At 69.0% G+C, this 42,892-nt stretch carries 33 protein-coding genes, 3 tRNA genes and 3 pseudogenes; 32 read left to right on the top strand and 7 right to left on the bottom strand.

The features are described from left to right. The first annotated feature begins 109 nt into the window (after nucleotides 1–109). Together BJF85_RS17095 and fdhA are read left to right on the top strand one after the other, a co-directional pair. Complete coding sequence (locus BJF85_RS17095; RefSeq protein ID WP_075848957.1) at nucleotides 110–1,303, top strand: HNH endonuclease signature motif containing protein; 1,194 nt, start codon at nucleotides 110–112, stop codon at nucleotides 1,301–1,303. 118 nt (nucleotides 1,304–1,421) lie between these two features. Next, nucleotides 1,422–2,632: pseudogene (gene fdhA, locus BJF85_RS17090) on the top strand (formaldehyde dehydrogenase, glutathione-independent). Nucleotides 2,633–2,645: 13 nt separating this feature from the next. On the opposite strand, the gene BJF85_RS17085 reads toward fdhA, so the two are convergent. Both BJF85_RS17085 and ctaD read right to left on the bottom strand, forming a co-directional pair. Beyond that, nucleotides 2,646–3,137 (bottom strand): DUF309 domain-containing protein, encoded by a 492-nt coding sequence (locus BJF85_RS17085; RefSeq protein ID WP_075848955.1) that lies wholly within the window; start codon nucleotides 3,135–3,137, stop codon nucleotides 2,646–2,648. Then, entirely contained in the window at nucleotides 3,130–4,839 is a 1,710-nt protein-coding gene (gene ctaD, locus BJF85_RS17080) for a cytochrome c oxidase subunit I (protein ID WP_075848969.1), read from the bottom strand. Before ctaD ends, BJF85_RS17085 begins: the two co-directional genes overlap by 8 nt. Before the next feature lie 277 nt (nucleotides 4,840–5,116). Between ctaD and BJF85_RS17075 the strand changes: the two genes are divergently transcribed. Further along, complete coding sequence (locus BJF85_RS17075) at nucleotides 5,117–5,749, top strand: DedA family protein (protein ID WP_075848967.1); 633 nt, start codon at nucleotides 5,117–5,119, stop codon at nucleotides 5,747–5,749. On the opposite strand, the gene BJF85_RS17070 is transcribed toward BJF85_RS17075, so the two are convergent. Beyond that, nucleotides 5,742–6,683 (bottom strand): GNAT family N-acetyltransferase, encoded by a 942-nt coding sequence (locus BJF85_RS17070; protein ID WP_075848965.1) that lies wholly within the window; start codon nucleotides 6,681–6,683, stop codon nucleotides 5,742–5,744. The genes BJF85_RS17075 and BJF85_RS17070 overlap by 8 nt on opposite strands. A 339-nt stretch (nucleotides 6,684–7,022) precedes the next feature. Between BJF85_RS17070 and BJF85_RS17065 the strand changes: the two genes are divergently transcribed. The 7 genes from BJF85_RS17065 (at nucleotide 7,023) to BJF85_RS17035 (ending at nucleotide 12,671) form a co-directional block, all read left to right on the top strand. Continuing rightward, on the top strand, nucleotides 7,023–9,770 hold the full coding sequence (locus BJF85_RS17065) for a bifunctional diguanylate cyclase/phosphodiesterase (protein WP_083666498.1): 2,748 nt from the start codon (nucleotides 7,023–7,025) through the stop codon (nucleotides 9,768–9,770). A 75-nt stretch (nucleotides 9,771–9,845) separates the two neighbouring features. Next, nucleotides 9,846–9,918, top strand: a tRNA-Thr gene (locus BJF85_RS17060). 174 nt (nucleotides 9,919–10,092) lie between these two features. Continuing rightward, nucleotides 10,093–10,166: transfer RNA gene (locus BJF85_RS17055), tRNA-Met, on the top strand. Between the two features lie 54 nt (nucleotides 10,167–10,220). Continuing rightward, the gene (gene rpmG, locus BJF85_RS17050; protein ID WP_075848953.1) at nucleotides 10,221–10,388 is read left to right on the top strand and encodes a 50S ribosomal protein L33; all 168 of its coding nucleotides are present in this window, start codon (nucleotides 10,221–10,223) and stop codon (nucleotides 10,386–10,388) included. 213 nt (nucleotides 10,389–10,601) lie between these two features. Then, the gene (locus BJF85_RS17045; protein ID WP_075848951.1) at nucleotides 10,602–11,693 is read left to right on the top strand and encodes a S1 family peptidase; all 1,092 of its coding nucleotides are present in this window, start codon (nucleotides 10,602–10,604) and stop codon (nucleotides 11,691–11,693) included. Between the two features lie 133 nt (nucleotides 11,694–11,826). After that, the gene (locus BJF85_RS17040; RefSeq protein ID WP_075848949.1) at nucleotides 11,827–12,276 is read left to right on the top strand and encodes a MaoC family dehydratase N-terminal domain-containing protein; all 450 of its coding nucleotides are present in this window, start codon (nucleotides 11,827–11,829) and stop codon (nucleotides 12,274–12,276) included. Further along, complete coding sequence (locus BJF85_RS17035) at nucleotides 12,273–12,671, top strand: MaoC family dehydratase (RefSeq protein ID WP_075848947.1); 399 nt, start codon at nucleotides 12,273–12,275, stop codon at nucleotides 12,669–12,671. Before BJF85_RS17040 ends, BJF85_RS17035 begins: the two co-directional genes overlap by 4 nt. Before the next feature lie 5 nt (nucleotides 12,672–12,676). Here the strand turns inward: BJF85_RS17035 and BJF85_RS17030 are convergent, their stop codons facing one another. Beyond that, a complete protein-coding gene (locus BJF85_RS17030) occupies nucleotides 12,677–13,648 on the bottom strand; it encodes a hypothetical protein (RefSeq protein WP_075848945.1) in 972 nt (323 codons plus the stop codon). 133 nt (nucleotides 13,649–13,781) lie between these two features. Beyond that, nucleotides 13,782–15,014 carry a pyridoxal phosphate-dependent aminotransferase gene (locus BJF85_RS17025; protein WP_083666497.1) on the bottom strand — a complete coding sequence of 411 codons (1,233 nt, stop codon included), beginning with the start codon at nucleotides 15,012–15,014 and terminating at the stop codon, nucleotides 13,782–13,784. Between the two features lie 255 nt (nucleotides 15,015–15,269). Here BJF85_RS17025 and BJF85_RS17020 point away from each other — a divergent pair. From BJF85_RS17020 to rplA, 5 genes are all read left to right on the top strand, one after another. Next, a tRNA-Trp gene (locus BJF85_RS17020) sits at nucleotides 15,270–15,342 on the top strand. Between the two features lie 34 nt (nucleotides 15,343–15,376). Beyond that, nucleotides 15,377–15,805 carry a preprotein translocase subunit SecE gene (gene secE, locus BJF85_RS17015; protein ID WP_075848941.1) on the top strand — a complete coding sequence of 143 codons (429 nt, stop codon included), beginning with the start codon at nucleotides 15,377–15,379 and terminating at the stop codon, nucleotides 15,803–15,805. Nucleotides 15,806–15,886: 81 nt separating this feature from the next. Beyond that, nucleotides 15,887–16,798: a transcription termination/antitermination protein NusG gene (gene nusG, locus BJF85_RS17010; RefSeq protein WP_075848939.1), complete on the top strand. Its 912-nt coding sequence runs from the start codon at nucleotides 15,887–15,889 to the stop codon at nucleotides 16,796–16,798. Between the two features lie 80 nt (nucleotides 16,799–16,878). Further along, nucleotides 16,879–17,310 (top strand): 50S ribosomal protein L11, encoded by a 432-nt coding sequence (gene rplK / locus BJF85_RS17005; RefSeq protein ID WP_075848937.1) that lies wholly within the window; start codon nucleotides 16,879–16,881, stop codon nucleotides 17,308–17,310. A 94-nt stretch (nucleotides 17,311–17,404) separates the two neighbouring features. Then, on the top strand, nucleotides 17,405–18,124 hold the full coding sequence (gene rplA / locus BJF85_RS17000; RefSeq protein ID WP_075848935.1) for a 50S ribosomal protein L1: 720 nt from the start codon (nucleotides 17,405–17,407) through the stop codon (nucleotides 18,122–18,124). Nucleotides 18,125–18,241: 117 nt separating this feature from the next. Here rplA and BJF85_RS16995 read toward each other — a convergent pair whose 3' ends face one another. Continuing rightward, entirely contained in the window at nucleotides 18,242–18,997 is a 756-nt protein-coding gene (locus BJF85_RS16995) for a hypothetical protein (protein WP_369822203.1), read from the bottom strand. On the opposite strand from BJF85_RS16995, the gene BJF85_RS30320 reads away from it, so the two are divergent. From BJF85_RS30320 to BJF85_RS16915, 16 genes and pseudogenes are all read left to right on the top strand, one after another. Beyond that, the gene (locus BJF85_RS30320; RefSeq protein ID WP_255375700.1) at nucleotides 18,977–19,333 is read left to right on the top strand and encodes a hypothetical protein; all 357 of its coding nucleotides are present in this window, start codon (nucleotides 18,977–18,979) and stop codon (nucleotides 19,331–19,333) included. The two genes, BJF85_RS16995 and BJF85_RS30320, sit on opposite strands and share 21 nt — an antisense overlap. Before the next feature lie 330 nt (nucleotides 19,334–19,663). Beyond that, nucleotides 19,664–20,203 (top strand): 50S ribosomal protein L10, encoded by a 540-nt coding sequence (gene rplJ, locus BJF85_RS16985; RefSeq protein WP_075848929.1) that lies wholly within the window; start codon nucleotides 19,664–19,666, stop codon nucleotides 20,201–20,203. A gap of 51 nt (nucleotides 20,204–20,254) precedes the next feature. Further along, nucleotides 20,255–20,650: a 50S ribosomal protein L7/L12 gene (rplL, locus tag BJF85_RS16980; RefSeq protein WP_075848927.1), complete on the top strand. Its 396-nt coding sequence runs from the start codon at nucleotides 20,255–20,257 to the stop codon at nucleotides 20,648–20,650. Nucleotides 20,651–21,024: 374 nt separating this feature from the next. Continuing rightward, on the top strand, nucleotides 21,025–22,176 hold the full coding sequence (locus BJF85_RS16975; RefSeq protein ID WP_075848961.1) for an ABC transporter ATP-binding protein: 1,152 nt from the start codon (nucleotides 21,025–21,027) through the stop codon (nucleotides 22,174–22,176). A 32-nt stretch (nucleotides 22,177–22,208) separates the two neighbouring features. Then, nucleotides 22,209–22,960 (top strand): annotated as a pseudogene (locus tag BJF85_RS16970) (MlaE family ABC transporter permease). 4 nt (nucleotides 22,961–22,964) lie between these two features. Further along, entirely contained in the window at nucleotides 22,965–23,813 is an 849-nt protein-coding gene (locus BJF85_RS16965) for an ABC transporter permease (protein ID WP_139320683.1), read from the top strand. Next, a complete protein-coding gene (locus BJF85_RS16960) occupies nucleotides 23,813–25,165 on the top strand; it encodes an MCE family protein (RefSeq protein ID WP_075848925.1) in 1,353 nt (450 codons plus the stop codon). The genes BJF85_RS16965 and BJF85_RS16960 overlap by 1 nt, the downstream gene beginning before the upstream one ends. Then, nucleotides 25,165–26,259, top strand: a complete 1,095-nt coding sequence (locus BJF85_RS16955; RefSeq protein WP_075848923.1) for an MCE family protein — start codon at nucleotides 25,165–25,167, stop codon at nucleotides 26,257–26,259. The genes BJF85_RS16960 and BJF85_RS16955 overlap by 1 nt, the downstream gene beginning before the upstream one ends. After that, nucleotides 26,256–27,242: an MCE family protein gene (locus BJF85_RS16950; RefSeq protein ID WP_075848921.1), complete on the top strand. Its 987-nt coding sequence runs from the start codon at nucleotides 26,256–26,258 to the stop codon at nucleotides 27,240–27,242. The genes BJF85_RS16955 and BJF85_RS16950 overlap by 4 nt, the downstream gene beginning before the upstream one ends. Next, nucleotides 27,239–28,423, top strand: a complete 1,185-nt coding sequence (locus BJF85_RS16945) for an MCE family protein (protein ID WP_075848919.1) — start codon at nucleotides 27,239–27,241, stop codon at nucleotides 28,421–28,423. The genes BJF85_RS16950 and BJF85_RS16945 overlap by 4 nt, the downstream gene beginning before the upstream one ends. Nucleotides 28,424–28,461: 38 nt before the next feature. Next, a pseudogene (locus tag BJF85_RS16940) lies at nucleotides 28,462–29,618 on the top strand (MCE family protein). Between the two features lie 6 nt (nucleotides 29,619–29,624). Further along, nucleotides 29,625–30,887, top strand: a complete 1,263-nt coding sequence (locus BJF85_RS16935) for an MlaD family protein (RefSeq protein ID WP_075848917.1) — start codon at nucleotides 29,625–29,627, stop codon at nucleotides 30,885–30,887. A 337-nt stretch (nucleotides 30,888–31,224) separates the two neighbouring features. Beyond that, entirely contained in the window at nucleotides 31,225–31,776 is a 552-nt protein-coding gene (locus tag BJF85_RS16930) for a hypothetical protein (protein WP_083666496.1), read from the top strand. A 38-nt stretch (nucleotides 31,777–31,814) separates the two neighbouring features. Continuing rightward, on the top strand, nucleotides 31,815–33,104 hold the full coding sequence (locus tag BJF85_RS27415; protein ID WP_075848913.1) for a hypothetical protein: 1,290 nt from the start codon (nucleotides 31,815–31,817) through the stop codon (nucleotides 33,102–33,104). Nucleotides 33,105–33,621: 517 nt separating this feature from the next. Continuing rightward, the gene (gene rpoB / locus BJF85_RS16920) at nucleotides 33,622–37,056 is read left to right on the top strand and encodes a DNA-directed RNA polymerase subunit beta (RefSeq protein WP_369822204.1); all 3,435 of its coding nucleotides are present in this window, start codon (nucleotides 33,622–33,624) and stop codon (nucleotides 37,054–37,056) included. A gap of 51 nt (nucleotides 37,057–37,107) precedes the next feature. Beyond that, on the top strand, nucleotides 37,108–41,019 hold the full coding sequence (locus tag BJF85_RS16915; protein ID WP_075848912.1) for a DNA-directed RNA polymerase subunit beta': 3,912 nt from the start codon (nucleotides 37,108–37,110) through the stop codon (nucleotides 41,017–41,019). Between the two features lie 174 nt (nucleotides 41,020–41,193). Here BJF85_RS16915 and BJF85_RS16910 read toward each other — a convergent pair whose 3' ends face one another. After that, nucleotides 41,194–41,823 carry an ABATE domain-containing protein gene (locus BJF85_RS16910; protein ID WP_075848910.1) on the bottom strand — a complete coding sequence of 210 codons (630 nt, stop codon included), beginning with the start codon at nucleotides 41,821–41,823 and terminating at the stop codon, nucleotides 41,194–41,196. A gap of 74 nt (nucleotides 41,824–41,897) precedes the next feature. Between BJF85_RS16910 and BJF85_RS16905 the strand changes: the two genes are divergently transcribed. After that, nucleotides 41,898–42,587: a haloacid dehalogenase type II gene (locus BJF85_RS16905; RefSeq protein WP_075848908.1), complete on the top strand. Its 690-nt coding sequence runs from the start codon at nucleotides 41,898–41,900 to the stop codon at nucleotides 42,585–42,587. The last annotated feature ends 305 nt before the right edge of the window (nucleotides 42,588–42,892 follow it).

The following is a 42,892-nucleotide window of genomic DNA, read 5'->3' as shown; positions in this document are numbered from 1 at the left end:
GGTGGTTGCGTTGTGGGCTTTGGTGGGAGCCTTTGCTTCGCTCGGCCTCAGGCGTGGTTCGGGTTGGCGGTTGGTTGTTCGTCGAACTGGTGTTTGGTAGTATGGGGTTGTGGTCAACGGTGATTCTCTTGCTCGGTCTGTGCAGTCGCTTCATTCGCGGCGGGCACGGATGGATGCTGAGGAGATGAGACTGTTGGCCTCGGCTGCGCCGTCGGACGAGGGCGAGTTGGCGTGGTTTGCCGAGTCGCTGGTGCCGGAGTATCGGGCTTCGCGGGAGTTCGTGCTTGGACGGGTGCATACGGCGGTGTCGTTGGTGTCGCGGATGCCTCGGCTGTTATCGCTGATGGAGGGCGGGAAGATCGAGTATTACGCCGCCTCCCGGGTTGTTGATGTGACCGGTGTGTTGTCCGACTCGCACGCTCGCGAGGTGGATGCGCTGTTGGCCGACAAGCTGTCCTCGGCGGCGGAGACCATGTGGTTGCCGCACAACTTGGTGCGGGCGGTTCGACGGCTCGTTGACAAGGTGGACCCGGCCGGCCGGCTCGAGCGGGCTCGCAAGGCTGACCAGGGGCGCAAGGTCACGCTCGAGCACGGCGAAAACTGCCAGTCCCGGCTCGTTTCCACGATGCGCTCCGAGGTCGCCGCGGCTTGCTACGCCCGGGTGGACTCGCTGGCCCGGCAACGTAAACGCGACGGGCACAAGCGCACCTATGACCAGCTACGTGCCGATGTGGTTGCCGACTTGCTCCTCGGCAACGACCCCGGCGCGAAGGCTCCCGAGGTGTCTGCGGTGGTCTACGTGCATATGCCCGTGGATACGGCGCTGTCGATCTCCGAGTCCGGTGCCGAGCTCGACGGCTACGGGCCGATCCCCGGTGCCATCGGCCGCGAGATCGCGACCAACTCCAAGAGCGTCTGGCGGAAGGTCCTCTGTGATCCGGCGACGGGCGATCCGGTCGACCTGGGCCGGTCCCGCTATCGACCCACGGCCACGATCCGCGAGGCGATGCGGGTGCGGGATCGGGAATGCGTCATCCCCTGGTGTCACCGGCCGGCGCGGCACTGCGATGCCGACCACGAACAGGAATGGGCCCGCGACAACGGACCCACCTCGCTCACCAACCTCACGGCCCGCTGCCGCAGACACCACCGCATGAAACACGCACCCGGCTGGCTCAGCCGCTACGACGTGGCGCGCGCACGGATGTCGATCACCACACCCCTCGGACGCACCTACACGGCCACCCGTCAACCCGTCCTCACCCCGAGTCCACCACCCGACCCTGAAACTCCGCCGTTCTAGTGGATTCGGCGGGCGCATCACTCGGCGGTGCCCGCCGGCTGGTGATCATCCGGTATGGCGACTACGTTGACTTATGCGCACGTACGAACCTGTCCGCGAGCAGACAAAGGGGTTCGCAATGTCGGATAATCGCGTTGTTGTGTACAAGGGTCCCGGTGAGGTCGCGGTCGAATCCGTCGACTACCCGAAGCTGGAACTTCCGGGTGACGTCGTTAACGGACTGGGAATCAAGAAGAAGGCGCCGCATGCGGCGATTCTGAAAATTGTCACCACCAACATTTGCGGCAGCGACCAGCACATGGTACGCGGCCGCACCACCGCTCCGGTCGGTCAGACACTCGGTCACGAGATCACCGGCGAGGTCGTCGAACTCGGCGAGGACGTCCTCTTCGTCAAGGAAGGCGACATCTGCTCCGTCCCGTTCAACATTGCCTGCGGGCGTTGTCGCATGTGCAACGAGGGCAAGACCGGAATCTGTCTCAACGTCAACCCCGCCCGGCCCGGCGCAGCGTACGGATACGTCGACATGGGCGGCTGGATCGGCGGTCAGGCCGAATACGTCATGGTTCCGTTCGCCGACTTCAACCTGTTGAAATTCCCCGACCGTGATCAGGCGCTCGAGAAAATCCTCGACCTGACCATGTTGTCGGACATTTTCCCGACCGGATACCACGGCGCGTACACCGCGGGGGCCACCACCGGATCAACCGTGTACGTCGCCGGAGCCGGACCCGTCGGCCTCGCCGCCGCGCACGCGGCACAGCTGCTCGGCGCCTCGGCCGTCATCGTCGGCGACATGATCCCCGACCGCCTCGCCCAGGCACGCAGCTTCGGCTGCGAAACCGTCGACCTGAGCTCGGGCACACCATTGCCCGACGCCATCGAACAGATCGTCGGCGAACCGGAGGTGGACGCGGCCGTCGACGCCGTCGGCTTCGAAGCACGCGGCCACGGCAAGGACGCCGCCGAACAACCCGCCACCGTCCTCAACGACGTCATGAACATCGCCCGCGCCGGCGCATCACTCGGCATCCCCGGCTGTACGTCACCGGTGACCCCCGCGCCGCCGACGACCACGCCAAGGAAGGCCAACTCGGTGTGCGCATCGGCCTCGGCTGGGCCAAATCGCACTCCATCGCCACCGGCCAATGCCCGGTGAAGCAATACAACCGCCAGCTGATGAACCTCATCCTCAGCGGCAAGGCCGACATCGCCAAGGCCGTCAACGCGACCACCATCTCCCTCGACGACGCACCCCAGGGCTACCGCCAATTCGACGGCGGCGCCGCCCAGAAGTTCGTCATCGACCCCCACGGAATGGCCGCGTAGCCGGACGAAAGCCCTACGGGCGGAGGCGGGGCGACAGGTCCGCCGCGTCCGGCGGGTTCGTGCGCGTGGGCATGTTCTGGGCGACCGTGCGTGCCCACGCGCACACCCCGGCGACGTCCAGCCCGTACGGGGCGTCGGCGGCGAACGGCTCGATGTTGTCGGCCCCGCGGCGCAACAACGACGCCGCACCGGTGAGGTTGCCGCGCGCCGCATGCGTCACGCCCACCGCCACCTGCGCCAACCCGCGCCACAGGCCCTCCTCGGCATCCGGGCCCGACTTCCACGCGTCCTCGAACACCTCGTGCGCGTGGAACGGCTTGCCCTCGTCCAACAGCGTCTGCGCCTCACGGATCGTGTCCTCCGGCGCGCGTTCGATGCCCTCGGGCGCGCGTTCGACCCCCGGCGAGCCGTACGGCAACGGCCGGCCCAGCCCGTCGCGCGGCCGCGCGTTCCGCGCCTTGCCCTCGGCGTCCCTGTCGCGTGCCCTGCTCGGTCGCTCAGTCACGACCCGAGTCTGACACGTCCGACTCCTTCACCCTGCCCGACAACGTGACGTGGCCCTCGCTGTGCAGCCGCTCCACCATGTGCGGATAGTGCAGCTCGAACGCCGGCCGCTCCGACCGGATCCGCGGCAGCTCGACAAAGTTGTGCCGCGGCGGCGGGGACGTCGTCGCCCACTCGAGCGAGTTGCCGTAACCCCACGGATCGTCCCGGTGATTCGCCTCGCCGAACCGCCAACTGCGCATCACGTTCCACAGGAACGGCAACATCGACGCGCCCAGCACGAACGCCCCGATCGTCGACACCGTGTTCAGCATCGTGAACCCGTCGGACGGCAGATAGTCCGCGTACCGCCGCGGCATGCCCTCCGCACCCAGCCAGTGCTGCACCAGGAACGTCGTGTGGAACCCGACGAACGTCAACCAGAAGTGCAGCTTGCCGAGCCGCTCGTTCATCATCCGGCCGGTGAACTTCGGGAACCAGAAGTAGATACCCGCGAACGTGGCGAACACGATCGTGCCGAACAGCACGTAGTGGAAGTGCGCCACCACGAAGTAGGTGTCGTGCACGTGGAAGTTGACGGGCGGCGCCGCCAGCAGCACGCCCGTCAACCCGCCGAGCAGGAACGTCACGATGAACCCGACCGACCACAGCATCGGCGTCTCGAACGTCAGATGCCCCTTCCACATCGTGCCGATCCAGTTGAAGAACTTGATGCCCGTCGGCACGGCGATCGCGAACGTCAGGAACGCGAAGAACGGCAACAACACCGCGCCCGTCGCGAACATGTGGTGCGCCCACACCGCGAACGACAACGCCGTGATGCCGATCGTCGCGTACACCATCAGGCGGTAGCCGAACAGCGGTTTCCGGCTGAACACAGGGATGATCTCGGTGACGATGCCGAAGAACGGCAACGCCACGATGTAGACCTCCGGGTGTCCGAAGAACCAGAACAGGTGCTGCCAGAGGATCACCCCGCCGTTGGCCGGGTCGAAGACGTGCGCGCCCAGGTGCCGGTCGGCGAACAACCCGAGCAGCGCGGCCGTGAGGATCGGGAACGCGGCGAGCACCAGCGCGCTCGTGAACAGGATGTTCCAGGTGAACACCGGCATCCGCCACATCGTCATGCCCGGCGCGCGCAGGCACACGATCGTCGTGATCATGTTGACCGCGCCCAGGATCGTGCCGAGCCCGGACACCACCAGCCCGACGATCCACAGGTCGCCGCCGACACCCACCGAGAACTCGGCCCGCGAGAGCGGCGCGTAGGCGGTCCACCCGAAGTCCGCGCCGCCCGCGGGCGTCAGCAGCGAGGCCAACACCGTCAGCCCGCCGAACAGGAACAGCCAGTACGACAACGCGTTCAGCCGCGGGAACGCCACGTCCGGCGACCCGATCTGCAACGGGATCAACAGGTTGGCGAACGCGAACACCACGGGCGTCGCGTACAGCAGCAGCATCACCGTGCCGTGCATCGTGAACAGCTGGTTGTACTGCTCCGGCGACAGGAACTGCAGTCCCGGCCTGGCCAGCTCCCCACGGATCAGCAGCGCCATCAGCCCGCCCGCCATGAAGAATCCCAGCGACGTGGCCATGTACAGCATGCCGATGACCTTGTGGTCCGTCGTCCGGAGCAGCACCAGGAACTGCAGCCCCGCCTTGCCCGGACGGCGCCCACCGCCGCCGGTACGCGTCGGCTCGATGCCGGCCGGCGGGCCGGTGTCGCGGTGCTGTGGATGCGGCTGTGTGTCGTGTGTGGTCACTGCCACCTCCGCGCGGGACGGCCTCGGACAGAACGCTACGAGCCTGCGCCGGTGATCGCATCCCCGAATTCGGACGTGAGGTCCCCGTGAGTCGGATTAGGCCCATGACCTGCGATGTCGCTACGTTCGACGTTGTCGGCCGGCGTGCCCCTGGCGGAAATCGGACATGCGGGCCCACGTCGGCGCAAAGCGGGACGTGCGGCGGAAGGCGGGACGGATGAGCACGGGCGAACTCGGTGGGCTCGCGGGGTGGGCGGTCGACGTCATGGAGACGCTCGGCGGCCCCGGCGCGGCCCTCACGGTCGGCCTCGACAACCTCTTCCCGCCGATCCCCAGCGAGCTCGTGCTGCCCCTGGCCGGGTTCACCGCCGCGCAGGGCACGTTCACACTGCCCGGCGCACTGCTGTGGACGACGGCCGGTTCGGTCGTCGGCGCGCTGATCGTCTACCTCGTCGGACGGCTGCTCGGCCGCGAACGCACCCGGCGGCTGATTGCCAGGGTGCCGCTGATGAAGGCCGAGGACTTCGACGTCGCGGAGGCGTGGTTCGCCGAGCACGGCACCAAGGCCGTGTTCTTCGGCCGCATGGTCCCGCTCGTGCGCAGCTTCATCTCCCTGCCCGCCGGGATCGCGCGGATGCCGCTGCCGGTGTTCCTGCTGCTGACCACCCTCGGCAGCCTCGTCTGGAACACGATCTTCGTCGTCGCCGGCTACCTGCTCGGCGCCAACTGGCACGTCGTCGAACGCTACTCCGGCGTCTTCCAGGTCGTCGTGGTCGTCGCCGGCGCCGCCGCGGTCGGTCTGTTCGTCTACAAGCGGCTCGCCGCGCGGCGGAAGTCAGGGGTCAGCTGACGGCCGGGCGGCGATACCAGGACGTCCACAGCGGGCGGTAGCCGTTGGCGTACCAGAACGGCGTCGACCGCGGGCTGTCCAACGCGTGATGCAACAGCACGGCGTCGACGTCCTCGGAATCGAACAGCTGGTGGGCGTGCGCGGCCAACGCCGACCCGACACCGCTGCTGCGCGCCTCCTCGGACACGTGCAGCGACGACAGGTAGCCCACCCGCTCCGCGTCGACGTACCCCGAGATCCAGTCCGACTGCGGCGGCAACTCGACCTCCAGGAACCCGAGCGGACGCCCGTACAGCTCGGCGATCCACAACGGCGGCACGGTGCGCCCCTCGGCCAGCTGGGTGCGGGCGTCCTCGGTGAGCCGTTCCACCGCGTCCGCGCGCGGCGTGACGACACCGAACTGCGCGTCGTAGGCGTGCAGCTCGCCGCGCATCGCCGCGAGCGTGGCCAGATCGGCCTCCTCGGCGGCCCGGATCCGCACCCCGGGCACCGCGGGCGGCCCCGCGCCGAGGCGGTTCGCCAACCGCACCGCCAACACCCGCGTCGGCGCGAAACCCCTGCGCAGCAGGGTTGTCGTGCCCGCGGTGTCCCGGCTGGGGCGGATCACCACGGCGGCGGTGTCCCAGTCGTAGCCCTCGTCGTAGGTGACGGCCTCGGCCAGCTGCTCCTCCCACAGCGACAGCAGCCCGTCGAGCGCGACCGCCGGATCGGCACCGGCCAGCCGGACGTCGAGGCGGTACTCCACGAGCGGCCGCCACAGCGACCCCATCGACCCGGGCGGCACCGTCGAACGGCTCGCGAACGCGAGTCCGTCGCGCACCCGCAACGGCGGTTCGGCGCCCGGCGCGGGGCGCGTCGACGGCGGCAGGACCGAGTCCGCGCTCGCGACCCGCTTGGCGTGTTCGTCCAACACGACGGTGTCAGCTGCCTGCATGTTCTCCGGTTCCAACCCTCGACGGCGACCGTGTCCGGCGAGCCCTGCGGCGCGGGGGAGGCGACCTCCCCGGCTATGACGGATCTCACCTGGTCGACATAATGCCAGCCAACGGGTTACCGCCGCCTGCTACTGGCAGCGATCGACCGGAATGAGGTATCACTCCCAGGCGGTTAACGACCTCTCACGTTCACCGACCGATCACCACGAGTTGACCTGACGGTGTTCAAATCAGATGCTTTATCCGCCGTGCGGGGTACGGTTTATGCCTCGTTCGCGGACAGTTGTGAACGCGCAACCCGTGGGTGACCCGGCAGACGGGACGGAAGGGAAGACGGCATGGGCCAGACACGCCGAGCGTCGTCGGGACCCGACTCGTCCGTGCCCGCCGACCGAACCGCCGCGCCCGAGCCCGAACCGGGGCAGGCCAACCCGTCCGGAAACCGGCCCAGCACCGCCGTGACCCGCGGCGACGAGTTCCGTTTCCGCATCTACACCGCCCTCGTCCTCACGGTCGGCGTGCTCGGCGCGATCGCCGTGTCGCGGATGTATCCGTTCGAGGGCTCGGTGCACCTGTGGTGGATCGGACCCGCGCTGGTCATCGCGTTCCTCGGCGCCGAACAGCTCGGCGTCAACGTCGACGTGCGCAGCGGCATCTCGTGGACCATCTCCTTCACCGAGATACCCCTGGTCATCGGCTTCTTCGTCGCACCGTTCGAGGTCGTGCTCGCCGCCCACGTCGTCGCCGGCATCACGACCCTGCTCGCACGCAAGGTCACCGGCCGCGTGCTGTACAACGCCGGCGCGTTCCTCATCGAGGTGACCGCGGCCTTCGCCGTCGCGTTCGCCGTCGCGGGCGCCCTCGGCGACCCCGGCGGCATGCCGTGGCCCGCCGCCCTCGCCGGCACCCTCGCCGCGCCGCTGGCCAGCACCGTCCTCGCGATGGCCGCCGTCCGCGTGCTGCGCCGCCGCATGCAGATCGGCACCGTCGTCCGCCTCGCCGCGCGGATCCTCGTCGTCGGCTTCGTCAACGCCTCCGCCGGCCTCACCGGCTACCTCGTCATCGCCAACACACCCGGCGCGTGGCCGATCGTCGTCGCCGTGAGCATCGGCCTCGTCGCCCTCTACTGGGCCTACTCCGACCTGCTGCGCGAACAGCGCGACATGGAGGCCCTGTTCGACGTCAGCCTCATGGTCGCCCGCTCCGACCACCAGGTCGCCGCCCAACCCGCGGGCGCGGGCGGCGAACTCGACACCGGCATCGACCTCGAAGAGTGGAACAGCATCGCCGAGCGGATCAAGGACCAGCTCGCCGCAGGCCGGGTCGTGCTGCGGCTGCGTCTCGAGGCCGACGAACCGATGCACGTCATCACCGTCGGCGCCGACGGGCCCGACCAGCCGCTGACCCCGGACGACGCCCTGCTGCGCCTGCCGGGGGCGAACGTGCGGCACTTCCGCATCACCGACGGCAACGCCTCCGTACGCGGCGCCCTCACCGCACGCGGCGCCCAGGAGGCCCTCGTCGTCCCGCTACGCAGCGGCAACCAGCTGCTCGGTCTCGTCGAGGCCCACGACCGGCTGTCCCGCTGGCGCGGCTTCGGCCGCTACGACGTCCAACTGCTCGGCACCATGGCCAGCCACCTCGCCACCGCGCTCGACAACCGGCGACTGCTGGCCACCCTGCGCCACGACGCCTACCACGACCCGCTGACCGGCCTGCTCAACCGACCCGGCTTCCGCCAGATCGCCGCCGAACCGCTCGCCGAACGCACCGCCCAACCCGTCGTGGCGCTCTCGTCGCCGGGCGCCGCGGCGGCCGCCGGCCGCACCGGAGGCGCCGAGGCCAGGGCCGTCGTCCTGCGCGTCGACCTCGACATCTACTCCACCGTCAGCGACGCACTCGGCTACGCGTGGGCCGACCGGATGGTCGTCGCCGCCGGCAGGCGCATCCGCGACGTGCTCGGCCCCGGCGTCCCGCTCGCCCGGCTCGAAGGCGCGTCGTTCGCCGCGCTGCTGCTCGACCGCAGCCCCGACGTCGCCCGCGCCGTCGCCGAACGACTCCGCGACGAGGCGTCCAAGCCCTACCCCGTCGACCGGCTCAACGTCGAGGCCAACGCCATGGTCGGCTACGCCTGCTCCGCCATGCCCGGCGACGACGGCGACCCGCCCGACGTCGACGCCCTCCTCCAACGCGCCGACGTCGCCGTGCGCGCCACCCGCGGCGGCGAGGAGGTCCGCGCCTACGCGCCCAGCATGGGCCAGATCTTCCTGCGCCGATTCCAGATGGTCACCCAGTTCCGGCAGGCCCTCGAGGAGGGCCAGGTCAGCGTCCACTACCAGCCCAAGGTGTCGCTGCCCGGCAAACAGGTCGTCGGCGTCGAGGCGCTCGTGCGGTGGGTCCACCCCGAGTTCGGGCGCATCAACCCCGACGAGTTCGTGCCCGCCGTCGAAGCCGCCGGCCTCGTCGGCGCGCTCACCTCGTTCGTCCTCGACGAGGCGCTCGCCCGCGTGCGGCGCTGGCTCGACGAGGGCCTCGAGATCTCCGTCGCCGTCAACCTGTCCGTGCGCAGCCTCGCCGACGACGGGTTCGCCGCGCAGGTCTCCGACGCCCTCGCCCGCTACGACGTGCCCGCCCGGCTGCTGACGTTCGAACTCACCGAGTCCGCCGTCATGGCCGATCCGCAACGCGCCCTGCCGATCCTCGGCACCCTGCACGAACTCGGCATCGAACTCGCCGTCGACGACTTCGGCACCGGCTACTCGTCCCTGGCCTACCTGCGGCGCCTGCCCGTCGACCAGGTCAAGATCGACAAGAGCTTCGTGTTCGGCATGGGCACCGACCTCGGCGACCTCGCCGTCGTCCGCTCCATCGTCGAACTCGGCCACTCGCTCGGACTGTCCGTCGTCGCCGAGGGGGTCGAGGACGACGCCTCCCGCGACCAACTCGAGGCCATGGGCTGCGACGTCGCCCAGGGCTACCTCATCTCGCGCCCCCTCGCCGAGGACCGCCTCGAAGCCTGGCTGCAGGCCCGCACCGCACGCTCCATCGGACACCGCGACGAAACCGTGCTCACCCTGCTGACCTGAGGATTCGGCGCATCCCGACCCCGGTGCTCGCCGCGGCGCCACGCTCGGGTACTCTATTCGAGGCTCGTTGAGCACGCCCCTTTAGCTCAGTCGGCAGAGCGTCTCCATGGTAAGGAGAAGGTCGACGGTTCGATTCCGTCAAGGGGCTCGCGATTGGGAGTAGTGTGCTGATGGAAAGCATCAGCCTTCATCGCTCGCTGATCATTGTGGGGGCCTAGCCCCCACACCCCCGCCCGGAGGGCTTCGCCCCCCGGGACCCCCCGCTGGGGCTGGGCTTGGTGCCTTGGTTGCAGCTGGGGTCTTGGGGGAAGCTGTTGGACAGGGCGGGGTAGCTCAGGTGGTTAGAGCACACGGCTCATAATCGTGGTGTCGCGGGTTCAAGTCCCGCCCCCGCTACTCGGACTACACGGCCACGGCGGTGGCCCACTCATCGTTGAAAGAGGAAAGACCGTGGCTTCTTCCACCGACGTTCGCCCGAAGATCACCCTCGCGTGCGAGGAGTGCAAGGACCGCAACTACATCACCAAGAAGAACCGGCGCAACAACCCGGACCGTCTTGAGATGAAGAAGTTCTGCCCCAAGTGCGGCACCCACCGTGCCCACAAGGAGACCCGCTGACGCCGGTCCCGCAGCTTCGAGACCGCCCCCGCCGCACGGTGGGGGCGGTTTTTTGTCACCCACCGCACGCCGCGCCATGCCCGCTTTGTCACCCACTGAGTACAAACGACCGCGGTGAGAAAGATCCACCCTAAGTAGCTACCGCGGCAACTCACGCCGACCTCACACTATCGGGCGACACATCCCAACCCTGCGGGAAAGTGAGTTGTCACGATGAAAACGTCGCGTAAGACCGCCGTCACCGCCGCGGCAGGAGCCGTGGCCCTGGGCCTGTTCGCCCCGGCCACAGCACAAGCCGTCCCGAGTATCGAGGGCTACTCGGACGCCGTCGCGAGCGAGGCCGTATCCACTCTGTCGAGTGAACGGGGCCTCAGTGAGGTAGCCGCTGCGAACCTGCTCGAAACCCAACAGGCGAGCGTCGACACCCTGTCCGACATCCGCTCCGCGGTCGCCGGCGACATCGTCGGCGAATACCTCGACGCCAACGGCGAGGCCGTCGTCAACGTCGCCACCGAGGCCGCCGCGGCCACGGTGGAGGCAGCCGGCGCCACCGCCAACGTCGTCGACCACACCGCCGCACAGCTCGACGCCGCCCGCGCCGAGCTCGAGGCGACCAGCGTTCCGCACACCGCGGTCGGCCTGGACCCCCAGTCCAACCAGATCGTGCTCACCATCGCCGACGAGGCCGCCGACGCCCAGGCCGCCAAGCTCGAGGCCAAGGCCGACAAGCTCGGCGACGCCGTGCGCGTCGAAGAGGTCGCAGGCGGCATGGAAAGCATGATCTACAACGGTGAGGCCATCACCGGCGGCGGCAGCCGCTGCTCGGCCGGCTTCAACGTCAACTCCGGTGGCCAGGACTACATCCTCACCGCAGGCCACTGCACCGAGGGTGTCGCCGAGTGGAACGTCGGCCCGTCGCTCGACGCCAGCTTCCCCGGCAACGACTACGGCCTCATCCGCAACGACACCGGCAGCGCCCCCGGCGCCGTGACCCTGTGGGACGGCACCACGCAGACGATCAGCTCGACGGCCAACGCCACCGTCGGCCAGGACATCTGCAAGAGCGGGTCGACGACCTACCTGACCTGCGGCACCGTGCAGGCCACCAACGTCACGGTGAACTACCCCGAAGGTGCCGTCACCGGCCTCGTGCAGACCAGCGCGACGGTGAACTCCGGTGACTCCGGCGGCTGCCTGTTCTCCGGCAGCACCGGCCTCGGCATCACCTCGGGCATGGGCGGCGGAAGCTCCTACTTCCAGCCGGTCAACGCCGCGATCTCCGCCTACGGCGTCTCGCTCAACTGACGCCTCGTCACCCCTTAACGCTCCCGAGGCCATAGTCGCGTTCAACGCGACTATGGGGCCCTCGGGAGCTCCTTTGTGCAGGGGCGGGAAAGCGCAGTTCGTGGGGAATTCACGTGAGGGTAGGCTCCGCGCCGTGCCACTGGATCCGTCATTCGCCGGGCGCGTGTACCCGCCCGAGGCGACCTACGAGGTCAGCCGCGCCAAGATCGCCGAGTTCGCCGACGCCCTCGGGGACGAGAACCCGCTGTACCGCGACGTCGACGCGGCCGGCGCGGCCGGCTACCCGGACGTGATCGCACCGCCCACGTTCCTCACGATCATCAACCTGCGCGCCATCAACGCCGTCGTCGCCGACCCCGAACTCGGCCTCGACTACGACCGCATGGTCCACGGCGACCAGCGCTTCGTGCACCACCGGCCCGCCCACGCCGGCGACCGGCTGCAGGTCACGGTGCACATCGACGAGATCTTCGCGCGTGCGGGCAACGACTTCCTCACCGTGCACGCCGACGTCACCGCCGAGAGCGGCGAACCCGTGTGCACCACCTACGCCCAGCTCGTCGTCCGGGGGGAACAGTCGTGAACGTCGGAGACGAACTGCCCGGCCTGTCCGTCCGCGTCACCCGCGAGCAGCTGGTGCGCTACGCAGGCGCGTCGCTGGACTTCAACCCGATCCACTGGAACGAACGGTTCGCCGCCGAGGTGGGTCTGCCGAACGTCATCGCCCACGGCATGCTCACCATGGCCCTGGCCGGCCGCGTCGTGAGCGACTGGCTGGGCGACCCCGGCCGGATCGTCGAGTACGGCGCGCGGTTCACCCGCCCGGTCGTCGTCCCCGACGACGGCGAGGGTGCGCTCGTCGAGTTCACCGCCAAGGTCGCCGAGGTCCACGACGACGACACCGCCCGCATCGACATCACCGCCACGTTCGACGGCAGGACCGTCCTCGGCAAGGCCCAGGTCGTCGTCCGGACGTAGCGGGCTCAGCCGCGGGCGCCGACGAGGTCGTTGATCAACCCCGCGGCCCGTTCCGGGTGGTCGACGGTGGCCTTGAGCGTGTGGCCGGACGTGAGCGTGATCGCCAGCGTGTCGCCCGCGCGCACCTTGAACGCCGTGTACGACGGCCCGCGGCGCAGGCCGTAGCCGCCGCCCGCCCACATCGACATCTGCTCGACGTCGGCGGAGGCGATCTCGTCGAGGTCCAGGCGCCGCGTCGGGAACTTCAGCAGGCCCAGCGTCAACGTCACGCCGGTCGAGTCGATCCGCACCTGCGTGCGGCACACCGCCGACATCGCCAGCAACGCCACGACGAGGATCAGCCCGTACGGCATGATGTCGAGGTCGGTCATGCCGACCTGCAGGATCACGGCCGCGACGAGCACGGCCGCCCCGACGAACGCCATCGGGTAGTTCGTGCCGGCGCCGCTCCACGTCGGGTCCTGCCCCGGCTCGAGCCCCGCGGACGGCAGCTCCCGGTCGGCCTCCGCGGGCGCGGGCCGCGGCATGGTGCCGGCGAGCCAGGCGGCGAGGGCGCCGGCGGCGATGCTGATGCCGAACGCGAGCAGGATCGCCCCGCCTGCGCCGCGTGCCTGCTCCCACGCCGGCAGGTCGAGCGTCGCCCACATCGACCCGGCGAGGATGCCGGCGGGCAGGGTCGCCGCCCACGCCGCGAAGCCCACCGCACTGCGCGGCGTCGCGGCCAGGTCGCGGGCGATCGCGCGCCGGTCCGACACCAGCATCGTGATCGCCGCGAGCACGGCGATCGCCGCGCCGATGCCCAGCGTCCAGCCGGTCATCGCCGCCAGATCCGTCCCGCGGTCCGGCCCGTCGAGGCCCCAGTGCGAGACGACCGCGCTCGGCAGCCGGTCCGCCCACGACATCCGCAGCACGTACACCGCGGCCAGCGTGACGAGCGGAATGCCGGCAGCCGCCAGCAGCAGTCGGGTCGTCCTCATGGGTGGTTCTCCTTCACGAACCCGGCGTCGGGGCGCGCCACGCGTACACGGAACGCCAACACGGCCGCGTGGATTGCTGACACGGCGACGTGGGGTGCTGACACGGCGCGTCGGCACCCCACGTGCGTGTCGGTTACCGGGCCTCGGCCAGGAGGGCGGCGACGCGGTTGACGCCTTCGACCAGGTCGGCCTCGGCGAGGGCGTAGGAGAAGCGGAAGTAGCCGGGCGTGCCGAAGGCCTCGCCGGGCACGACCGCGACCTCGGCCTCGCGCAGGATCAGGTCGGCCAGCGCGACCGTGTCCTCGGGCCGCTCGCCGCGGATCTCCTTGCCCAGCACCGCCTTCACCGACGGGTAGGCGTAGAACGCGCCCTCCGGCGTCGGGCACTCGACACCGGGGATCGCCGACAGCAGCGAGACGATCTTCTTGCGCCGCGCGTCGAACGCCTCGCGCATCGCATACACCTCGTCGAGCGGACCCGCCACGGCCGCGAGCGCGGCGCGCTGCGCGACGTTGGAGACGTTGCCGCACAGGTGCGACTGGTAGCTCGAGGCGGCCTTGATGACGTCGTCCGGGCCGACGATCCAGCCGACGCGCCAGCCGGTCATCGAATACGTCTTGGCCACGCCGTTGAGGATCAACGTCTGGTCGGCCAGCTCCGGCACGACGGCGGGCATCGACGCGGCGGTGACGCCGTCGTAGACCAGGTGCTCGTAGATCTCGTCGGTGATCACCCAGATGCCGTGCTCGAGCGCCCACTTGCCGATCGCCTCGACCTGCTCACGCGGGTACACCGCGCCGGTCGGGTTGGACGGCGAGTTGAACAGCAGCACCTTCGTCTTCCCGGTGCGCGCGGCCTCGAGCTGCTCGACCGTCACGAGGTAGCCGGTCGTCTCGTCGGCCGTCACCTGCACGGGCACCCCGCCGGCGAGCGTGATCGACTCGGGGTAGGTCGTCCAGTACGGCGCGGGCAGCAGCACCTCGTCGCCCGGGTCGAGCAGCGTCGCGAACGCCGAGTAGACGGCCTGCTTGCCGCCGTTGGTGACCAGGACCTGCGAGGCCGTGCAGCGGAAGTCGGAGTCGCGCAGCGTCTTCGCGGCGATCGCCTCGCGCAGCTCGGGCAGACCGCCTGCCGCGGTGTAGCCGTGGTTGACGCGCTCGCGGGTGGCCTCGGCCGCGGCCTCGACGACGTAGTCGGGCGTGGGGAAGTCCGGCTGCCCCGCGCCGAATCCGATCACCGGGCGGCCCTCGGCCTTGAGCGCCTTCGCCTTCGCGTCCACCGCGAGCGTCGCGGACGGCGTGATCCCGGCGATCCGGGCGGACACGCGCGAGCGGGTGCGGGCGGATGTGGTTCCTGCAGTGGCCATGGCTACAGTTTTCCACGCGTACGGCGCCGGGGATGCTCTGGGCCGACGCGGATCAGTGCGGTGGTCCTCGGCCGGTCGTCGGCTGGTCGTCGGCCGGTTCGCGGCCGGTTGCCGCCGGCGCCGACGGCCAGAAGGGGCTCGGTTGCAGAGCGCGATCACCCTTGCCGTAGACTTCTGCACTTGGAACGTTCGACGGTTGCTCCTGCCCTCGTCCACGCGATCGGATGGGCGGCGACGAGCAAGCAGAACGTTCGAAGGGGTGTAGCTCAGTTGGTAGAGCAGCGGTCTCCAAAACCGCAGGTCGCAGGTTCGAGTCCTGTCGCCCCTGCGTTGACGTGTCAGGTGAGGCAGAGGAGTGACTCGTGAGCGAGGACGGCGAGAAGGACAAGGAGAAGGAGCAGAAGAGCTCCAGCTCCCGTCCGAGTGGCGCCGCGGCTCGCCGCGAGCGACGCGACGCTGCCCGCGCCGGCACGGGCAGTGACGCCAAAGCGGGTAAGTCTGCTCCCAAGGGCAAGGCCGGTTCCGGCCCCGACGGCAAGACGTCGGGCAAGGACCGGTCGACGACCAAGCGGGGCGGAACGGCCACGGTCGACAAGCGTTCGCTCTTCGGCCGCATGGTGCTGTTCCTCCGCGAGGTCTGGGGCGAGCTCGGGAAGGTCATCTGGCCGACCCGTAAGCAGATGGTCACCTACACGGCCGTGGTGCTGGTGTTCGTGGCCTTCATGATCGCCCTGGTCTACCTGCTCGATTTCGTCTTCCTGCAGGGAGTCGACTTCGTATTCGGCGACTGACGCCCTGGCCAGGCCGCGCAGGTGGCGGGGGCGATCGGTCGCGCCCGTCACCGCACACGCGATCAACTGAGAGGACGGAAAGTGACCTCCGAGAACGGCTCAGACGAGCAGGTGCTCGCGGCCACCGAGGCTGCTGAGACTGTCGAGACGGTCGACGGTGCCGACGCCGCTGAGACGACGTCGGCGGTCGAGTCGTCGGCTGCCGACCCCGCCGAAGCTGCTGAGCCGGCCGAGGACGCTGCCGCCGCCGAGGACACTGCGGCCGCCACGGACACTCCCGACGCTGCGGACACCGCCGACACCGCGGAAGCCACGGACACCACGGACACCACGGACGACGCCGCCGAGCCCGAGGAGGAGCTCGACCCGGTCGCCAAGCTCCGCGCCGAGCTCTCGTCGCTGCCCGGCGAGTGGTACGTCGTGCACTCGTACGCCGGCTACGAGAACCGCGTGAAGAACAACCTCGAGACGCGTACGCAGACGCTCGACGTCGAGGACTACATCTTCCAGATCGAGGTTCCGACCGAAGAGGTCACCGAGATCAAGAACGGCCAGCGCAAGCAGGTGAACCGTAAGGTTCTGCCCGGCTACATCCTGGTCCGCATGGAGCTCAACGACCAGTCGTGGAGCGCCGTGCGCAACACGCCCGGGGTGACCGGTTTCGTGGGCGCGACATCGAGCCCCTCACCGATCACGCTGAACGAGGTGCTGAAGTTCCTCGCGCCGCAGGTCGAGAAGGAGGCGCCGGCGAAGGCGGCCAAGAGCGAACCCGCCGCGGCGGGCTCGCAGGCCGAGGCCACGTCGTCGACGTCCGCGGTCGAGGTGGACTTCGAGGTCGGCGAATCGGTCACCGTCATGGACGGTCCGTTCGCGACGCTGCCCGCGACGATCAGCGAGGTCGACGCCGGTGGCCAGAAGCTGAAGGTCCTGGTGTCGATCTTCGGCCGCGAGACGCCGGTCGAGCTGTCGTTCAACCAGGTCTCCAAGATCTGACGGTCGCTCCAGCGGCGACCGGAAGGCCCCCGCGCCACGGCAGGTGCGTGGGGAGAGCAACGCTGAACTAGGAAACGGAAATGCCACCCAAGAAGAAGAAGCTTGCAGCGATCATCAAGCTGCAGATCCAGGCGGGCGCCGCGAACCCGGCGCCCCCGGTTGGCCCCGCGCTCGGTCAGCACGGCGTCAACATCATGGAGTTCTGCAAGGCGTACAACGCGGCCACGGAGAACCAGCGTGGCAACGTCGTGCCGGTCGAGATCTCCGTGTACGAGGACCGCTCGTTCGACTTCAAGCTCAAGACGCCGCCGGCCGCGAAGCTGCTGCTGAAGGCCGCGGGCATCGACAAGGGCAGCGGCGAGCCGCACAAGACCAAGGTCGGCAAGGTCACGATGGACCAGGTGCGCGAGATCGCCGAGACCAAGAAGTCCGACCTCAACGCCTACGACACCGACCAGGCCGCCAAGATCATCGCCGGGACCGCCCGGTCGATGGGTCTGACCGTCGAGTAAGTCGCGCCGGCCTCAGCAGCGAGGCCCCGCCGTGGAAGGGCCAGGCGCTGGCCCGCACCACAACTGATCCACCTCAGCATTCGAAGGACAGAGCATGACCAAGCGCAGCAAGGCCTATCGCAAGGCCGCCGAGCTCATTGACCAGACCAGGCTGTACGCGCCGCTCGACGCGGTGAAGTTGGCCAAGGAGACGTCCAACGTCAAGATGGACGCCACGGTCGAGGTCGCGATGCGGCTCGGCGTCGACCCCCGCAAGGCGGACCAGATGGTCCGCGGCACCGTGAACCTGCCGCACGGCACGGGTAAAACCGTCCGCGTCGCTGTTTTCGCCACCGGTGACAAGGCCGCCGAGGCCGAAGCCGCCGGTGCCGACGTGGTCGGTTCCGACGACCTCATCGAGCGCATCCAGGGTGGCTGGCTCGAGTTCGACGCCGCGATCGCGACTCCCGACCAGATGGCGAAGGTGGGCCGCGTGGCCCGCGTTCTGGGCCCGCGTGGCCTGATGCCGAACCCGAAGACCGGCACCGTCACCCCGGACGTCACCAAGGCCGTCTCGGAGATCAAGGGCGGTAAGGTCAGCTTCCGCGTCGACAAGCAGTCGAACCTGCACATGGCGATCGGCAAGGCCTCGTTCGACACCGAGAAGCTCGTGGAGAACTACGCCGCGGCGCTCGACGAGATCCTGCGTGCGAAGCCGTCGGCCGCCAAGGGCCGTTACGTCAAGAAGGTCACCTTCGCGACGACGATGGGCCCGGGCATCCCGGTCGACCCGACGCGTACCCGCGACCTCCTCTCCGAGGACGCCGCGGTCTGACGCTCGGCCACCGAGCGCACTGACACACCGAAAGGGGCGGTCCACCCGACAGGGTGGGCCGCCCCTTTCGCCGTGTCAGCACCCCACGTCGCCGTGTTGGTGTTCTGCGGCGCCCGGTCAGTTGCTCGGCTGCGGTGCCGGCGGGGCGGGGCAGTTCTCCGGGCCCGGTTCGTGGCCGGTGATCAGCCACTGGCCCGCGTGGTCCTGCTTCTCCACGACGAACACGCCGAGCGCGGGGCCGCCGGAGATCGTGAACGAGCACGAGTCGATGCGCTCCTGCTCCGACGTCGGCAGGTAGCCGCGCGTGAAGATCGACTCGGCGTAGTCGTTGACGTGCGTGACCTCCTCGTGCAGCGCCCGCACCGCCTCGCGGCAGTCGGCGTGGCCGAGGTTCTCGGCGAAGGTCTGCTGCGTCCGTTCGGCGAACCGGCCGCACGCCTGCGGCACCAGCGGGCCGCCGGTCTCCGGGTCGGTCTGGGCGATCGCGTCGTAGACCTGCCGGACCGCCTCGTAGGGCTCGTCCGAGAGCAGCTCGTTCGTGCGGTAGGTGCCGCCGCCGTGCTCGGCGTACTCCTCGGTGGTCTGCCCGGCGCCCGAGTCGCCGAAGAAGTGGTTGTAGGCCCACGTCGCCGCGATCGCCAGGAGCAGGAACGCGATCAGCCACGCCAGGACCTTCTTACCCAGCCACACCAGCCACCGCGGGGGTTTGCGTCGCCGCCGGGGCGGACGCGGTTCGAGCTCCTGCGGGTTCGTCGTCGCGACGCTGCCGTGCGCCCCCGGCTGCTGCGGCGGGTACTGCTGTTCGGGGTAGTGCGGCGCGGGGTACTGCGGGCCGGGGTGCGGTGCGGGCGGGTGCTGCGGGGACGGGACCACCGAGCCGCCCTGTTCCTGCTGGGCCTGCTGGAACTTGAGGAACTCCTGGAACTGTTGGAACTGCTGGAACTGGCGCAGCTGTTCCGGGTCGACCGGCTGCTCGGCCGACTGCGCGGTCGGCTCGCCGCCGGCGGCGCGGGCAGGCTGGATCTCGGTCCCCGGCGTCTCGGCACCGGACGCTCGGTGCTCGGCGGTTCGGTACCGGGCGTCTCGGTGCCCGGCGGCTCGATGCCCGACGGTGGGGTCGGGGTGTCTGCCGGGCCGGGCTCGGCGCCGTGTGCGTCCTGCCCCTGCGGTCCGTGGTCCTCGGGCCTGTGCTCCGTCACGCGCCCATGATGCCTGCTCACGGTCCGCGACCGGGAACGGCTCGCGAACCGGTCGCGGATTCGGCCGGGGGCACCCTCCTGCGGCGGGACCGTGACCGGCGCGTATAGTTGTTCGCGGTTCTACCGAAGACCGCTGGTCTTCCCGGGTTTCCTCGGGAACGAAGGCCCGCCCACGCAGGCGGCGGCCCGCGCAGGAGGAACGAGGATCCTACGCGCCACCCGCGTGTATCGACGCCCCGTGCTTGCTGCGCCGGCCCCTGTGCCCGCCGCGCCGGGGCGTTTCGTCGTTTCCGGGTGAGTCCGGGGCGCCAGTGGTCACCAGCCAAGAGAGGAGGCGACCATGGCGAAGCCCGAGAAGGTTGAGGCGGTCGCCGAGATTGCGGACTCCTTCCGCAACAGCTCGGCCACGGTCATCACCGAGTACTCCGGCCTCTCCGTGTCCAAGCTCGGTGAGCTGCGCCGCGCTCTCGGCCCCACCGTGAAGTACCGGGTCGCGAAGAACACCCTCGCCAAGCGTGCCGCCGAAGAGGTGGGCGTCAACGAGGTCACCGAGCTCTTCGTCGGGCCGACCGCGATCGCCTTCGTCGAAGGTGAGCCGGTCGACGCCGCGAAGGCGCTGAAGAACTTCGCGAAGGACAACGAAGCCCTCGTCATCAAGGGCGGCTACATGGATGGCCGTCCGATGAGCGTGAGCGAGATCGAGAAGCTTGCCGAACTCGAGAGCCGCGACGTGCTGCTGTCGAAGGCGGCGGGCGCGTTCAAGGCCAAGCTGTCCGAGGCCGCGTCGCTGTTCCAGGCGCCGCTGTCGAAGATGGCCCGCGCCGCCGCCGCGCTCGAGGACAAGCAGAAGTCCGAATCCGGCTCCGACGCCGAGAGCTGATCACACCACCCACCCCGACTCCAGAGTCGATCGCAAGGAAGGAACGCCACCATGGCGAAGATGAGCACCGACGAACTGCTCGACGCCTTCAAGGAGCTGACGCTGCTTGAGCTGTCCGAGTTCGTGACGAAGTTCGAGGAGACCTTCGACGTCACCGCCGCCGCCCCGGCCGCCCAGGTCGTGGCCGCCGCCCCGGGTGCGGGCGACGCCGGCGCCGCCGCCGCCGAGGAGCAGGACGAGTTCGACGTCGTCCTCGAGGACGCCGGCGACAAGAAGATCCAGGTCATCAAGGTCGTGCGCGAGGTCATCTCGGGCCTCGGCCTGAAGGAGGCCAAGGAGCTCGTCGAGGGCGCCCCGAAGGCCCTGCTCGAGAAGGTCGACAAGGAGGCCGCCGAGGCCGCCAAGACCAAGCTCGAAGAGGCCGGCGGCAAGGTCTCGCTGAAGTGATCCCCGCGCCTGGTGCAGGGGCGCAGATCGCATCGCGAAAGCGGGCGGACATCCACGCGATGTCCGCCCGCTTTTTCGTTGTTGTGCCATGTGCGCCCGATCACACGCCGTGTCGGCTTCTCACATTCGTCGACCGGCACCTCGTCGCCGCGTCACGCCGTGGGTTACCTTGCAGTCCCACATCACACCCGGATCGACACACACTGCGTGAGGTCGACTCACCCAGGTGCTGCATTCGGGTGTGAACCAGTGAGTAACTTATACGGGCTTCGTTCGTTGCTCGTAGAAGGAAGACGCTGTGGACATGGCGGTGCTGCCTGGTGAACACGCAGCACCCGCTATCCGCGGCCGCGGAACCGCTCCAGGAGGGTGCGATGGGTGCCGAGGTGGTCATCGAGGGCTTGACGAAGTCCTTCGGCAAGCAGGCCATCTGGCGGGACGTGACGCTGAACCTGCCGCCTGGAGAGGTGTCGGTGATGCTCGGGCCGTCGGGTACGGGCAAGTCGGTGTTCCTGAAGTCGATGATCGGCCTGCTCAAACCCGACAAGGGTTCGTGCGTCATCAACGGCACGGACATCGTCACCTGCTCGGAGCGTCAGCTCTACGAGACCCGCAAGCTTTTCGGCGTGCTGTTCCAGGACGGCGCGCTGTTCGGCTCGATGAATCTCTACGACAACGTCGCGTTCCCGCTGCGGGAACACACGAAGAAGTCGGAAACCGAGATTCGCAACATCGTGCTCGACAAACTGGACATGACCGGTCTGGCGGGCGCCGACGACAAGCTTCCCGGTGAGATCTCCGGTGGTATGCGCAAGCGCGCCGGTCTGGCCCGCGCGCTCGTGCTGGACCCGGAGATCATCCTGTGCGACGAGCCGGACTCGGGTCTGGACCCGGTGCGCACGGCCTACCTGTCGCAGCTGCTGATCGACCTGAACGCACAGATCGACGCGACGATCCTGATCGTCACCCACAACATCAACCTCGCCCGGACCGTGCCGGACAACCTGGGCATGCTGTTCCGCAAGGAGCTGGTGATGTTCGGGCCGCGCGAGGTGCTGCTGACCTCCGACGAGCCGGTCGTGGAGCAGTTCCTCAACGGCCGCAGGCTCGGCCCGATCGGCATGAGCGAGGAGAAGGACTCGGCGCAGATGGCGCTCGAGCAGGCCATGGCCGACGGCGGGCACCACGACGGGTCCACCGAGGACGTGCGCGGCATCGTGCCGCAGCTGCAGCCCACCCCCGGGCTGCCGGTGCGGCAGGGTGCTGTGCGCCGCAAGGACCGGGTCGTGCAGATCCTGCACACGCTGCCGGCCGCCGCGCAGGAGGGCATCATCGCCTCGCTGTCGCCGGAGGAGCGTCGGCACTACGGCATCCCCGAGCCGTCGGTGACGGCCGGTTCGACGTTGCCGCCGCACCGCGGCAACCTGCCCACCGACGACGTGGCGAACCTGCCCACCGATCAGCAGTGGCCCGCGGACCAGGGCGGACAGACGCGCCGGATGCCGCCACAGCGGGGCGGGCGATGAGCGCTCGGGCCGGCACCGTCCCCGGCGTCGGGATGCTTCGGGAGACCGGCAAGCTCTTCGCTCTCGGCCTCGACATCTTCCGCGGCATCTTCCAGCGTCCGTTCCAGGTGCGGGAGTTCATCCAGCAGGCGTGGTTCATCGCGAGCGTGACGATCCTGCCGACGGCGCTCGTCGCGATCCCGTTCGGCGCGATCATCTCGCTGCAGTTCGGGTCGATCGCCACCCAGCTGGGCGCGCAGTCGTACACGGGTGCCGGCAGTGTGCTCGCGACCGTGCAGCAGGCCGCGCCGCTGGTGACGGCGTTGCTCGTGGCAGGTGCCGGTGGTTCGGCGATCTGTGCCGACATCGGCGCGCGGACGATCCGCGAGGAGATCGATGCCATGGAGGTGCTCGGCGTCTCGGCCGTGCAGCGCCTCGTGGTGCCCCGGGTGCTGGCGTGCATGCTCGTCGCGGTCCTGCTCAACGGCATGGTCAGCGTCATCGGTGTGCTCGGTGGCTACTTCTTCAACGTCATTCTGCAGGACGGCACGCCGGGTGCATATCTGGCGAGCTTCTCTGCCTTGGCCCAGTTGCCGGACCTGTGGGTCGGCGAGCTCAAGGCCTCATCTTCGGGTTCCTCGCCGCGGTCGTCGCCGCGTACCGCGGGCTGAACCCGCCGCCCGGTCCGAAGGGAGTCGGGGACGCGGTCAACCAGTCCGTCGTCATCACGTTCCTGCTGCTGTTCGTGGTCAACACCGTCATCACGTTGATCTACCTGCAGCTCGTCCCGCCGAAGTTGGGCTGAGCCGATGTCCACCGTGAGCCGCGCGACCAAGCGTGCGAAGAATGTCGCGAATCGTCCACTGGAGACACTGGACGATCTCGGCGACCAGATGTCCTTCTACATGCGCGCCCTGGCGTGGGCGCCGCGGACGATCCGGCGCTACTCCAAGGAAGTGCTGCGCCTGCTGGCCGAGGTGAGCTTCGGCTCGGGGTCGCTGGCCCTGATCGGCGGCACGGTCGGCGTGATGGTCGGCCTGACGTTGTTCACCGGTGTGCTCGTGGGTCTGCAGGGCTTCTCGGCCCTGGACTCGATCGGTACGTCGGCGTTCACCGGCTTCCTGACGTCGTTCTTCAACACGCGCGAGATCGCGCCGTTGATCGCGGGTCTGGCGCTGTCGGCGACGGTCGGTTCCGGCTTCACCGCCCAGCTCGGCGCGATGCGGATCTCCGAGGAGATCGACGCGCTCGAGGTCATGGCGGTGCCGAGCCTGCCGTACCTGGTCACGACGCGGATCATCGCCGGGTTCATCGCGGTGATCCCGCTGTACATCATCGGCCTGATGGCCTCGTACATCGCGTCGAGAGCGGTGGTCATCCACATCTACGGCCAGTCCGCGGGCACGTATGACCACTACTTCGACATGTTCCTGCCACCGCAAGACGTGCTGTATTCGTTCATCAAGGTGCTGATCTTCGCCGTCTTGATCATCCTCACGCACTGCTACTACGGCTACAAGGCCAGCGGCGGGCCCGCGGGCGTCGGCGTGGCCGTCGGCCGTGCTGTGCGGCTGTCGATCGTGACGGTCGCGGTGGTCAACTTCTTCGTCGGGTTCGCCCTCTGGGGGACCGACACGACGGTGAGGATCGCGGGATAATGGCAACACTGCGCAGGAGACTTCTCGGACTGCTGCTGGTCGGTCTCATGGTCGGCGGCGTGGCGCTCAGCGTCGCCATCTACAACAAGGCGTTCACGGATTCGGTCGAGGTCCGGTTGGAGGCCAATCAGATCGGCAACCAGCTGGGCCAGAACGCCGACGTGAAGGTGCGCGGGCTCATCGTCGGCCGGGTCGGCGACATCCAGCCCGGCGTGGAGGGTTCGACGCTCACGCTCAACCTCGATCCGGAACACGCGGACCTGGTGCCCAACGACGTGTCGGCGCGATTCCTGCCGAAGACTCTGTTCGGTGAGCGTTTCGTCGACCTCGAGGTCCCGCAGCGGTCCTCGGGCGAACCGCTGCGCACCGGCGACGTCATCCCGCAGGACCGCACCGAGAGTGCGATCGAGCTGGAGCAGGCGTTCTCCGATCTGATGCCGGTGCTGCAGGCCGTCCAGCCGCAGAAGCTGTCGAGCACGTTGAGTGCGATCTCGACGGCACTGCAGGGGCGCGGTGAGGATCTGGGCGACACGATCACCGAGCTGGGCCAGTACGTCGAGGAGCTCAACCCGCACGTGCCGAAGCTGCAGGAGAACCTGCGTGAACTGGCGAAGTTCTCGCACAACATCTCCGACGTCACGCCGGACCTGGTCGACACGCTCGACAACCTGACGACGACGGCGGACACGTTCGTCGAACGGCAGCACGGCCTCGAGAACGTCTACACCAGCCTCACGGGGGCGTCGACGGATCTGCAGTCGTGGCTCGAGGCGAACTCGCAGAACCTGATCAACCTCGGGTCGACGGCCCGGCCGACGGCCGAGCTGCTCGCCAAGTACGCACCCGGCTACCCGTGCTTCCTCGGGCAGATGGCCGACCTGGTGCCGCGGATCGACGAGGCGTTCGGCAAGGGCACCAACGAGCCCGGCCTGCACGCGAAGATCGAGATCACGAACAACCGCGGTCCGTACAAGCCCGGCGTGGACGACCCGGAGTTCAACGACCACCGCGGTCCGCGGTGCTACGACTACCAGACGATGCCGAACCCGTTCCCGCAGTACCCGCCGGACGGTCCGGTGCAGGACGGTGCGAGCACCCCGGAGCCCGCGCGGTCGGTCAACGACGGGCTCAGCCCGGCCGACGGCAACGCCCGTGCCGGTGGCTACTACGGCTCCGGCGGTGGCGGCGCGGCCGCGCCCGGTCTGGGTGACCCGGCCGGCTCGCCCGGCGAGCTGCGGTTGATCTCGCAGCTGACCGGGCCGCAGCTGGGCATGGACGCCGACGAGGTGCCCGACTGGGGTGCGCTGTTGATGGCCCCGATGTATCGCGGAGCGGAGGTGACGGTCGAATAATGCGCGGACTCGCTGGACCACTGACCAAGCTGATCGTGTTCATCGTCGTCACGGTGCTGTTCACCGGTGTGCTCGCGATCAGCATCGCGAACGTCAACCTCGGCAGCACCTCGACGTACAAGGCCCGCTTCACCGACGCGACGATGGTCCTGCCCAACGACGACATCCGCATCGCGGGTGTGCGCGTGGGCCAGGTCGACTCGGTCGAGATCGTCGACCGCCGCCTCGCCGAGGTCGAGTTCTCGGTCGACGACAACCGGGAGCTGCCCACGAACGTCGAGGCGACGATCAAGTTCCGCAACCTCGTCGGTCAGCGCTACATCTCGCTCGAACGCGGCGACCAGCCCCGCGGCGAGGTGCAGCCCGCCGCCGCGGAGACGGGCGCGGGGCAGCAGGGCGGTTCCGGCGGCGAGGGCACGTTGCAGCCGGGCGAGACGATCCCGCTCGAACGCACCACGCCCGCGCTGGACCTCAACGAGCTGTTCAACGGCTTCAAGCCGTTGTTCCAGGCGCTGTCGCCGGACGACGTGAACACCCTGTCGCACCAGATCATCCAGGTGCTGCAGGGCGAGGGCGGCACCGTCGAGAGCCTGCTGCAGCACACCGCATCGCTGACCACGACGATCGCCGAGAAGGACCAGGTGATCGGCCAGGTCATCGACAACCTCAACTCGGTGCTCTCGACCCTCAACGAACGCACGCCGCAGATCGACCAGCTGATCGTGCGGTTGCAGCAGTTGGTGTCGGGGCTGGCGTCCGACCGGGAGCCGATCGGCGAGTCGATCGAGGCGCTCGGCGGTCTGGCCCAGACGACGTCGGGGCTGCTCGAGGAGGGCCGCGAGCCGCTGCGCAAGGACATCGCCGCGCTGGGTGAGCTCACCGGCAACCTCAACGACAGCGAGGAGGTCGTGGAGCACTTCATCCAGTTCCTGCCGGAGAAGGCCAGGAAGATGCACGCCACCGCCGACTACGGCTCGTGGTTCAACTTCTTCCTCTGCAGTGCGGGCGGCAGTGTCCGCATTCCCGGCCTGATGGAGCAGCCCGTCGAGATGGACGTGGCGCCGGTCAACAGGGAGCGGTGCATCGAGGAATGAAGAGCTTCCAGAAACGCAACCCGATCCCCATCGCGATCGCCGGCATCATCGTGATCGCGCTGGGCATCGTGGCCGCGCTCAACACCGAACGGCTGCCCATCATCGGCGGCGGCACCGTGTACCAGGCCGAGTTCAGCGAGGCCGCGGGTCTGCAGACCGGCAACGAGGTGCGCGTGGCCGGCGTCAAGGTCGGCAACGTCAGCGATATCGAACTCGACGGCGACCGGGTGCTCGTGTCGTTCCGCGTCCAGGACGCCTGGCTCGGCGACCGCACGACCGCCACCATCAAGATCAAGACGGTGCTGGGGCAGAAGATGCTCACCCTGGACCCGCTGGGGGAGGGCACGCTCGACCCGAGCGGCCCCATCCCGGTCGAGCGCACGACGGCGCCGTACGACGTCATGGACGCCTTCCGCGACCTGTCCGGCACGGTCGACGAGATCGACACCGACCAGCTCGCCGAGAGCTTCGACACGCTGTCCGAGACGTTCGCCGACACCCCGCAGGACGTGCGCGGCGCGCTCGACGGACTCTCGCGCCTGTCCGAGACGATCTCCAGCCGCGACCAGCAGCTGGCGGACCTGCTCGAGAACACCAAGGAGATCAGCGGCACCCTCGCCGACCGCGACGAGGAGCTGATCAAGCTGATGGAGGACGGCAGCTCGCTGCTCGGTGAGTTGCAGCAGCGCAAGCAGGCCATCACGACGCTGCTCGAGGGCAGCCAGGAGCTGTCGAAGCAGCTGCGCGGCCTCGTCGACGACAACGACGAGCAGATGGGTCCCGTGCTCGAGAAGCTCGACCGGCTCACCGGGATGCTGCAGCGCAACCAGGACTCGTTGTCCGAGGGCATCGAGCGGTTCGGCCCGTTCGTGCGCGTGTTCAACAACATGATCGGCTCCGGCCGCTGGTTCGACAACTACATCTGCGGCTTCCTGCTGCCGTCCGTCGGCCCGGTGAACGAAGAGGGGTGCAACGTCAAATGATCACCACTCGCTTCGGACAGCGGCTCGCCCAGGGCGTCACCTTCGCCATCGTGCTCGGACTCGTCGTCGCCGGCGGTCTGTGGTGGACGCTCAAGGACGCGGGCAGCAAGCAGGTCACCGCCTACTTCCCGAGCGCCATCGGCCTGTACGAGGGCAACAGCGTCCGCGTGCTGGGTGTCGACATGGGCACGATCACCGACATCGAACCGCAGGGCGAACGCGTCGCGGTGACGATGAGCTACGACCGTGAGGTGCAGGTGCCGGCCGACGCGCAGGCGGTCCTCGTCGCCCCGTCGCTCGTGTCGGACCGCTACGTGCAGCTGGCCCCCGCCTACACGGGCGGGCCGCTGATGGAGGACGGCGCGACCATCGAGCAGGAGCGCACCGAGGTGCCGCTCGAGATCGACCAGCTCGCCGCCAGCCTCAGCCGGGTGTCGGAGTCGCTCGGCCCGAACGGCGCCAACGCCGACGGTTCGCTGTCGGACCTGCTCGACACCACCGCCGCGAACCTCGACGGCAACGGCAAGAAGATCCACGACACGGTCTCCCAGCTCGGCCAGGCCGCCGGCACCCTGTCGGGCAACTCGGGCGACCTGTTCGAGACCGTCGAGAACCTGGCCAACCTGTCGGAGACCTTCGCAGGCTCCGACCAGACGGTGCGCCGGTTCGAACGGCAGCTGGCCGACGTCAGCGGCTACCTCGCCGGGGAGCGGGAGAACCTGTCGAAGACGGTCACCGAGCTCGGCACGGCGCTGCAGGCGGTGCACGGCTTCGTCGACGAGAACCGCGGCCGGCTCAAGTCGAACGTCGACAAGCTGGCCAGCGTCACCCAGGTGCTCGTGGACCAGCGCGGCGCGCTCGCCGAGACGCTCGACATCGCCCCGTTGGCGCTGTCGAACCTGGCCCACACCTACAACGCCTCGTCGGGCACGCTCGACGCGCGCCCGAACCTGAACGAGCTCACGCAGCCGCCGATCACCATGGTGTGCAACCTGCTCAAGCAGACGCCGAGCGCGCTCGACGCCGTCGGCAACCTGTGCCAGGGCGTGGCCGACACCGTCGAGGGCGCGGCGCCGCTGCCGTCGCTGGCCGAGTCGGTGAAGGCGCTCAACAAGGGCGAGCTGCCGCCGCTGCCGCTGCCGGTCACCCAGCAGGCGCTGAACTCCGGAGGTGGCCAGTGAGGTTCCGCAAACTGATCGCCGTCGGCGCCGCGGCCACGATGCTGTCGGGCTGCGGGTTCTCGGGCATCTACGACGTGCCGCTGCCCGGCGGCGCCGACCTGGGCGAGAACCCGTACCGCGTGAAGGTGCAGCTGCGCGACGCCCTCGACCTCGTGCCGCAGTCCGGCGTCAAGGTCAACGAGGTCTCCGTGGGCAGGGTCGAGCAGATCGGCCTCGCCGACGACGGATGGACCGCCGAGGTGACGGTCCTGGTCAACGGCGACATCGAACTGCCCGAGAACGCGATCGCCAACCTGCGCCAGACGAGCCTGCTCGGCGAGAAGTACATCCAGCTCGGCGCGCCCGGCGAGAACGCCTCGTCGGAGCAGCTGTCGGACGGCGACACCATCCCGGTGGAGCGCACCGACCGCAGCGTCGAGGTGGAGGAGGTGCTCGGTGCGCTGTCGATGCTGCTCAACGGCGGCGGTGTGGAGCAGCTCAACACCATCACCAAGGAGCTCAACACGGCCCTGTCCGGCAACGAGCAGGACACCAAGCGGCTGCTGCGCGGCGCCAACGAGCTGGTGTCGGCGCTCGACGCGCAGTCGGGCGACATCACCCAGGCGCTCGACGGCCTCAACCGGCTGTCGATGAGCCTGGACGGGCAGAAGGACCGCATCGCGGGCGCGATCGAGGACCTCAGCCCGGGTCTCGAGGTGATCGAGAAGCAGCGCGGCCAGCTCGTGACGATGCTGCAGGCGCTCGACCGGCTCTCCGGCGTCGCCACCGACACGATCAACCGCAGCCAGGAGGACCTGGTCGCGAACCTGAAGGCCCTGCTGCCGACGCTCCAGAAGCTCGGCGAGGCCGGTTCCGACCTGCCGAACGCGCTCGAGCTGATGCTCAGCTACCCGTTCACCGACCAGGCCGTGAAGGGCGCCAAGGGCGACTTCTTCAACCTGCACCTCACCCTCGACCTGGATCTGCAGGAGATCATGCAGAACCTCGGGCGCAGCAGGCAGAACCCGCTGCAGGACCTGCCGATCCTGGGCGAGCTCACCTCGCAGCACGAGGCACGGGCGGCAATCCGCCGCCGTTGCCGATTCCCGGCGACGCGCAGCCGCAGTCGCAACCGCAGGGCGGTCAGGACGGCGGGCCGCAGCAGCCGTCCCGTACTGGCGTCGAAGGCATCTTCGACGTGTTGGCAGGGGGTTGATGGCCGATGTTGGTGCGTAAGACCAAGATCCAGCTGGTCCTGTTCGCGATCATCTCCGTGGTCGCGATCGTGTACGCCCTCGTGCGCTTCACGACGATCGAGGAGGCGTTCGGCCAGGGCGGTTACAACGTCGACGTGCAGCTCGCCGAGTCGGGCGGCATCTTCGAGGGCGCCGAGGTGACCTACCGCGGGTTCAACGTCGGCAGGGTCGGCCCGCTCAGCCTCACCGAGACCGGCACGCAGGCCCAGCTCCGCATCGAGCCCGGCACGCCGCAGATCCCGGCCGACCTCAAGGCCGTCGTCGCCAACCGTTCCGCGGTCGGCGAGCAGTACATCGATCTGCAGCCGCAGAGCTCGGACGGGCCGTACCTGGAGGCCGGTTCGGTCATCGAGGAGGAACGCACCGAGACCCCGGTGCCCACCGAGAAGATGATCGGCGACCTGTCGTCGCTGGCGAGTTCGGTGCCCACCGACTCGCTGCGCACCGTCGTCGACGAGTCGTACGACGCGTTCAACGGCACCGGTCACGACCTGCAGCGGCTGATGGACACGACGCGGGAGTTCACGAGCGTCGCGTCCGACAACCTGCCGCAGACGGTCGACCTGCTCGAGCACGGCACCACCGTGATGCGCACGCAGAACGAGATGACCGGAGCGATGCGCTCGTTCAGCCGCGACCTCAACAAGCTGTCGCAGACGCTGAAGGAGTCCGACGGCGATCTGCGCACGCTCATCGACGTCGCCCCGCAGGTCGGCACCCAGGTGCAGGAGGTGCTCGCCGAGACCGGGCCGGGCCTGTCGACGCTGACGGCGAACCTGCTGACCACCGCGAACATCATGTCCACGCGCCAGGACGGGCTGGAGATGATGTTCATTACCTACCCGATGGTCACCGGTGGCGCCTACTCCGTGGCCCCCGGCGACGGATACGCCCATCTGGGTCTCGCACTGAACATGTTCAACCCGCCTTCATGTACGAAGGGTTATCGTTCGCCCGACGAGTACCGCGAGGGATCCGACACCTCCGAGCGGGAGCCGAAGGCCGACGCCTACTGCGCCGAGCCGACCGGCAGCCCGATCGCCGTGCGTGGTTCGCAGAACGCGCCGTTCAACGGTGTGCCGGTGCAGCCGACGCCGGAGCAGGTGGAGGCGAACTCGGACCGGGACACCGAGGAGCTCGCGTCGCGACGCGGCACCCCCGGCGTCGCCGGCTCGCGCGGCCTCGACCTGACGAGCCTCGGCCAGCTCGCGGGCCTGGCCGGGCGGTGATTCACCCGATCAGCAGGCACACAGCAAGCTGACACGATCGCAATACCCTGGAGCGTTATGAGTTCGGACGAGCCGGAGAAGGCCCGCGCAGGCAGCGACGCCGACGAGGCTGCGGGTCGTCGGACCCGACCGGCGAGGCTGACACCGGCCCCGAGGAGAAGGCTGCCGATGACACGGCCGCCGACGACACGGCGCCGACGAGGCCGCGGAGTCGACCGACACGACCGACGAGGCCGGGTCGGACGACGCCGAGTCCGGGAGCGACTCGTCGGAATCGGCGGACTCGTCGGAATCGGCGGACGACAGCGAGGACGCGAAGGGTCTGCCGCGGTGGACGTTGATCGGTGCCGGGGCGTTCGCGACGGCCGCGTTCCTGGTGGCCGCGACGTTCGGCGTGCTGTGGCTGACCAGCGCGACCGGCGACGACGCCGACGTGGCGGCCGAACGGCAGGAGGTCGTGCGGGTCGCGGGACAGGCGGTGACGGCGTTCACCGAGCTCGACCACCAGAACCTCGACGAGTACTTCCAGCGGCAGAAGGACATCGCCACCGGCGAGCTGGCGCAGCAGATCACGCAGGCCGAGGAGAACTTCCGCCAGGCGATCACCGAGGCGGAGTCGCAGGTCACCACCACGGTGCACGACGTCGCCGTCAGCGAGCTCAACGAGCGGGAGGGCACGGCCACGGCCGTCGCCGCGGCCAGCACCGACGTGCAGAACAGCCAGCAGTCGGGCACCAAGACGATGCGCCTCGAGATCCAGTTCCAGCGGGAGGGCGAGGAGTGGAAGGTGGCCCAGATCGGCGACGTGCCCGTCGCCGGGGCCGGGCAGCCGCAGCAGCCCCAGCAGGGACAGCAGGGACAGCAGGGCGAGCAGCAGCCCCCGCAGTGAGCGCCCGCCAGTAAGCGCACCCGATCGGAGTTCCATTCGTGTCGACGAACCGTCGTAAGCCCTCCCCGCATCCCACGGGTCCGGCCGCGACCCCTTCGCGCCGCCCGAAGGTCGCGGGCCTGCGCCGGCCGCGCCCCACGCCCGGCGACGAGACCACCGAGCCCACTGAGACCACCGAGCCCACCGAGCCCACCGAGCCCACTGAGCCCACCGAGTCGGAGGAGCCCACCGAGGCCGAGGCTTCCGAGGCTTCCGACGCTTCCGCGGCTGCTGAGGCCGCCGACGCCGACGCCGCGGAGACCGGCGCCGGGGCGGAGACCGGCGAGGCCGCCGACGAGACCGGCGCCGGGGCGGTGAGGCGTCCCGGCCCGCGGCGCAAGGCGCGGGACACCGGACGTGCCAAGCCGGCCACCCTCGACGAGGCCGAGTCGGCCGACGCCGAGGAGCCGGGCCGGCCCGCCGTCACCGCGGCCACGTCCTCCTCGAAGGCCGGCAAGGCCGGCAAGGCCGGCAAGGGCGGTAAGGGCAAGGCCTCGACGAGCAAGGCCGACGCGGACGACTCCGACTCCGACTCCGCGGATGACGCGGATGACGCGGATGACGTGGACGGCATCACCGACGTCACCGACGAGCAGCCTGCGAAGCCGCCGCGGGTGGGCATCGCCCCGGTCGCGGCGCTGCTCGTGGTCGGTCTGCTGCTGGCGGGTCTGGCGGTGTTCTTCCAGATCCAGGGCAGTGACGCCCGCGCGGCGACGAACAACGCCGCGCTGATCGACGTGGGCGCGACCTCCGAGGTCTCCGAGGCGATGACCGGCGCCGCCGAGCGGCTGTTCTCGATCGACTACAACAACCTCGGCGAGAGCGAGCAGGCCGCCGAGGAGCTGCTCGCCGGCGACGAGGTCAAGCAGAAGTACGACGCGCTGATGGGCGAGATCAAGCGGCTCGCGCCCGAGCAGCAGATCGTCGTCACCGTGCACGCCTCGCGCGCGGCCGTGGTGAACCTCGACGGCGAGCGCGCCCGGGTCATGGTGTTCATCGACCAGTCGGCCACGCGGGCCTCGGACGAGCAGTCCTCGGCAGGCGGGGCCGCCATGTGGCTGGAGACCGAGAAGCAGGACGGCCAGTGGAAGGTGACCAACATGGACACCTACGGCGCGACCAGCCCGCCGGCGGCGAGGGCGAGCAGCAGGCGCCGCTGCCCGGCGACGGGGAGCAGGGCGGCCAGGGCGGTCAGGAGGGCGGCCGGCCGCCGGCTCCCGAAGGCGGCCAGGACGGTGGCGGCCAGGGTGGTCCGGAAGGTGGTCAGCAGCCCGGAAACTGAACCGTGATCTCGGCGGTGCGGCGTCGCCGCGCGCCGGGTCGCACGGGCCGGCACAGAGTCGACAAGAGGGCCGTGACCTGCGGGTCACGGCCCTCTGCCATAGATATCGGCGCGCTGTCCAGACTCGGGCGTACGTGATCTATTTCGTAGGTCGCCGCGCGCCGCCATGGGTGTGTGAGTGCTTGACTCAGGCGCGGTGGGGGTTCACGCTTACAGGCAATAGCGCACGGTGAGCCTGCGGGAGGCGAGCCGACGACGAGCGAAGCGAGGCTTGGGCCCCGGTCTGGAGAGCCCCCTCGACAAGTCGCCGTCGTCCGGGCTAGACTGCTTCTTTGCGCTGCCCTCTTTCATGCTGCCCATTGTCGGTGGCTAGGATGGTCGGCGCCACCGCACCCTTGACAGTTCGTGTTGCTCGTCGCTAACGCGGCTGCTCAACCGCTTATGTCCCCGGAAGGACGCATCTTGCAGTCTCTCCCGCGAATCAGGCCACTGCTGCGACCACCTCGACGCGCTCGTCAACGGGAATTCCAGGAGCACCGAAGCGGGTCTCATTCGCGAAGATCCGTGAACCGCTGGGCACTCCTGACCTGCTTGACGTGCAGATCCGGTCATTCGAATGGTTCACCGGCTCCGAAGCGTGGTTCGAACGTGCCGTCAACGACGGCGACGAGAACCCGGTCGGCGGCCTGGCTGAGGTCCTGGGCGAGATCTCGCCCATCGAGGACTTCTCCGGCTCGATGTCCCTCTCCTTCTCCGACCCGCGCTTCGACGAGGTCAAGGCCTCCGTCGAGGAGTGCAAGGACAAGGACATGACGTACGCGGCGCCGCTGTTCGTCACGGCCGAGTTCGTCAACAACAACACCGGTGAGATCAAGAGCCAGACGGTCTTCATGGGCGACTTCCCCGTGATGACCGACAAGGGCACATTCATCATCAACGGCACCGAGCGTGTCGTCGTCTCGCAGCTCGTCCGGTCGCCCGGCGTCTACTTCGACCAGGCCATCGACAAGTCGACCGACAAGGACGTCTTCAGCGTCAAGATCATTCCGAGCCGGGGTGCGTGGCTCGAGTTCGACGTCGACAAGCGCGACACCGTCGGTGTGCGGATCGACCGCAAGCGTCGCCAGCCCGTCACGGTGCTCCTGAAGGCCCTCGGCTGGACCACCGAGCAGATCCGCGAGCGTTTCTCCTTCTCCGAGACGCTGCTCGCGACGCTCGAGAAGGACTCCACCGCCGGCACCGACGAGGCGCTGCTGGACATCTACCGCAAGCTGCGCCCCGGCGAGCCGCCGACGAAGGAGAGCGCCCAGACGCTCCTGGAGAACCTGTTCTTCAAGGACAAGCGCTACGACCTCGCCAAGGTTGGTCGCTACAAGATCAACAAGAAGCTCGGTATCGACCTGCCGTACGAGACCGGCACGCTCACCGAGGAAGACATCGTCACGACCATCGAGTACCTGGTCCGCCTGCACGCGGGCGAGGAGACGATGCAGCCGGGCGAGACCGAGGTGCCCGTCGAGACCGACGACATCGACCACTTCGGCAACCGTCGCCTGCGCACGGTCGGCGAGCTGATCCAGAACCAGATCCGCGTCGGCCTCTCGCGCATGGAGCGCGTCGTGCGTGAGCGCATGACGACCCAGGACGTCGAGGCGATCACGCCGCAGACGCTGATCAACATCCGTCCCGTCGTGGCCGCGATCCGCGAGTTCTTCGGTACCTCGCAGCTGTCGCAGTTCATGGACCAGAACAACCCGCTGTCGGGTCTGACCCACAAGCGCCGCCTGTCGGCGCTGGGCCCGGGCGGTCTGTCCCGTGAGCGCGCGGGCATGGACGTCCGCGACGTCCACCCCAGCCACTACGGCCGCATGTGCCCGATCGAGACGCCGGAAGGCCCGAACATCGGCCTCATCGGCTCGCTGTGCGCCTACGCCCGCGTCAACCCGTTCGGCTTCATCGAGACGCCGTACCGGAAGGTCGTCGACGGCAAGGTCACCGACGAGGTGCACTACCTGACCGCCGACGAGGAGGACCGCTTCGTCAAGGCGCAGGCCAACGCCCCGCTGAACGACGAGGACGGCTCGTTCGTCGAGGAGCAGGTCCTGGGTCGCCGCAAGGGCGGCGAGGTCGAGCTGATCGACCCGCAGGACATCGACTACATGGACGTGTCGCCGCGGCAGATGGTCTCCGTCGCCACCGGCATGATCCCGTTCCTCGAGCACGACGACGCCAACCGTGCGCTCATGGGCGCCAACATGCAGCGTCAGGCCGTGCCGCTCCTGCAGGCGTCCTCGCCGCTGGTCGGCACGGGCGTCGAGCTGACCGCGGCCGTCGACGCCGGTGACGTGCTCGTCGCCGAGCAGGCCGGCGTGGTCGAGGAGCTGTCGGCCGACATGATCACGGTCATGCACGACGACGGCACGCGGAAGACCTACGGGCTCTACAAGTTCCGTCGCACCAACGCCGGCACCTGCTTCAACCACCGTCCGGTGGTCAACGAGGGTGACCGCGTGGAGCAGGGCCAGGTGCTGGCCGACGGCCCGTCCACCGAGTCCGGTGAGATGGCGCTCGGCAAGAACCTGCTCGTGGCGGTCATGCCGTGGGAGGGCCACAACTACGAGGACGCCATCGTCATCTCGCAGCGGCTCGTCCAGGACGACGTGCTCACCTCGATCCACATCGAGGAGCACGAGATCGACGCCCGCGACACCAAGCTCGGTGCCGAGGAGATCACCCGGGACATCCCGAACGTCTCCGAGGACGTGCTGGCCGACCTCGACGAGCGGGGCATCATCCGCATCGGTGCCGAGGTCCGCGACGGCGACATCCTGGTCGGCAAGGTCACGCCCAAGGGCGAGACCGAGCTGACCCCGGAGGAGCGCCTGCTGCGCGCGATCTTCGGCGAGAAGGCGCGCGAGGTGCGCGACACGTCGCTGAAGGTGCCGCACGGCGAGACCGGCAAGGTCATCGGCATCCGCGTGTTCTCCCGCGAGGAGGACGACGAGCTGCCCCCGGGCGTCAACGAGCTCGTGCGCGTGTACGTGGCGAAGAAGTCGAAGGTCCAGGACGGCGACAAGCTCGCCGGCCGGCACGGCAACAAGGGCGTCATCGGCAAGATCCTGCCCGCGGAGGACATGCCGTTCCTCCCGGACGGCACGCCCGTCGACGTCGTGCTGAACACGCACGGTGTGCCGCGACGGATGAACATCGGCCAGATCCTCGAGCTGCACCTGGGCTGGCTGGCCTCGCAGGGCTGGAAGGTCGAGGGCAACCCCGACTGGGCCGGGAAGCTGCCCGAGGAGCTGCGGGACGTCGACCCGGGCACCAACACCGCGACGCCGGTGTTCGACGGTGCCCGCGAGGAAGAGCTGATGGGGCTGCTGTCGTCGACGAAGCCGAACCGCGACGGTGACCGCATGGTCGCCGAGGACGGCAAGGCGACGCTGATGGACGGCCGCTCCGGTGAGCCGTTCCCGTACCCGGTGGCCGTCGGCTACATGTACATGCTGAAGCTGCACCACATGGTGGACGACAAGATCCACGCGCGGTCCACGGGTCCGTACTCGATGATCACGCAGCAGCCGCTGGGTGGTAAGGCGCAGTTCGGTGGCCAGCGCTTCGGTGAGATGGAGTGCTGGGCGATGCAGGCCTACGGCGCGGCATACACGCTGCAGGAGCTGCTCACCATCAAGTCCGACGACGTGCTCGGCCGCGTGAAGGTCTACGAGGCCATCGTCAAGGGCGAGAACATGCCGTCGCCGGGCATCCCGGAGTCCTTCAAGGTTCTGCTGAAGGAACTCCAGTCGCTGTGCCTGAACGTCGAGGTGCTCTCCAGCGACGGTGCCGCCATCGAGATGCGCGACTCCGACGACGAGGACCTCGAACGCGCCGCGGCGAACCTCGGGATCAACCTGTCCCGGAACGAGTCGCCGTCCGCGGACGAGATCGTCCAAGGCTGATCCGCCTGCCCGCAATCGACTCATACTTCGTTCGAGAGAAAGAAGTCCCCCTTGCTGGACGTCAATTTCTTCGATGAGCTTCGCATCGGCCTGGCGACCGCCGACGACATCCGCCAGTGGTCCTTCGGCGAGGTCAAGAAGCCCGAAACCATCAACTACCGCACCCTCAAGCCCGAGAAGGACGGACTCTTCTGCGAGAAGATCTTCGGTCCGACCCGGGACTGGGAGTGCTACTGCGGCAAGTACAAGCGCGTGCGCTTCAAGGGCATCATCTGTGAGCGCTGCGGCGTCGAGGTGACGCGCGCCAAGGTGCGCCGTGAGCGGATGGGCCACATCGAGCTGGCCGCCCCGGTCACGCACATCTGGTACTTCAAGGGCGTTCCGTCGCGGCTGGGCTACCTGCTGGACCTGGCCCCGAAGGACCTCGAGAAGATCATCTACTTCGCGGCGTACGTGATCACCACGGTGAACACCGAGCTGCGGCACAACGACATGCCGACGCTCGAGAGCGAGATCGGCGTGGAGCGCAAGAACATCGAGGCCAAGCGCGACTCCGACATCGAGGAGCGCGCGCAGAAGCTGGAAGCCGACCTGGCCGAGCTCGAGAACGAGGGCGCGAAGTCCGACGTCAAGCGCAAGGTCAAGGAGGGCGGCGAGCGGGAGATGCGCCAGCTCCGCGACCGGGCCCAGCGTGAGCTGGACCGGCTCGAGGAGGTCTGGAACACCTTCACCAAGCTCGAGCCGCGGCAGCTGGTCGTCGACGAACTGCTCTACCGCGAGCTGATCGACCGCTACGGCGAGTACTTCACCGGCGGCATGGGCGCCGAGGCCATCCAGAAGCTGGCCGAGGACTTCGACGTCGACGCCGAGGCCGAGTCGCTGCGCGAGACGATCCGCGGCGGCAAGGGCCAGAAGAAGCTGCGTGCGCTCAAGCGCCTGAAGGTCGTCGCGGCCTTCCAGGCCACGGGCAACGACCCGCGCGGCATGGTGCTCGACGCCGTCCCGGTGATCCCGCCGGAGCTGCGCCCGATGGTGCAGCTCGACGGTGGCCGCTTCGCCACGTCGGACCTCAACGACCTGTACCGCCGGGTCATCAACCGCAACAACCGCCTCAAGCGACTGATCGACCTCGGTGCGCCCGAGATCATCGTCAACAACGAGAAGCGGATGCTGCAGGAGTCCGTCGACGCGCTGTTCGACAACGGCCGTCGCGGGCGTCCGGTGACCGGCCCGGGCAACCGGCCGCTGAAGTCGCTGTCCGACCTGCTCAAGGGCAAGCAGGGCCGCTTCCGTCAGAACCTGCTCGGCAAGCGCGTCGACTACTCGGGCCGTTCGGTCATCATCGTCGGCCCGCAGCTGAAGCTGCACCAGTGCGGTCTGCCGAAGGACATGGCGCTCGAGCTGTTCAAGCCGTTCGTCATGAAGCGGCTCGTGGACCTCAACCACGCGCAGAACATCAAGTCCGCCAAGCGGATGGTGGAGCGGTCGAAGCCGGCCGTGTGGGACGTGCTGGAAGAGGTCATCAACGGCCACCCCGTGCTGCTCAACCGTGCTCCGACGCTGCACCGCCTCGGTATCCAGGCCTTCGAGCCGCAGCTGGTGGAAGGCAAGGCCATCCAGCTGCACCCGCTGGTCTGCGAGGCGTTCAACGCCGACTTCGACGGTGACCAGATGGCCGTGCACCTGCCGCTGTCGGCGGAGGCGCAGGCCGAGGCGCGCATCCTGATGCTGTCGGCGAACAACATCCTGTCGCCGGCCTCGGGTCGTCCGCTGGCGATGCCGCGACTGGACATGGTCACGGGCCTGTACCACCTGACGCGTCTCGACGAGAACGCCACGGGTGCCGGCCACGTGTACTCGTCCGAGGCCGAGGCGATCATGGCCTTCGACATGAAGCAGCTGGGCCTGCACGCGCCGATCAAGATCCGCGTGAAGGACCGCCAGCCGGCGAAGGACCAGGAGCCGGCGCTGCGCGAGGCCGGGTGGGAGCCCGGTCAGCCGTGGCTGGCCGAGACGACGCTCGGGCGGGTGCTGTTCAACAACCTGCTGCCGGCGGACTACCAGTTCATCAACGAGCCGCTGCCGAAGAAGCGTCAGGCCGTCATCGTCAACGACCTCGCCGAGCGCTACTCGATGACGCAGGTCGCGCAGACCCTGGACCGGCTCAAGGACGCCGGTTTCCACTGGGCCACGCGCTCCGGTGTCACGGTCGCCATCTCCGACGTCCTCGTGCCGCCGGAGAAGAAGGAGATCCTCGACGACTACGAGTCCAAGGCCGCCCAGGTGGAGAAGCGCTACCAGCGCGGTCAGCTCTCGCACTCCGAGCGCAACAACGAGCTCGTCAAGGTGTGGGGCCAGGCGACGGAGGACGTCGCCAAGGTCATGGAGGACTACTTCCCCGACGACAACCCGATCTCGATGATCGTGAAGTCGGGCGCGGCGGGCAACATGACGCAGGTCCGGTCGCTGGCCGGCATGCGTGGTCTGGTGTCCAACCCGAAGGGTGAGTACATCCCGCGTCCGATCAAGGCCAACTTCCGTGAGGGCCTGTCGGTGGCGGAGTACTTCATCGCCACGCACGGTGCCCGTAAGGGTCTGGCCGACACGGCGCTGCGTACCGCCGACTCGGGTTACCTGACCCGTCGTCTGGTGGACGTGTCGCAGGACGTCATCGTCCGCGAGGTCGACTGCGGCACGGGTCGCGGCATCAACATGGTCATCGGCGAGGACCTGGGCGACGGCCGCATCGTGCGCGGTGCGAACGTCGAGACCAGCGCCTACGCCCGCAGCCTCGCCGCCGACGCCGTCGACGCGCAGGGCAACGTGGTGCTCAACGCCGGTGACGACCTGGGCGACCCGGCGATCGAGAAGCTGATCGCCAGCGGCATCACCAAGGTCAAGGTGCGCAGCGTGCTCACCTGCGAGTCGTCGGTCGGCGTGTGCGCGACCTGCTACGGCCGTTCGATGGCCACCGGCAAGCTGGTGGACGTCGGCGAGGCCGTCGGCATCGTCGCCGCCCAGTCGATCGGTGAGCCCGGTACGCAGCTGACGATGCGTACGTTCCACCAGGGTGGTGTCGCCGGTGACGACATCACGACGGGTCTGCCGCGTGTCACGGAGCTGTTCGAGGCCCGTGTCCCGAAGGGCAAGGCGCCGATCGCCGACGTCGACGGCCGGGTGCGCATCGAGGAGAGCGAGCGGTTCTGGAAGATCACGCTCATCCCGGACGACGGCAGCGAGGAGATCGTCTTCGACAAGCTGTCGAAGCGTCAGCGTCTCGCCGTGGGCCCCAACGGCCCGCTCGCCGACGGCGACCACGTCGGGGTCGGCCAGCCGCTGCTCGAGGGCACGCCGGACCCGCACGAGGTGCTGCGTGTCATGGGTCCGCGCGAGGCGCAGATGCACCTCGTCGACGAGGTCCAGAAGGTCTACCGGGCGCAGGGCGTGGGCATCCACGACAAGCACATCGAGGTCATCGTGCGGCAGATGCTGCGCCGCGTGACGATCATCGACTCGGGTGCCACGGAGTTCCTGCCGGGCGAGCTGCCGGAGCGCACGCGCTTCGAGCAGACCAACCGGCAGGCCGTGGCCGAGGGCGGCGAGCCCGCCTCCGGTCGCCCGGTGCTGATGGGTATCACGAAGGCCTCGCTGACCACGGACTCGTGGCTGTCGGCCGCGTCGTTCCAGGAGACCACGCGTGTCCTGACCGACGCCGCCATCAACGGCCGCAGCGACTCCCTGATCGGCCTCAAGGAGAACGTGATCATCGGTAAGTTGATCCCGGCCGGCACGGGCATCAACCGGTACCGCAACATCCAGGTGCAGCCCACCGAGGAGGCACGGGTCGCCGCCTACGCGATCCCGTCCTACGACGACGGCTACTACACCCCGGACGTGTTCGGTACGGGTACCGGTGCCGCCGTCCCGCTGGACGACTACGACTTCGGTCGCGACTTCCGGTAAGGAACAGCAACGAGAAGGACCCCCGGGCGGCACAACGGCCCGGGGGTCCTTCTCGTCTGTGTCGCCGTGGCAGCACCCCACGTCGCCGTGTTGGCATCTGGCGTCGCCGTGTCAGCACTTCGCGTCGTCGTGTCAGCGTTCTGTGCGGGCGTGTCAGCATCTCGCGTCGCGGTGTCAGCCCGCCGCTCGACGTCGGGCACGGTAGGCGGCGGCCTTGACGCGGTTGCCGCATTCGCTCATGCCGCACCAGGTGCGCCGGGCACCGCGGGACCGGTCCAGGTAGAGCCGGGTGCAGTCGGGGCGTGCGCATTCCTTGATCGGAGCGGCAGGCGGCGTGGCGTTCGAACTCGAGGAGTCGGCAGGCGGGGAGCTCGGAGCCGGGGCCGCTGCAGACTGGCTCACCGCACTCGGGGTTGGCGCGGCGGCGAGCACCGTGATGCCGCCGCGGGCGACGTGGGCCAGCGCGGCGCGGATACCGCCGGTGATCCGCATGCCGCCGTCGACCAGTTCGAGCGCCAGCGCCGGGCCGTTCGCGGTGGTGTTGACGACCTCGACGTCGGCGGGGTCGAACGGGTCGCCGCGGGTGCGGGCGAGCGCCAGGCGGTACACCGCTTCCCTCAGGGTGACCGCGGCATCGAAGCTTGCGAGATCAGCCGCGACCTCGGCGGGGAGCCCGTCGCACGCATTCACCCATCGTTCCAGGTCAGCAGGGCCCTTGAGGAGGTCGACGGGTTCGGTCCGCCGGTATCCGACGGTCGCGGCCAGGTCGAGCGCAGGATCGCCGCTCACGAAGGAGAACTCCACGTCACCATCTTGACCGGTGACGGCTGTGGCAGCAAACTCGTCACCAGTTGAACCGGTGACGCTGGGAGTGGGGCATGCAGGGTATGGACGAGCTCGAGGCGGTGGTCTTCGACGTGCTGGGCACGTTGGTGGACGAGCCGGGAGGAATCCGGAGCGCGGTCGGCGAGGCCGCCCCGGGTGCGGGCGACGACCGGGTCTCGCAGCTGGCGGTGCTGTGGCAGCGGCACGTCGAGAACGAGCAGCGCCGCATCGTGGCGGGGGAGCGGGCCTACGTGGGGAGTGCGGTCCTGGACCGGGAGGCGGCCGAGCGGGTGGCCGGCGATGCCGACCTCGTCGCCGCCGCCGTGGTCGATCGGCTGGCGCTGGCCGGCCGAAGGCTGCGGCCGTGGGCGGACTCGGCAACCGCGCTGGCGCGGATCGCGTCGGCCCTGCCGATCGTCGGACTGTCCAATGCGGACCGCTCGACGCTGTTGTGGTTGAGTGCGCGTGCCGGGCTGCGCTGGCATCAGGTGCTGTCGGCCGACGACGTCGGGACCTACAAGCCGGCGGCGCAGGTCTACCGCGCGGCACTCGACGTGGTGGGCTGCGAACCGGAACGGGTGCTCATGGTCGCCGCGCACGCGTGGGATCTGCGTGCGGCGCGGACGGCCGGCATGCGCACGGCCTACGTGGCGCGCCCGGTGGGCGATCCGCCCGCGGAGAGCGACGTCGTCGACGGCCGGTTCGCCTCCCTCGACGACCTCGCCGCGGCCCTCGCCCGCTGATGCGGGCGTGTCAGCAATCTGCGGCGCCGTGTCAGCACTTCGCGTCGTCGTGTCAGCGTTCTGCGGCGTCGTGTTGGCATTTCGCGGCGCTGTGTTGGCGTTCTGTGCTCGAGGTCTTCGTTCCGTACTGCGAGATCTGCGCACGCCCCGCGAGATCTGCGCACAGCCCACGAGGTCTTCGTTCGGGGTGGACGATGGGGTGGGGGGTGAGGGTGCCTCGCCGGCGGGCAGGCCTCTGGGATGTCGGGCGGCTTTGCCGCCGGGGAAGTGTCATCCCGTCGACCTCGGCTTTGGGGTATCACACT

The sequence above is a fragment of the Saccharomonospora sp. CUA-673 genome (assembly GCF_001942305.1).
Classification (GTDB): Bacteria; Actinomycetota; Actinomycetes; order Mycobacteriales; family Pseudonocardiaceae; genus Prauserella.
Note: the sequence above shows the minus strand (reverse complement) of the source record. Positions and strands in the feature narration are given on the sequence as shown.

Coding starts and splice junctions, on each gene's coding strand:
- BJF85_RS17075 (WP_075848967.1), top strand. CDS start 5,117: ATGAGCACGGGCGAACTCGGTGGGCTCGCGGGGTGGGCGGTCGACGTC.
- BJF85_RS17070 (WP_075848965.1), bottom strand. CDS start 6,683: ATGCAGGCAGCTGACACCGTCGTGTTGGACGAACACGCCAAGCGGGTC.
- BJF85_RS17065 (WP_083666498.1), top strand. CDS start 7,023: ATGGGCCAGACACGCCGAGCGTCGTCGGGACCCGACTCGTCCGTGCCC.
- BJF85_RS17045 (WP_075848951.1), top strand. CDS start 10,602: ATGAAAACGTCGCGTAAGACCGCCGTCACCGCCGCGGCAGGAGCCGTG.
- BJF85_RS17030 (WP_075848945.1), bottom strand. CDS start 13,648: ATGAGGACGACCCGACTGCTGCTGGCGGCTGCCGGCATTCCGCTCGTC.
- BJF85_RS17025 (WP_083666497.1), bottom strand. CDS start 15,014: ATGGCCACTGCAGGAACCACATCCGCCCGCACCCGCTCGCGCGTGTCC.
- rplK (WP_075848937.1), top strand. CDS start 16,879: ATGCCACCCAAGAAGAAGAAGCTTGCAGCGATCATCAAGCTGCAGATC.
- rplA (WP_075848935.1), top strand. CDS start 17,405: ATGACCAAGCGCAGCAAGGCCTATCGCAAGGCCGCCGAGCTCATTGAC.
- rplJ (WP_075848929.1), top strand. CDS start 19,664: ATGGCGAAGCCCGAGAAGGTTGAGGCGGTCGCCGAGATTGCGGACTCC.
- rplL (WP_075848927.1), top strand. CDS start 20,255: ATGGCGAAGATGAGCACCGACGAACTGCTCGACGCCTTCAAGGAGCTG.
- BJF85_RS16975 (WP_075848961.1), top strand. CDS start 21,025: ATGGGTGCCGAGGTGGTCATCGAGGGCTTGACGAAGTCCTTCGGCAAG.
- BJF85_RS16965 (WP_139320683.1), top strand. CDS start 22,965: ATGTCCACCGTGAGCCGCGCGACCAAGCGTGCGAAGAATGTCGCGAAT.
- BJF85_RS16960 (WP_075848925.1), top strand. CDS start 23,813: ATGGCAACACTGCGCAGGAGACTTCTCGGACTGCTGCTGGTCGGTCTC.
- BJF85_RS16955 (WP_075848923.1), top strand. CDS start 25,165: ATGCGCGGACTCGCTGGACCACTGACCAAGCTGATCGTGTTCATCGTC.
- BJF85_RS16950 (WP_075848921.1), top strand. CDS start 26,256: ATGAAGAGCTTCCAGAAACGCAACCCGATCCCCATCGCGATCGCCGGC.
- BJF85_RS16945 (WP_075848919.1), top strand. CDS start 27,239: ATGATCACCACTCGCTTCGGACAGCGGCTCGCCCAGGGCGTCACCTTC.
- BJF85_RS16935 (WP_075848917.1), top strand. CDS start 29,625: ATGTTGGTGCGTAAGACCAAGATCCAGCTGGTCCTGTTCGCGATCATC.
- BJF85_RS16905 (WP_075848908.1), top strand. CDS start 41,898: ATGCAGGGTATGGACGAGCTCGAGGCGGTGGTCTTCGACGTGCTGGGC.